This window comes from Streptomyces sp. NBC_00490 (assembly GCF_036013645.1).
GTDB classification, from domain to species: Bacteria; Actinomycetota; Actinomycetes; order Streptomycetales; family Streptomycetaceae; genus Streptomyces; species Streptomyces canus_F.
On sequence record NZ_CP107869.1, the window covers coordinates 3,750,214 to 3,807,539 of the forward strand.

General features: G+C 71.3%; 48 protein-coding genes (2 of these 48 only partly in view). 24 read left to right on the top strand and 24 right to left on the bottom strand.

Translation table 11 applies throughout. The annotated features are described in order from the left end of the window. The 3 genes from OG381_RS17005 to OG381_RS17015 all read left to right on the top strand — a co-directional run. Window positions 1-1,368, top strand: the 3' portion of a protein-coding gene (locus OG381_RS17005) for a xylulokinase (RefSeq protein ID WP_327716943.1). Its footprint begins 72 nt before the window's first position; the window shows 1,368 of its 1,440 coding nt (coding positions 73-1,440); its start codon lies beyond the left edge, outside the window; the stop codon is at window positions 1,366-1,368. A gap of 161 nt (window positions 1,369-1,529) precedes the next feature. Beyond that, window positions 1,530-3,263, top strand: coding sequence for an ABC transporter ATP-binding protein (locus OG381_RS17010; protein WP_327716944.1), 1,734 nt, complete (start codon window positions 1,530-1,532; stop codon window positions 3,261-3,263). After that, on the top strand, window positions 3,263-5,191 hold the full coding sequence (locus OG381_RS17015; protein WP_327716945.1) for an ABC transporter ATP-binding protein: 1,929 nt from the start codon (window positions 3,263-3,265) through the stop codon (window positions 5,189-5,191). The genes OG381_RS17010 and OG381_RS17015 overlap by 1 nt, the downstream gene beginning before the upstream one ends. 149 nt (window positions 5,192-5,340) lie before the next feature. Here OG381_RS17015 and OG381_RS17020 read toward each other — a convergent pair whose 3' ends face one another. The 5 genes from OG381_RS17020 to OG381_RS17040 all read right to left on the bottom strand — a co-directional run bounded on the left by OG381_RS17020 (window position 5,341) and on the right by OG381_RS17040 (window position 12,411). Next, entirely contained in the window at window positions 5,341-6,636 is a 1,296-nt protein-coding gene (locus tag OG381_RS17020) for an RNA polymerase sigma factor (protein WP_327716946.1), read from the bottom strand. Between the two features lie 104 nt (window positions 6,637-6,740). Next, complete coding sequence (dnaG, locus tag OG381_RS17025) at window positions 6,741-8,642, bottom strand: DNA primase (RefSeq protein ID WP_327716947.1); 1,902 nt, start codon at window positions 8,640-8,642, stop codon at window positions 6,741-6,743. Window positions 8,643-8,747: 105 nt separating this feature from the next. Further along, entirely contained in the window at window positions 8,748-10,013 is a 1,266-nt protein-coding gene (locus OG381_RS17030) for an NAD(P)/FAD-dependent oxidoreductase (RefSeq protein WP_327716948.1), read from the bottom strand. A 177-nt stretch (window positions 10,014-10,190) separates the two neighbouring features. Beyond that, window positions 10,191-11,444, bottom strand: coding sequence for a deoxyguanosinetriphosphate triphosphohydrolase (locus tag OG381_RS17035; RefSeq protein ID WP_327716949.1), 1,254 nt, complete (start codon window positions 11,442-11,444; stop codon window positions 10,191-10,193). Window positions 11,445-11,505: 61 nt separating this feature from the next. Next, window positions 11,506-12,411, bottom strand: a complete 906-nt coding sequence (locus tag OG381_RS17040; protein WP_443061901.1) for a sirohydrochlorin chelatase — start codon at window positions 12,409-12,411, stop codon at window positions 11,506-11,508. Window positions 12,412-12,627: 216 nt separating this feature from the next. Here OG381_RS17040 and OG381_RS17045 point away from each other — a divergent pair, with 216 nt between their 5' ends. Next, window positions 12,628-13,308 (top strand): SanA/YdcF family protein, encoded by a 681-nt coding sequence (locus tag OG381_RS17045; protein ID WP_327722480.1) that lies wholly within the window; start codon window positions 12,628-12,630, stop codon window positions 13,306-13,308. Here the strand turns inward: OG381_RS17045 and OG381_RS17050 are convergent. From OG381_RS17050 to OG381_RS17060, 3 genes are read right to left on the bottom strand one after another with little or no spacing between them, the layout of a single operon-like run. Then, window positions 13,295-14,062, bottom strand: coding sequence for an enoyl-CoA hydratase-related protein (locus OG381_RS17050; RefSeq protein WP_327716950.1), 768 nt, complete (start codon window positions 14,060-14,062; stop codon window positions 13,295-13,297). The two genes, OG381_RS17045 and OG381_RS17050, sit on opposite strands and share 14 nt — an antisense overlap. Before the next feature lie 15 nt (window positions 14,063-14,077). Next, window positions 14,078-15,325, bottom strand: coding sequence for a hypothetical protein (locus OG381_RS17055; RefSeq protein WP_327716951.1), 1,248 nt, complete (start codon window positions 15,323-15,325; stop codon window positions 14,078-14,080). Beyond that, window positions 15,322-16,869, bottom strand: coding sequence for an amino acid adenylation domain-containing protein (locus OG381_RS17060; RefSeq protein WP_327716952.1), 1,548 nt, complete (start codon window positions 16,867-16,869; stop codon window positions 15,322-15,324). The genes OG381_RS17055 and OG381_RS17060 overlap by 4 nt, the downstream gene beginning before the upstream one ends. A gap of 314 nt (window positions 16,870-17,183) precedes the next feature. On the opposite strand from OG381_RS17060, the gene OG381_RS17065 reads away from it, so the two are divergent. Further along, window positions 17,184-19,274 carry a molybdopterin oxidoreductase family protein gene (locus OG381_RS17065; RefSeq protein ID WP_327716953.1) on the top strand — a complete coding sequence of 697 codons (2,091 nt, stop codon included), beginning with the start codon at window positions 17,184-17,186 and terminating at the stop codon, window positions 19,272-19,274. 194 nt (window positions 19,275-19,468) lie between these two features. On the opposite strand, the gene OG381_RS17070 is transcribed toward OG381_RS17065, so the two are convergent. After that, the gene (locus OG381_RS17070) at window positions 19,469-19,882 is read right to left on the bottom strand and encodes a gamma-glutamylcyclotransferase family protein (RefSeq protein WP_327716954.1); all 414 of its coding nucleotides are present in this window, start codon (window positions 19,880-19,882) and stop codon (window positions 19,469-19,471) included. 146 nt (window positions 19,883-20,028) lie between these two features. On the opposite strand from OG381_RS17070, the gene OG381_RS17075 reads away from it, so the two are divergent. Then, on the top strand, window positions 20,029-21,690 hold the full coding sequence (locus tag OG381_RS17075; RefSeq protein WP_327716955.1) for a M4 family metallopeptidase: 1,662 nt from the start codon (window positions 20,029-20,031) through the stop codon (window positions 21,688-21,690). 82 nt (window positions 21,691-21,772) lie between these two features. On the opposite strand, the gene OG381_RS17080 is transcribed toward OG381_RS17075, so the two are convergent. Beyond that, window positions 21,773-22,357 carry an NADPH-dependent FMN reductase gene (locus OG381_RS17080; RefSeq protein ID WP_327716956.1) on the bottom strand — a complete coding sequence of 195 codons (585 nt, stop codon included), beginning with the start codon at window positions 22,355-22,357 and terminating at the stop codon, window positions 21,773-21,775. 277 nt (window positions 22,358-22,634) lie between these two features. On the opposite strand from OG381_RS17080, the gene OG381_RS17085 reads away from it, so the two are divergent. Both OG381_RS17085 and OG381_RS17090 read left to right on the top strand, forming a co-directional pair. Beyond that, window positions 22,635-23,156 (top strand): hypothetical protein, encoded by a 522-nt coding sequence (locus OG381_RS17085; protein ID WP_327716957.1) that lies wholly within the window; start codon window positions 22,635-22,637, stop codon window positions 23,154-23,156. A 115-nt stretch (window positions 23,157-23,271) separates the two neighbouring features. Continuing rightward, entirely contained in the window at window positions 23,272-23,898 is a 627-nt protein-coding gene (locus OG381_RS17090; protein ID WP_327716958.1) for a class F sortase, read from the top strand. Here OG381_RS17090 and OG381_RS17095 read toward each other — a convergent pair. After that, window positions 23,836-24,228: a winged helix-turn-helix transcriptional regulator gene (locus OG381_RS17095; protein ID WP_327716959.1), complete on the bottom strand. Its 393-nt coding sequence runs from the start codon at window positions 24,226-24,228 to the stop codon at window positions 23,836-23,838. The two genes, OG381_RS17090 and OG381_RS17095, sit on opposite strands and share 63 nt — an antisense overlap. 99 nt (window positions 24,229-24,327) lie before the next feature. Between OG381_RS17095 and OG381_RS17100 the strand changes: the two genes are divergently transcribed. Then, window positions 24,328-25,224, top strand: a complete 897-nt coding sequence (locus tag OG381_RS17100; protein WP_327716960.1) for an NAD(P)-dependent oxidoreductase — start codon at window positions 24,328-24,330, stop codon at window positions 25,222-25,224. A 92-nt stretch (window positions 25,225-25,316) separates the two neighbouring features. On the opposite strand, the gene cpt is transcribed toward OG381_RS17100, so the two are convergent. Both cpt and OG381_RS17110 read right to left on the bottom strand, forming a co-directional pair. Continuing rightward, a complete protein-coding gene (gene cpt, locus OG381_RS17105; protein ID WP_327716961.1) occupies window positions 25,317-25,838 on the bottom strand; it encodes a chloramphenicol phosphotransferase CPT in 522 nt (173 codons plus the stop codon). Between the two features lie 14 nt (window positions 25,839-25,852). After that, window positions 25,853-26,635 (bottom strand): sulfite exporter TauE/SafE family protein, encoded by a 783-nt coding sequence (locus tag OG381_RS17110; protein ID WP_327716962.1) that lies wholly within the window; start codon window positions 26,633-26,635, stop codon window positions 25,853-25,855. Between the two features lie 231 nt (window positions 26,636-26,866). On the opposite strand from OG381_RS17110, the gene OG381_RS17115 reads away from it, so the two are divergent. From OG381_RS17115 to OG381_RS17135, 5 genes are all read left to right on the top strand, one after another. After that, window positions 26,867-28,078, top strand: coding sequence for an NAD(P)/FAD-dependent oxidoreductase (locus OG381_RS17115; protein ID WP_327716963.1), 1,212 nt, complete (start codon window positions 26,867-26,869; stop codon window positions 28,076-28,078). Continuing rightward, entirely contained in the window at window positions 28,078-30,684 is a 2,607-nt protein-coding gene (gene nirB / locus OG381_RS17120) for a nitrite reductase large subunit NirB (protein WP_327716964.1), read from the top strand. The genes OG381_RS17115 and nirB overlap by 1 nt, the downstream gene beginning before the upstream one ends. Beyond that, on the top strand, window positions 30,681-31,031 hold the full coding sequence (nirD, locus tag OG381_RS17125) for a nitrite reductase small subunit NirD (protein WP_266827337.1): 351 nt from the start codon (window positions 30,681-30,683) through the stop codon (window positions 31,029-31,031). Before nirB ends, nirD begins: the two co-directional genes overlap by 4 nt. A gap of 59 nt (window positions 31,032-31,090) precedes the next feature. Further along, a complete protein-coding gene (locus tag OG381_RS17130) occupies window positions 31,091-31,672 on the top strand; it encodes a TetR/AcrR family transcriptional regulator (protein ID WP_327716966.1) in 582 nt (193 codons plus the stop codon). A 93-nt stretch (window positions 31,673-31,765) separates the two neighbouring features. Continuing rightward, complete coding sequence (locus OG381_RS17135; RefSeq protein WP_327716967.1) at window positions 31,766-32,533, top strand: SDR family NAD(P)-dependent oxidoreductase; 768 nt, start codon at window positions 31,766-31,768, stop codon at window positions 32,531-32,533. Between the two features lie 15 nt (window positions 32,534-32,548). Here OG381_RS17135 and OG381_RS17140 read toward each other — a convergent pair whose 3' ends face one another. Next, window positions 32,549-32,992, bottom strand: coding sequence for a hypothetical protein (locus OG381_RS17140; protein WP_327716968.1), 444 nt, complete (start codon window positions 32,990-32,992; stop codon window positions 32,549-32,551). A gap of 11 nt (window positions 32,993-33,003) precedes the next feature. Then, window positions 33,004-33,933 carry an oxidoreductase gene (locus OG381_RS17145; RefSeq protein WP_327716969.1) on the bottom strand — a complete coding sequence of 310 codons (930 nt, stop codon included), beginning with the start codon at window positions 33,931-33,933 and terminating at the stop codon, window positions 33,004-33,006. 212 nt (window positions 33,934-34,145) lie between these two features. Here OG381_RS17145 and OG381_RS17150 point away from each other — a divergent pair, with 212 nt between their 5' ends. Next, window positions 34,146-35,306 carry an alkaline phosphatase PhoX gene (locus tag OG381_RS17150; RefSeq protein ID WP_327716970.1) on the top strand — a complete coding sequence of 387 codons (1,161 nt, stop codon included), beginning with the start codon at window positions 34,146-34,148 and terminating at the stop codon, window positions 35,304-35,306. Window positions 35,307-35,499: 193 nt separating this feature from the next. Next, window positions 35,500-35,892 (top strand): excalibur calcium-binding domain-containing protein, encoded by a 393-nt coding sequence (locus OG381_RS17155; protein ID WP_327716971.1) that lies wholly within the window; start codon window positions 35,500-35,502, stop codon window positions 35,890-35,892. A 145-nt stretch (window positions 35,893-36,037) separates the two neighbouring features. On the opposite strand, the gene ppdK is transcribed toward OG381_RS17155, so the two are convergent. Beyond that, a complete protein-coding gene (gene ppdK, locus OG381_RS17160) occupies window positions 36,038-38,758 on the bottom strand; it encodes a pyruvate, phosphate dikinase (protein ID WP_327716972.1) in 2,721 nt (906 codons plus the stop codon). Window positions 38,759-39,164: 406 nt separating this feature from the next. Next, window positions 39,165-40,361, bottom strand: a complete 1,197-nt coding sequence (locus OG381_RS17165; RefSeq protein ID WP_327716973.1) for an ROK family protein — start codon at window positions 40,359-40,361, stop codon at window positions 39,165-39,167. Window positions 40,362-40,481: 120 nt separating this feature from the next. Here OG381_RS17165 and OG381_RS17170 point away from each other — a divergent pair, with 120 nt between their 5' ends. The 3 genes from OG381_RS17170 (at window position 40,482) to OG381_RS17180 (ending at window position 45,692) form a co-directional block, all read left to right on the top strand. After that, a complete protein-coding gene (locus tag OG381_RS17170; protein WP_327716974.1) occupies window positions 40,482-41,891 on the top strand; it encodes an MGH1-like glycoside hydrolase domain-containing protein in 1,410 nt (469 codons plus the stop codon). Continuing rightward, window positions 41,888-43,831, top strand: coding sequence for an amylo-alpha-1,6-glucosidase (locus OG381_RS17175; protein WP_327716976.1), 1,944 nt, complete (start codon window positions 41,888-41,890; stop codon window positions 43,829-43,831). The genes OG381_RS17170 and OG381_RS17175 overlap by 4 nt, the downstream gene beginning before the upstream one ends. 205 nt (window positions 43,832-44,036) lie before the next feature. Then, window positions 44,037-45,692, top strand: coding sequence for a CDP-alcohol phosphatidyltransferase (locus OG381_RS17180; RefSeq protein ID WP_327722481.1), 1,656 nt, complete (start codon window positions 44,037-44,039; stop codon window positions 45,690-45,692). Between the two features lie 421 nt (window positions 45,693-46,113). On the opposite strand, the gene OG381_RS17185 is transcribed toward OG381_RS17180, so the two are convergent. Together OG381_RS17185 and dusB are read right to left on the bottom strand one after the other, a co-directional pair. Next, complete coding sequence (locus OG381_RS17185) at window positions 46,114-46,842, bottom strand: GbsR/MarR family transcriptional regulator (protein WP_327716977.1); 729 nt, start codon at window positions 46,840-46,842, stop codon at window positions 46,114-46,116. 122 nt (window positions 46,843-46,964) lie between these two features. Then, window positions 46,965-48,119 carry a tRNA dihydrouridine synthase DusB gene (dusB, locus tag OG381_RS17190; protein WP_327716978.1) on the bottom strand — a complete coding sequence of 385 codons (1,155 nt, stop codon included), beginning with the start codon at window positions 48,117-48,119 and terminating at the stop codon, window positions 46,965-46,967. Window positions 48,120-48,216: 97 nt separating this feature from the next. Between dusB and OG381_RS17195 the strand changes: the two genes are divergently transcribed. Beyond that, window positions 48,217-49,662, top strand: a complete 1,446-nt coding sequence (locus OG381_RS17195) for an MFS transporter (protein WP_327716979.1) — start codon at window positions 48,217-48,219, stop codon at window positions 49,660-49,662. Window positions 49,663-49,841: 179 nt separating this feature from the next. On the opposite strand, the gene OG381_RS17200 is transcribed toward OG381_RS17195, so the two are convergent. Then, entirely contained in the window at window positions 49,842-50,717 is an 876-nt protein-coding gene (locus OG381_RS17200; protein ID WP_443061902.1) for a helix-turn-helix transcriptional regulator, read from the bottom strand. Between the two features lie 101 nt (window positions 50,718-50,818). Here OG381_RS17200 and OG381_RS17205 point away from each other — a divergent pair, with 101 nt between their 5' ends. From OG381_RS17205 to OG381_RS17215, 3 genes are all read left to right on the top strand, one after another. Continuing rightward, entirely contained in the window at window positions 50,819-52,249 is a 1,431-nt protein-coding gene (locus tag OG381_RS17205) for an MFS transporter (protein WP_327716980.1), read from the top strand. An 85-nt stretch (window positions 52,250-52,334) separates the two neighbouring features. Then, window positions 52,335-52,541, top strand: a complete 207-nt coding sequence (locus tag OG381_RS17210; RefSeq protein WP_307030887.1) for a hypothetical protein — start codon at window positions 52,335-52,337, stop codon at window positions 52,539-52,541. A 65-nt stretch (window positions 52,542-52,606) separates the two neighbouring features. Further along, window positions 52,607-53,644, top strand: coding sequence for an AraC family transcriptional regulator (locus OG381_RS17215; protein WP_327716981.1), 1,038 nt, complete (start codon window positions 52,607-52,609; stop codon window positions 53,642-53,644). Here OG381_RS17215 and OG381_RS17220 read toward each other — a convergent pair. The 3 genes from OG381_RS17220 to OG381_RS17230 form a co-directional block, all read right to left on the bottom strand. Beyond that, window positions 53,641-54,231: a TetR family transcriptional regulator gene (locus tag OG381_RS17220; protein ID WP_327716982.1), complete on the bottom strand. Its 591-nt coding sequence runs from the start codon at window positions 54,229-54,231 to the stop codon at window positions 53,641-53,643. The genes OG381_RS17215 and OG381_RS17220 overlap by 4 nt on opposite strands. A gap of 25 nt (window positions 54,232-54,256) precedes the next feature. Further along, on the bottom strand, window positions 54,257-55,270 hold the full coding sequence (locus OG381_RS17225) for an aldo/keto reductase (protein ID WP_327716983.1): 1,014 nt from the start codon (window positions 55,268-55,270) through the stop codon (window positions 54,257-54,259). Window positions 55,271-55,342: 72 nt separating this feature from the next. After that, window positions 55,343-55,954 (bottom strand): LysE family translocator, encoded by a 612-nt coding sequence (locus tag OG381_RS17230; protein ID WP_327716984.1) that lies wholly within the window; start codon window positions 55,952-55,954, stop codon window positions 55,343-55,345. Between the two features lie 138 nt (window positions 55,955-56,092). Between OG381_RS17230 and OG381_RS17235 the strand changes: the two genes are divergently transcribed. Beyond that, window positions 56,093-56,866 (top strand): SDR family NAD(P)-dependent oxidoreductase, encoded by a 774-nt coding sequence (locus OG381_RS17235; RefSeq protein ID WP_327716985.1) that lies wholly within the window; start codon window positions 56,093-56,095, stop codon window positions 56,864-56,866. Window positions 56,867-57,091: 225 nt separating this feature from the next. On the opposite strand, the gene OG381_RS17240 is transcribed toward OG381_RS17235, so the two are convergent. Next, window positions 57,092-57,326 carry the 3' end of a glycine--tRNA ligase gene (locus OG381_RS17240; RefSeq protein WP_327716986.1) on the bottom strand. Its footprint extends 1,148 nt past the window's final position, so 235 of the gene's 1,383 nt are visible here — the last part of the coding sequence; the start codon falls outside the window, past its right edge — the gene reads right to left on this strand; its stop codon occupies window positions 57,092-57,094.

Sequence of the window (57,326 nt, forward strand, 5' to 3'; positions counted from 1 at the left end):
GCCGTGCTCAAACAGGGGTATGCCCCGCATCCGGTGGAAGGCCGCCCCTCCGACGTCGATCCCCAGGCCTGGCTCCTCTCCCTCGGCGAGGCGGCCGGCGGAGGACTCCTCGAGGGCGTGCAGGCCATCGGCGTGTCGTCCCAGCAGAACGCGGTCGTGCCGCTGGACTCCCAGGGCAACACCGTGCGCCCCGCACTCGTCGGCGGCGACAAGCGCGCCCAGGTCGCGGCGGCCGATCTGGTCGACGCGCTCGGCGGGCGCGAGGCGTGGGCCCAGGCGGTGGGATGCGTACCGCAGGCCGCCCAGCCCGTCACCAAGCTCCGCTGGCTGGTCAAGAACGAGCCGGACGCGGCCGCCCGTACCGCCGTCCTCCTCCAGGCCCACGACTGGCTGGTGTGGCAGCTCCTCGGCAGGCCGGTCCGCCGGACCACCGACCGCGGGGGCGCCTCCGGCACCGGCTACTGGTCGGCCGCCACCGGCGGCTACCGCACCGACCTCGTCGAGCTGGCGCTCGGTCACCAGGCCATGCTGCCCGAGGTGATCGGCCCCTCCGACGCGGCCGGTACGACTCCGGAGGGGCTGCTGATCTCCGCCGGCACCGGCGAGACCATGGCCGCCGCCTTCGGGCTGGGGATCGGGCTCGGCGACGCCGTCGTCTCGCTCGGGGCCTCCGGCTCCGTCATGGCCGTGCACCCCGAGGCCCTCGTCGACAACACCGGGATGATCACGTCCCTGGCCGACGCCACCGGCATGCACCTGCCGGTCGTCACCACGCTGAACGCCGTACGCACCCTGCGCGGCACCTCCGAGCTGCTCGGGCTGCCCGACCTGGAGAGCCTGTCCGAGCTGGCGATGAAGTCGACGCCGGGCGCCCACGGCCTGGTCCTGCTGCCGTATCTGGAGGGCGAGCGGACGCCGAGCCTGCCGCACACCGCCGGAACCCTCGCCGGGCTGCGGCGGGAGTCGATGAAGGCGGAGCATCTCGCGCGGGCCGCGTTCGAGGGCATGCTGTGCGGGCTCGCCGACGCGCTCGACGTGCTGCGCGGACGCGGTGTGGAGGTGCGGCGGGTCTTTCTGCTGGGGGCGGCGGCCGAGCTGGCGGCCGTGCAGGCGGCGGCGCCGTCGATCTTCGGGGCGCAGGTCGTCGTACCGCAGCCCGCGGACTACGCGGCGCGCGGTGCCGCCCGGCAGGCCGCCTGGGCGCTCGGCGTGTCGCAGGGCACGCTCGACCCGCGCAACCCGCCGGCCTGGCAGGGGGCGGCCGCGCAGATCCTGGAGCCCGGCGAGGACCTGGCGGTGGGACAGGCGGTGCGCCAGCAGTTCGTGTCGGTGCGGGAGCAGACGCATCCGGGGGCGTTCCGGTCGTAGCGGAAGGTAAGAGACCGGTAGGAAACCAGCGGTTCTGTACCCGGAAGGCCGTACGAAGCACTGCTGTCGGCTTAATCGGTTGAGGTAACGCGGGGGGAGTGTCCGACGATAGGGGCCAGGGGCAACCACCCTGCTCCTACCGCCGACTCCGAGAGACAAGCGTGCTCATACGACTTCTGCGGACCTATCTCAGGCCCTACCGGAAACCCATCGCCCTCCTGGTGGTGCTGCAGTTCCTGCAGACCTGCGCCACCCTCTATCTGCCCACGCTGAACGCGGACATCATCGACAGCGGCGTCGTGAAGGGCGACACCGGGTACATCCTGTCCTTCGGCGCACTGATGATCGGTATCTCGCTGATCCAGGTCGTGTGCAACATCGGTGCCGTCTACTACGGCGCGCGGACGGCCGCGGCGCTGGGCCGGGACGTGCGGGCCGCCGTGTTCGACCGGGTGCAGTCCTTCTCCGCCCGCGAGGTGGGCCAGTTCGGGGCGCCCTCGCTGATCACCCGGACGACGAACGACGTGCAGCAGGTCCAGATGCTGGCCCTGATGACGTTCACGCTGATGGTGTCCGCGCCGATCATGTGTGCGGGCGGGATCGTGCTGGCGCTCGGTCTGGACGTGCCGCTGTCCGCGGTCCTCGTCGCGGTCGTCCCCGTGCTGGGTGTCTGCGTGACCTTGATCGTGCGGCGGCTGCGCCCGCTGTTCCGGGCCATGCAGGTGCGCCTCGACACCGTGAACCAGGTGCTGCGCGAGCAGATCACCGGCAACCGGGTGATCCGCGCCTTCGTGCGCGACGACTACGAGAAGGACCGCTTCCGGCGCGCGAACGCCGAGCTCACCGAGATGTCGCTGGGCACCGGCAAGTACCTCGCGCTGATGTTCCCGATGGTCATGACGGTGGTGAACGTGTCGTCGATCGCGGTGGTGTGGTTCGGCGCCCACCGGATCGACGACGGGCAGATGCAGATCGGCGATCTGACGGCGTTCCTCGCCTATCTGATGCAGATCGTCATGTCCGTGATGATGGCCACCTTCATGTTCATGATGGTGCCGCGCGCCGAGGTGTGCGCCGAGCGGATCCAGGAGGTGCTGGACACCTCCTCGAGCGTGGTTCCGCCCAAGGCTCCGGTGCTGGAGCTGCGCCGCCACGGCCATCTGGAGATCCGCGGGGCGGGCTTCCGCTACCCGGGTGCCGAGGAGCCGGTGCTCAAGGGCGTCGACCTCGTCGCCCGGCCCGGCGAGGTGACCGCCGTCATCGGGTCGACCGGCAGCGGCAAGTCCACGCTGCTGGGGCTGGTGCCCCGGCTGTTCGACGCCACCGACGGCGAGGTGCTGGTCGACGGGGAGAGCGTGGCGGGCATCGAGCCCGAGCTGCTGGCGCGGACCGTCGGCATGGTGCCGCAGCGGCCGTACCTCTTCGCGGGGACCGTGGCGAGCAATCTGCGCTACGGCAATCCGGACGCCACCGACGAGGAGCTGTGGCACGCGCTGGAGGTGGCGCAGGCCAAGGACTTCGTGGAGCGGCTGGAGAACGGGCTCGACTCCCCCGTCGCCCAGGGCGGCACCAATGTCTCGGGAGGTCAGCGGCAGCGGCTCGCCATCGCCCGTACGCTCGTGCAGCGCCCGGAGATCTATCTCTTCGACGACTCCTTCTCCGCCCTCGACTACGCCACCGACGCGGCCCTGCGCGCGGCCCTGTCCCGGGAGACCGCCGAGGCGACCGTCGTGATCGTCGCCCAGCGGGTGGCGACCATCCGGGACGCCGACCGGATCGTCGTACTCGACGAGGGACGGGTCGTCGGCACCGGCCGGCATCACGAACTGATGGCGGACAACGAGACCTACCGGGAGATCGTGCTCTCCCAGCTCACGGAAGCGGAGGCTGCCTGATGGCCGGGCCCATGGGGCGCATGATGGCCGGGACCGGCCCCGATCACCGGTCGATGGACTTCAAGGTGTCGGGACGGCGGCTCCTGTCCCACTTCCGGCCGGAGCGGTTCACGGTCTACGCGCTGGTGTTCTGTGTGTTCGTCAGCGTGGGTCTGTCGGTCGTCGGGCCGAAGATCCTCGGCGAGGCCACCGACCTGGTCTTCGCGGGCATCGTCGGACGGCAGATGGAGCCCGGCGCCTCGAAGGAGCAGGTGCTCCAGGCGATGCGGGAGCGCGGGGACGGCCAGGTCGCCGACATGCTCCGCAGCACCGACTTCACCCCGGGCGAGGGCATCGACTTCGGTGCCGTCGGCCATGTCCTGCTGATCGCGCTCGTCGTGTTCGTCGCCGCCGGGCTGCTGATGCTGGTGGCGACGCGGCTGGTGAACCGGGTCGTCAACCGGACCATGTTCCGGATGCGGGAGGACGTACAGACGAAGCTGTCGCGGCTGCCGCTGTCGTACTTCGACAAGCGGCAGCGCGGTGAGGTGCTGTCCCGGGCGACGAACGACATCGACAACATCGGGCAGACCCTCAACCAGTCGATGGGCCAGCTCATCAACTCGATCCTCACCATCATCGGGGTGCTCGCGATGATGTTCTGGGTGTCGTGGCTGCTGGCGCTGGTCGCGCTCGTCACCGTGCCGCTGTCGTTCGTGATCGCCACGCGCGTCGGCAAGCGGTCTCAGCCGCACTTCGTGCAGCAGTGGCGCTCGACCGGCAAGCTCAACGCGCACGTCGAGGAGATGTACACCGGGCACACCCTGGTGAAGGTGTTCGGGCGGCAGGACGAGTCGGCGCAGCAGTTCGCCGAGCAGAACGAGGCGCTGTACGAGGCCGGGTTCAAGGCGCAGTTCAACAGCGGGATCATGCAGCCGCTGATGATGTTCGTGTCGAACCTGAACTATGTGCTGGTCGCCGTGGTGGGTGGCCTGCGCGTCGCCTCCGGCACGCTGTCCATCGGTGATGTGCAGGCCTTCATCCAGTACTCGCGCCAGTTCTCGATGCCGCTGACGCAGGTCGCGTCGATGGCGAACCTGGTGCAGTCCGGGGTCGCCTCGGCCGAGCGGATCTTCGAGCTGCTCGACGCGGAGGAGCAGGAGGCCGACCCGATGCCGGGCGAGCGGCCCGCCGAGCTGCGGGGGCGGGTGGCGCTGGAAGGCGTGTCCTTCCGGTACGACCCCGAGAAGCCGCTCATCGAGGATCTGTCGCTCAAGGTGGAGCCGGGGCACACGGTCGCGATCGTGGGGCCGACGGGCGCGGGCAAGACCACGCTGGTCAACCTGCTGATGCGGTTCTACGAGGTCTCCGGCGGGCGCATCACTCTCGACGGGGTCGACATCGCGCGGATGTCCCGGGACGAACTGCGGGCCGGGATCGGCATGGTGCTCCAGGACACCTGGCTGTTCGGCGGCACGATCGCGGAGAACATCGCGTACGGGGCCTCGCGGGAGGTCACCCGGGGCGAGATCGAGGAGGCCGCGCGGGCCGCGCACGCGGACCGGTTCGTCCGGACGCTGCCCGACGGGTACGACACCGTGATCGACGACGAGGGCTCGGGGGTCAGCGCCGGTGAGAAGCAGCTGATCACCATCGCGCGGGCGTTCCTGTCCGACCCGGTGATCCTGGTCCTCGACGAGGCGACGTCGTCCGTCGACACCCGGACCGAGGTGCTGATCCAGAAGGCGATGGCGAAACTGGCGCACGGACGGACGTCGTTCGTGATCGCGCACCGGCTGTCGACGATCCGGGACGCGGACACGATTCTGGTGATGGAGAACGGGTCGATCGTGGAACAGGGTTCACACGGGGACCTGTTGGCCGCGGACGGCGCGTACGCGCGGCTGTACAAGGCACAGTTCGCGCAGGCGGTGGCCGAGGTCGACTGAGGAGGGGGCGGGGCAGGTCGGCGGTCGGCTGCGGGCGCGTGGGGGCTGGTCGCGCAGTTCCCCGCGCCCCTGAAGGGGCGCTCAGCTGAACGCGCCTTTTAGGGGCGCGGGGAACTGCGCGACCAGCCACAGCGCACCCGCGCCCGGCGTCAGTCCAGATAACCCCTCAGCTGATCCGCGAAGGCGTGGTCCCGCAGCTTGTTCAACGTCTTGGACTCGATCTGCCTGATCCGCTCCCGCGTCACGCCGAAGATCCGCCCGATCTCCTCCAGCGTGCGCGGGCGGCCGTCAGCGAGCCCGTACCTGAGCTGTACGACCTTCCGCTCCCGCTCCCCCAGCGTCGACAGCACCGCCTCCAGGTGCTCCCTGAGCAGCAGGAACGCCGCCGACTCGACGGGCGACGTCGCGTCACCGTCCTCGATGAGGTCGCCGAGGGCGACGTCGTCCTCCTCGCCCACCGGGGCGTGCAGGGAGACGGGTTCCTGGGCCAGGCGCAGGACCTCGCTGACGCGTTCCGGGGCGAGGTCGAGGTGGGCGGCCACCTCTTCCGGGGTCGGTTCGTAGCCGCGTTCCTGCAGCATGCGACGCTGGACGCGGACGACCCTGTTGATCAACTCCACGACGTGGACCGGGACCCGGATGGTCCGGGCCTGGTCGGCGAGAGCCCGGGACATGGCCTGGCGGATCCACCAGGTCGCGTAGGTCGAGAACTTGTAGCCGCGGGCGTAGTCGAACTTCTCGACGGCCCTGATCAGGCCCAGGTTTCCTTCCTGGACCAGGTCGAGCATGGTCAGGCCGCGGCCGACGTACCTCTTGGCCACCGACACCACGAGCCGCAGGTTCGCCTCGATGAGCCGGCGCTTGGCCATCCGGCCCATGACGACCAGGCGGTCCAGGTCGATCGCCAACTGGCTTTCCAGGTCAGGGGCGTTGAGGAGCTTCTCCTCGGCGAACAGGCCGGCTTCGACGCGGCGGGCCAGATCGACCTCCTCGGCTGCCGTGAGCAGCGGGATACGGCCGATCTCGCGGAGGTACTGACGGAAGAGATCGGAGGAGGGCCCGCTGGTGTCGGCGACGCGGCTGCGGCTCTTCGGCTGGGGAGCCTCGACCGGTTCGGCGGGTTCCACGGTCTCCAGGGCGTCGGCCGACGGCTCGTCCGGCTCCGCCTCGGGGTGGTGCGCGACACGGCTCTGCGGAGGGACCGCGGCGAGAACGTCGGTCTCCGTATCCGGCTCCGCGCCGTCGGTACTGGCGTCGGTCTTGTTGAGGGTCTGGGTCTGCACGGGGGCGACCTCCAGGATGATCGCTGCAGAAGTGAGCGGCAGCGCTGTTTCGGGGGCGGAGTCGACGGCCTCGCCGCTGTCCGTCCCGTACGCGATGAGCGGAACCGCGGGGGTGTGGGACCCGCTGGGGACGGATCGGCCGCGCTCCGAGGACTCAGGCACCGGAACCCAGTGTGGAGTACGACACATCGCCGCCACGAGGGGCGTGCGGTGACTTTTTGAGTCCGGTCCGTGACCGGGTGGTTACCCTGACGGAGGCGAACCCCTCAGAGAGCTGCGGCTCCGTGCCCGCGCAGCGCCTGGTCGTACTGCTGGAGCACCCACAATTCGTTCTGTACGGCGGCCAGTTGCGCCGGGTCTCCGTGGGTTCCCAGCCGGGTGAGCGTGGACTGGATGTCGATGATGCGGCGCTCGACGGCGCGGCGGCGGACCGCCACCAGCTGTACACCCGCGTAGATCTCGTCGACGGTCTTGCGCATGATCGCCTCGACGGCCAGCTCCGTGACCATCGCGCGGACCGTGTCGTCGGGCGCGGCCTCGCGGACTCTCACGAGGTAGTCCTGGGAGTCCTGCACGCCGTACTCGGCGCCGCCGGCCTCCATGATCGCCTGGCGTACGGCGGCGTAGGGCGCGGCGGTGAACTCGTCGATGCCGTACGCGTCGAAGGCCGGGGAGACCAGCTCGGGGCGCTGGAGGGCGAGTTTGAGGAGCTCGCGTTCGGTGGCGTAGACGGGGTTGCGGAGGTTGAGGGCCGGTCCCGATGCCTGGGGCCGGGGTGCGGAGTCGTACTGCTGCGGGCCGCGGGCGGCCGGTGCCGGGCCCTTGCCGCCGCGGTCGCGGGCCCAGCGGGCCAGCTGGGCCACCCGCTTGACCACGAACTGGGTGTCGAGGATGCCGAGCATGCCGGCGAGCTGGACGGCGACCTCGTGCTGGGCGCCGCTGTTCTTGATGCGGGCGACGATCGGGGCGGCCTCGTCCAGGGCGGCCGCCCGGCCCGCCGGGGTGTCCAGGTCGTAGCGGACGACGATCTGGCGGAGCGCGAACTCGAAGAGCGGGGTGCGGGGTTCGGCGAGCTCGGCCACCGCCTCGTCGCCCTTGGCGAGGCGCAGCTCGCAGGGGTCCATGCCGTCGGGGGCGATCGCGATGTACGTCTCGGCGGCGAACTTCTGGTCGTCCTCGAAGGCGCGCAGGGCCGCCTTCTGGCCGGCCGCGTCGCCGTCGAAGGTGAAGATCACACGGGCCGAGCCGTTGTCCATCAGGAGCCGGCGGAGGATCTTGATGTGGTCGCTGCCGAAGGCGGTGCCGCAGGTGGCGATGGCGGTCGTGACGCCCGCGAGGTGGCAGGCCATGACGTCGGTGTAGCCCTCGACGACGACCGCGCGGGACACCTTGGCGATGTCCTTCTTCGCCAGGTCGATGCCGTAGAGGACCTGCGACTTGCGGTAGATCGGTGTGTCGGGCGTGTTGAGGTACTTGGGGCCGGTGTCCGCCTCGTAGAGCTTGCGGGCGCCGAAGCCGACGACCTCGCCGCCGATGTCGCGGATCGGCCACATCAGGCGGCCGCGGAAGCGGTCGATGGGGCCGCGGCGGCCCTCCTGGGAGAGGCCGGAGAGCAGGAGCTCCTTGTCGGTGAAGCCCTTGCCGCGCAGATAGCGGGTGAGGTGGTCCCAGCCCTGGGGGCTGTAGCCGACGGAGAAGTGCTCGGCGGCGGACTGGTCGAAGCCGCGCTCGGCGAGGAACTTGCGGCCGGCGTCCGCCTCGGGGCTGGTGGCGAGCTGTTCCACGTACCAGTCGGCGGCGATCTTGTGGGCCTCGACCAGGCGGATCCGTTCACCGCGCTGGTGGGAGGGGTTGTAGCCGCCCTCCTCGTAGCGCAGCGTGATGCCGGCCTGTCCGGCGAGGCGCTCGACCGCCTCGGAGAAGGAGAGGTGGTCGACCTTCATCACGAACGTGATGGTGTCGCCGCCCTCCTGGCAGCCGAAGCAGTGGAAGAGACCCTTGCTGGGGCTGACCTGGAAGGACGGCGACTTCTCGTCATGGAAGGGGCACAGGCCCTTGAGGTTGCCTCCGCCCGCGTTGCGCAGCTGGAGGTACTCGGACACCACGGCGTCGATCGGGACCGCGTCCCGTACCGCCTTCACGTCCTCGTCGTTGATCCGTCCTGCCACGAGGTGAGTCTACGGGGCAGAACTGACACTCATGGGGCGAGCTGTCCGTCGGCCGGGGGTCCGGGGGTTGCCCCCCGGGAGTTGCGGCCGGGGCAGGGCGGACATCTAAGGGACGAGGTTTTCGAGCGGAACGTGCGGGTCCGCCAGCGCCTCGGTGTCCACCTGTGTCTTCGAGCGAATCAGCTGTTGGACGGGCTCTGTGACGTCCCACACGTTCACGTTCATCCCGGCGAGCACGCGGCGCTCCTTCACCCAGAACGCGATGAACTCACGCTTTCCTGCGTCCCCTCGAATCACCACTTCGTCGTACGACCCCGGGGGCGCCCAGCCGCTGTACTCCATCCCCAAGTCGTACTGGTCGGAGAAGAAATAGGGCACGCGGTCGTAGGCGAGGTCGCGGCCGAGCATCGCGCGGGCCGCCGAGGGGCCGCCGTTGAGGGCGTTGGCCCAGTGCTCGACGCGCAGCCGGGTGCCGAAGAGGGCGTGGTGGAAGGAGGCCACGTCACCGGCGGCGTAGATGTCGGGGTCGGAGGTGCGCAGCCGCTCGTCGACCACGATCCCGCCGCCGTAGGCGCGCTCGGCGATCTCCAGTCCCGCGGCCTCGGCGAGGGCGATGCGCGGGGCGGCGCCGATCGCGGCGAGGACGTCGTGGGCCGGGTGCTCCTCGCCGTCGTCGGTGCGGGCGGCCAGCACCATGCCGTCCTGGCCGATGATCTCGGTCAGTCTCGCGCCGAAGTGGAAGCGGACGCCGCGCTCCCGGTGCAGGTCGGCGAAGAGAGAGCCGAGCTCGGGGCCCAGCACGGAGTGCAGGGGGGTCGGCTCGGGTTCCACGACGGTGACCTCGGCGCCGTACTCGCGGGCCGCCGCCGCGACCTCCAGGCCGATCCAGCCGGCGCCGGCGATCACGATGTGGCCGTTGTCCCGGCCGAGGGCGGCCAGCACGCCTTTGAGCCGTTCCGCGTGGGCGAGGCGGCGCAGGTGGTGGACGCCCGCGAGGTCCGTGCCCGGGATGTCGAGGCGGCGGGGCTCGGCACCGGTGGCGATGAGGAGCTTGTCGTAGTGCACGAGCGTGCCGTCGTCGCCGAAGCGGACGGTCTTCGCGGTGCGGTCGATCGCGTCGACGGTCTGGCCGAGGTGCAGCTCGATGTCGTTGCGCGCGTACCAGGCCGGCTCGTGCACGAAGACGCTGTCGCGCTCCTCCTTGCCGAGCAGATAGCCCTTGGACAGGGGCGGGCGCTCGTAGGGGTGATCGCGTTCGTCGCAGATCAGTATCACGCGGCCCGTGAAGCCCTCCGCGCGGAGCGTCTCGGCCGCCTTGGCGCCGGCGAGACCGCCTCCGACAATGACGAATGTCTGATCCGCGTCGACCACTTGATGCCTCCTCGTAAGGGTGCCGCCACAGGGGAGCGTCCCGCACGGAGCGTGATGGGGGAAGAGGGAGTGGCCCGATCAGGCCACGGAGGGTCACATTCGGGCGCGTTTGGCGTCACCCGTGGCACATATGTCGCACAAGTACCCGGTCGTGGACACACGCACACGGCAGCGCTCTCACATGTGCCCCGTCAGCCGTGCGTGCAGCGAGCGGGCCGAGGCGTCGGTGAGGGAGGCGACCTGGTCGACGATCACGCGTTTGCGGGCGCGGTCGTCGGGGGCCTGGTCGAAGACCGCGCGGAACTGCGGCTCCAGGCCGTCCGGGGCGCGGCGGGTGAGCGCCTCGGCGAGTTCGGCGACCACGATCCGCTGGTCCGCCCGCAGCCGCTCCTGCTCGGCGCGCTGCATGACGTACCGGTCGGCGACCGCCTTGAGGACCGCGCACTCCAGCCGGGTCTCGTGGGGTACGACGAGTTCGGCGGTGTAGCGGGTCAGCCGCCCGGTGCCGTAGCGCGCGCGGGTGGCGGCCTCCGCTGCGAGGCAGAAGTGGCCGATGAGCTGGCTGGTGGCGTCCTTCAGCCGGGACTGGGCCACGGCCGAGCCGTCGTAGCCGTGCGGCCACCAGGGCTGGTCCTGGAGCCGGTCGAGGGCCGCCGCGAGTTCCGCCGGGTCGGTGTCCTGCGGGACGTACCGGCCGAGGGCCACCGCGAAGACCGCCTCGCGCTCGGGTTCGGCGTGCAGGTAGTTGGGGTCGATGTGGCCGGCGTGCAGTCCGTCCTCGACGTCGTGGACCGAGTACGCCACGTCGTCGGACCAGTCCATGACCTGGGCCTCGAAGGTGGTGCGGGTGCCGGGGGCGGCCTTGCGGACCCAGTCGAAGACGGGGCGGTCGTCGTCGTACACACCGAACTTGGGGCTCTTGGGGTCGGTGGGGTGGGCGCCTCGGGGCCAGGGGTACTTGGTGGCCGCGTCGAGGGCGGCCCGGGTGAGGTTGAGGCCGACGGAGCCTTCGGAGGTGAAGCGTTTGGGTTCGATGCGGGTGAGGAGTCTGAGGGACTGGGCGTTGCCCTCGAAGCCGCCGCAGTCCTCGGCGAATTCGTTCAGCGCCTGTTCGCCGTTGTGACCGAAGGGCGGGTGGCCGAGGTCGTGGGCGAGGCAGGCGGCTTCCACCAGGTCCGGGTCACAGCCGAGGGCGGCGCCGAGTTCGCGGCCCACCTGGGCGCATTCCAGGGAGTGCGTGAGACGGGTGCGGGGGCTGGCGTCCCAGGCCTGGCTGCGGGTTCCGGGGGTGACGACCTGGGTCTTGCCGGCCAGGCGGCGGAGGGCCGATGAGTGGAGGATGCGGGCGCGGTCGCGTTGGAAGGCGGTGCGGCCGGGGCGTTTGTCCGGTTCCGGGGCCCAGCGTTCGGTTGACTCCAGGTCGTACGACATGTCTCGACAGTAAGGGCAGGGACTGACAAACGGAGCGTGCCTTCGCGTCTGCCTGGTTCCGCTATCCGGCGAGAGCGGCCGGTGTGTGGTTGCTCGCGCCCCCGAGGTTGGCCATCTGGTCGTACCTGTGCAGGAGGAGCCGCGCCATCGCGGGGTGGGTGCCCAGGGGGGCCGAGGCGATCCACGGGGCCGCCTCCGCGCACTCCGTGGCGAAGCGGCCGGGGGCCGTGAAGTAGGAGGCGATGGCGATGCGCGTGCGGCCGCTCGCCGCGAGGGCCTCGATGGCGTCGGGGACCCTGGGAGCCGCCGTCGTCGCGTAGGCGGGGACGACCGGGACGCCGAGCCGGTCGGAGAGGAGCTGGGCCGTGCGGCCGGTGTCGACCTTGGACTCCGGGTCGCGGGAGCCCGCCGCCGCCAGCACCACCGCGGTGCGGCCGCGCGTCGCGTCGTCCATGCGGGTGCGCCAGCCGGCCTCGACGAGGCGGGAGTACAGGGTCTCCACCAGGATGGGGTGCGGGCCGAGCGGGGCGGCCACGCGGGCGCGTACCCGGGTCGCGGCGGCCATCTCGGGGATGTCGCGCTTGACGTGGTAGCCGCGGCTGAGCAGGAGCGGGACGAGGATCGCCTCGCGGTCGCCGAGGGCGGCGAGGGTGTCGGGCAGCAGGGGCTCGTTCAGCTCGATGTGGCCGAGGTGGACGGACAGGCCGGGGCGCAGGGCGCGGACCTTGTCGAGGAGGGTGCGCACGGTGCTCAGGGCACGCGGGTCGCGGCTGCCGTGGGCGACGACGACGAGCGCGGGCTGTTCGGGGCGCCGCCTGCCGTCGAGCGACACGAGGCTGAGCTGGCTGGCGAGCTGGCTGCTGATCCGGTTCATGAGATGCGCCGTACTGTCGAGGTCGGCCCCCGGGAGCGGCAGGGCGCCGGGGCTGGCGGTGGACTCGTCGCGCGGAGGGTTCGACGGCGTCATGAACAGATGGTCGCGGTGGGAGGTTGCCGACCCGTTGCGCCAAGATAACGGGGATTTTCCGTGGGTTCACGGTGGGGTGGGTGGCCGCTGTGAGCTGTTCTGACCTGCGGTTTCGCCAGGACCGGTGAGGCTGGTCACGTGTCCTTCGGCGAACCGTCGGGGCTTGCAGCACGTCCCTGACTGTCGAAGGACGACCAGGGAGGGGCCCCCGTGAGACTGCGCAGGCCGCACAGGCCACGTATCCCCCGCACCCGTACCGGGCAGCGGCGGCTGGTGCAGGCCGTGATGCTCGGGTGCGTGCTGGCGCTGCTGCCGGCGACGTGGATGTACGTCGTGACGGGCGACCGGCTGCGCACGACCGCGGACGTGCCGCACACCGAGGTCGCCGTCGTCTTCGGCGCGGGGCTGTGGAACGACGAGCCGTCCCCGTACCTGGCCCACCGGCTGGACGCGGCGGCGAAGCTGTACCGCGAGGGCCGGATCGAGGTCGTCCTCGTGACCGGCGACAACAGCCGCGAGGACTACGACGAGCCCGACGCCATGCGCGCCTATCTGACCGAGCACGGCGTTCCCGACCGGCGCATCGTCAGCGACTACGCCGGGTTCGACACCTGGGACTCCTGCGTCCGCGCCAAGAAGATCTTCGGCGTCGACCGGGCGGTCCTGATCAGCCAGGGCTTCCACATCCGGCGGGCCGTCGCGCTGTGCCAGCAGGCCGGTGTGACGTCGTACGGCATCGGGGTCGAGGCCAAGCACGACGCCACCTGGTACTACGGCGGGGCGCGGGAGGTCGTCGCGGCGGGCAAGGCGGCTCTGGACGCGGTCTTCGAGCCGGACCCCCGGTTCCTCGGCCCGCAGGAACCGGGGGTCGGGCAGGCGCTCGCTAGCGGCCGGTGAAGCGCGGGGCGCGTTTCTCCAGGAAGGCGGTCATGCCCTCCTTCTGGTCGTGGGTCGCGAACAGGGCGTGGAACACGCGGCGTTCGTAGCGGATGCCGTCGCGCAGGCCCGTCTCCAGGGACCGGTCGACGCAGTCGCGGGCGGCCCTGACCGCCGTACGGCCGTACGAGGCGATCGTCTCCGCGGCCTCCAGGGCCTGCGTGAGGACCCGTTCGTCGGGGACGACCCGGGAGACCAGGCCGGCGCTCTCCGCCTCCCTCGCGTCCATCCTGCGGCCGGTGAGGACCAGGTCCATGGCCTTGGCCCGGCCGACGAGGCGGGTCAGACGCTGGGTGCCGCCGATGCCGGGGATCACGCCGAGCTTGATCTCGGGCTGGCCGAACACCGCCGACTCCCCCGCGATCACGAGGTCGCACATCATCGCCAGTTCACAACCGCCGCCCAGGGCATGGCCGTTGACGGCGGCGATCTTCGGGGTGCGGAGGTCCGCGAACTCCTCCCACGCGTGGAAGTAGTCCTCCGCGGCCATGTCCACGGCCGTCCTCGCGGCCATCTCCTTGATGTCGGCGCCCGCCGCGAAGACCTTCTCCGAGCCGGTGACGACGAAGCAGCCGGCCTCGGGGTCCGCGTCCAACGGGCGCAGGGCGTCGAGGAGTTCGGTCAGCAGCTCGCCGCTCAGCGCGTTGCGGACGTGCGGGCGGTGCAGGCGTACGGCCACGACACGGCCGTAGCGCTCGATCTTTATCGTGTTCATCTGTCCTCCGTGGAATTACGAGTCCCAGATCGCGCCGTACGCCGGAATCCCCCGCTGTTCCAGGCCGTGGACCACCTGCCAGGTCAGCTTCTTGTTGCTGATGCAGATCACCGCCTCGGCGCCGAAGTCGCGGTAGGCGGCGTACGCGAGGCGCACCATGTCGGGTTTGCCGTCGCGGGAGGTGTCCCAGATCAGGGCGTGGGGCTGGACGGCGAGGATCTCGTCGACTAGGGCGTCGCCGTAGGTGGTGCGGGGGTCGCGGGTCGCCCAGACCAGGCGGGAGGGGACCTCGGCGGCCAGGAGGTGCGGGAGGCAGGGGCCGATGCCGCTGCCGGTCGCCACGTAGACCACCTTCGTGAAGAGGGTCTCGATGTTGGCGACTCCTGCGGTGGTGATGCCTTTCACCCAGATCCGGTCGGGCATGTCGTCGATGAAGCCGCCCGTCCAGTCACCGGCCCGGGAGATCGTCAGCCGGAAGCCGGGCTCGCCGGGGGTGGGGACATTGGCGAAGGAGTGCCATTCCTTCAGCGGGCTGCGGCTGATGGCCGTGGAGGAGCCCGCGAAGGGGGTCTCGCCGTGGTCGAAGCGGGCCAGCACCACGTGCGGGGAGGGGCGTTCGACGCGTACGTCAACCTTGCGCAGCCGCAGCCACGGCAGGGCGACGCTGAAGGTGACGACCGACAGGACCGCCACCTCCACGGGGCCCGGGGCCGCCAGGAGCGTGTGGGTCCAGAAGAGGGCGAGGGCCGTCCAGCCGCCGAAGCGGTGGATCTTCTCGAAGTGGTCGTGGTGTCGGGAGCGGAAGGGCGGCAGGGCCGTGGCGATGATCAGGGCGAGGAGGGCCGTCAGGGTCCAGCCCACCGCCCTGAGCGGGGCGTCGGTCGTGGTGATCGTGAGCGCCAGGAACCAGCTCGCCCCCGCCAGCGCCCCGCCCACGTGCAGTCCGCCGAAGTGGTACACCTTCCCCAGCGTCCAGCGGACCTTCAGCGGCCAGCTGGTCGGCGCCCAAGTGGCGAGCTTGAAGAGGAGGTTGATGACGTACTGCTGGCGGACGAGGATCGCGAGGGCCAGGTCGGCGAGGGCCGCGTGGCCCATGGTGCGTGTCGACGGGGTCCAACTCATGTAGAGGAAGACGAGGTTGGCCGTCAGTACCAGTGCCGCCAGGCGGTTGTAGTGCATCAGCCGCGGGTGCTTCAGCAGCCGGCGCGGGGCCGAGGTCCGCGGGGGCAGTTCCACCGACTGGCGCTCGAGCGACGTGGTCATCGGGACACCGCCGTGCGCTCCTCGGCCAGCCGCAGCAGCGCCGCTTTGTCGATCTTGCCGCGGTCCGTCTCGGGCAGACGCGTCAGGGTCATGACACTCTCGGGCACGCAGTAGTACGGCAGCGCGTCCGCCACCGCGCGCCGGGCCGTGTCGGGGTCGACGTCGGCCGGGGTGACGAAGGAGACCAGGGTGCGGGCGTCCCGCTTCAGGGTCACCGCACGCCGGCAGCCCTCGACCGACTCCAGCACCGAGGAGACGGAGTCGAGTTCGACGCGGAAGCCGCGCACCTTGACCTGGTCGTCGGTGCGGCCGAGGTGCTCCAGTTCGCCGTCGGGCGTCCAGCGGCCCAGGTCCCGGGTGCGGAACATGCGGTGCCCGGCGCCCAGGAAGGGGTCGGGGGCGTAGCGCTCGGCGTTGAGCCGGTCGTTGTCCAGGTAGCCCGCCGAGACGCAGGCGCCGCCCGCCCACATCTCGCCGACCTCGCCGATGGGGAGCGGGCGCAGGTCCGGGTCGAGGACGTAGACCGTGTTGTTGGGGGTGGGGCGGCCGATGGTGAGGGTCCGAGCCGACACCTCGTGGCGGCGCATCGTGTTGACGATGGTCGTCTCCGTCGGACCGCAGCAGTTGTAGAACGTCGCCTGGCGGGCCCAGCGGTCGGCGAGCGGGCGCGGGCAGGGCTCCCCCGCCACCGCGACCGTGCGCACGCGCGGGCAGCTCGCCGGGTCGACGCCGGACAGGACCGTCGGGGTGGCGATGACGACGTCCGCGCCGCGGGCCGCCGCCGCGATGTCCTTGCCGCGGATGACGAGGGTGGCGCCGTGGGCGAGGCAGCCGAGGATCTCCCAGGCGGCCATGTCGAAGGCGATGCTGAGGAGCTGGGCGACCCGGTCGCCGGGGCGGATGCCGAGGTCACCGGGGGCGGTGAGGAGGATGTTGGCGACGTTGCGGTGGGTGACCTCGACCCCGTTGGGGCGGCCGGTGGTACCGGAGGTGAACAGGACGTAGCAGCCGTCGTCGGGGCGCACCCGGACGTCCGGTCGCGGTCCGGGGACGGCGGCGCGGGGGCCCGGGACGTACGGCAACGGCTCGTCGAGGGCGATCAGATGGTGGCCCGGCGGCAGCGGGACGCGGTGGGCGTGCTCGGCGACGGTGATCACGACGCGGGTGCGGGCGGCGCGGATCACATGGGCGAGCTGGGCGGCGGGGGCGAGGCCGATGTCCTGGGGGACGTAGGCGGCGCCCGCCTTCAGGATGCCGAGGATGCCGATGAGCATCGGCACGGAGCGGCGGACGAAGAGCCCGACGTGGTCGCCGGGGCGCACGCCCTGGCGGATCAGCCGGGCGGCGAGGGCGTCGGCGTGGCGGTCGAGCTCGCCGTAGGTGATCCGGGCGCCGAGGTGTTCGGCGGCGACGGCGTGCGGGGCGGCGGCCGCCTGCCGCTCGACGGCGTGGTGGATCAGCGGATCCGGGACGGGGACGGCCGGGCCGAAGCCGTACCGGTGGAAGAGGTGCTGGTCGCGGGGGCTCAAATGGCGCAGGGGCATGCTGGGGAAACCTCCTGGCTGGCTTTTCGCGTGAGAGATTGCCTGGCGCCAAGCTGGATCCGCGCTCGACTGTAGCTCCGGTTTTTCAACGCTCAACAACGCGTCCTCGGCCAACGACGAGACGGAACGAGCCACATGTGACGTCTTTCACAGCAGAGGCAACGTTCGTCACGGTCGGCGGCGACTCTCGGTGGGCACCTGTGCGCCCGGCCCGGCGGCCTCACCGCGCCCGGAGGCCGGCGGGGAGGTCGCCGTCCCGCCCGCGTAACAGGGAGCCCCCGTGCACGTAACACGGCGGAAGCACGCTGAGGAGCATGCAGAACTCCGCGACGCCCACCCACTGCCCCTACTGCGCCCTGCAGTGCGGGATGAATCTCACGCCCGTCCCGGACGGGGGCGTGGAGGTCACCGAGCGCGCGGACTTTCCGGTGAACCGGGGTGCGCTGTGCGGCAAGGGCCGCACAGCACACCAGGTGCTCTCCTCCCGGGTACGCCTGACCTCCCCGTTGGTGCGCTCCGAGGGCAAGCTGGTGCCCGCCACCTGGGAAGAGGCGCTGAACCGGATCGCCGGGGAACTGCGGCGTACGCGTGCGGAGCATGGTCCGGACGCGTGCGGGGTGTTCGGCGGGGGCGGCCTGACGAACGAGAAGGCGTACACGCTGGGCAAGTTCGCCCGGGTCGTCCTCGGCACCTCGCAGATCGACTACAACGGCCGCTTCTGCATGTCCTCCGCGGCGGCCGGCGGCATCAAGGCGTTCGGCCTGGACCGCGGGCTGCCGTTCCCGCTGGAGGACATCCCGAAGACGGGCTGTGTGATCCTCGTCGGCTCCAACCCCGCCGAGACCATGCCGCCGTCCATGCGCTTCTTCAACGAGCTGCGTGAGAACGGCGGCACGCTCGTCGTCATCGACCCGCGCCGCACCAAGACCGCCGAGCAGGCGGACCTGCATCTGATGCCCCGCCCGGGCACCGACCTCGCGCTGGCCCTTGGCCTGCTGCACCTGGTCGTCGCCGAGGGGCGGGTCGACGAGGCGTACGTCGACGAGCGCACGGCCGGCTGGGAGGAGGCCCGCGCCGCGGCGATGGCCCACTGGCCGGAGTACGTGGAGCGGATCACCGGCGTTCCGGTGCCCCAACTCCGCGAGACGGTACGGATGTTCTGCGAGCCCGAGGCCGCGATGGTGCTGACCGCGCGCGGACCCGAGCAGCAGTCCAAGGGCACCGACACCGTGGGCGCCTGGATCAACCTGTGCCTGGCGACGGGCCGGGCGGGCAGGCCGTTCTCCGGGTACGGCTGTCTGACCGGGCAGGGCAACGGACAGGGCGGGCGCGAACACGGCCAGAAGGCCGACCAGTTGCCCGGCTACCGCAAGCTGGACGACCCGGCGGCGCGGCGGCATGTGGCCGAGGTGTGGGGAGTCGAGCCCGACTCGCTGCCCGGACCCGGACGCAGCGCCTACGAGTTGCTGGACGCCCTGGGTGTCGACATCAGGTCGCTGCTGCTGATGGGCTCCAACCCGGTGGTGTCGGCGCCGCGCGCCGCGCACATCGAGGAGCGCATCAAGTCCCTTGACTTCCTTGCCGTCTGTGACGTCGTGCTGTCGGAGACGGCGGCGCTCGCCGACGTCGTCCTGCCGGTCACGCAGTGGGCGGAGGAGACGGGCACGACGACCAACCTGGAAGGCCGGGTGCTGCTGCGCCGCAAGGCGATCACCCCGCCCGAGGGCGTGCGCAGCGACCTGGAGGTCATGCACGAACTCGCCGACCGGCTCGGTGTGGAGAAGGGCTTCCCGACCGACCCCGAGGAGGTCTTCGAGGAGCTGCGGCGGGCGAGCGCCGGCGGGCCCGCGGACTACTCGGGAATCACCTACCGACGACTCGCCGAGGAGAACGGGGTGTTCTGGCCGTGTCCCGCGGCCGACGCCGATGCGGAAGCGGGACATCCCGGGACGCCCCGGCTCTTCCTCGACCGCTTCGCCACGCCGGACGGCCGCGCGCGCTTCGTCCCGGTCTCGCACCGCGCCTCCGCCGAGGAGCCGGACGAGGAGTACCCGGTGCTGCTGACGACCGGCCGGGTCGTCGCCCAGTACCAGTCCGGCGCCCAGACCCGGCGGGTGGACGAGCTGAACGCCGCAGCGCCGGGCCCGTTCGTGGAGCTGCACCCGCGGCTCGCGGCCCGGCTGGGCGCGGCCGAGGGTGACCCGGTGGCGGTCGTGTCGCGGCGGGGCCGGGCCGTGGCACCGGCCCGCATCACCACCGGTATCCGCCCCGACACCGTCTTCATGCCCTTCCACTGGCCGGGCGAGGGCCGCGCGAACACCCTCACCAACCCGGCGCTCGACCCGACCTCGCGGATGCCGGAGTTCAAGGCGTGCGCGGTACGGCTGGAGACGGTGAAGCCGTAGGAGCGGGGCCGTCCCGTCCCGGCCGGTGATGATGCCGGCGCGCTCCGAGGGCTCGACGGCGGCGGCGCCGCGGTGTCGCGGTAGGCGGTTCGGTCGAGGCGAGCGGCTGGACCAGGGCATGTCAGGGGCGGAGGCTCTCGCCGTGCTCGCGTCGCCAGTGGCCGAGTTCGGCCGTCACGGTCCACACGTCACTCTCAGCCGCGGAGCAGCCAGTCGCCGCTGTCGATGAGCTTGCCGCGCGCACGCAGTCCGGCGGCCACGGCGGGGGCGGCGACGTACACCCACGCCCGCACGGACACGCCGTCGGCGTCCCGTACGACGTCGCACTCGATCCGCTCGTAGAGGTTGCGGGGATCGCCGGGGGCGTACTCCTCCAGCAGGTCGAGGGCGGCCAGGAGGTCGTCGTACGCCTCGGGGAGGGCGGTGACGAGCTCCCCGCGGACGGTGCCCCCGGGCTCCTCGACGGCGTACGGATAGCCGGGACCGTCGTACAGCACCACGCCGTCGAGCCGCCCCGGCTGCTGTGAGCCGGTGCGGCCGCGGAGGAAGTGGTCGTGGTTGACCTCTCCGGGCCGAAGGGTGCCGTAGACGAAGAACGGGAGTCTCACAGAAACGATTCTCTCTCCTCACACACGGGTGCCGGACGTGCACAGACGCCCTCTGGACACCACATGTCATGACCCCTTAAATCTCAGGCAGCACGCGCGCCTCCTCCTTCCCCCACGCGCCCCAACGCGCCTTTTCAAGGAGACAGATGAGCCGGATACGTCCCGTTCGCCCTGTCCACACCCTCCTGGGGTCCCGTCTCGCCACGGTCGGCATGGCCGCCACCGCCGCGACCCTCCTGGCCACCGCCCTCTCCCCGACCGCGGGCGCCGCCGACAGGCCGACCCGGGCCACCGCGATCGACAACGCGGCGGACGTGCTCGTGGCGCAGGCCGCGAAGCTGGGCCTCACAGCCGCGCAGGACACGAAGGTCCGGGACGTGGTGGTCGACAAGGACGGCGGGCAGCACGTCCGCTACGACCGTACATACCGCGGAATCCCGGTACTGGGCGGCGACTTCGTGGTCCACCTGAACGCGAACGGGACGTACCGCGGTACCGACAGGGCCACCCGCCGGTCCATCGCCCTGCCCTCGGTCACCCCCGCCCTCGCCGCCCCGAAGGCCGCCGACCTCGCGGCGAACGCACTGCGCGCCGCCAACCTCGGCGAGACGCTCAAGAAGCTGACGGCCAAGCCCCAGCTGGTCGTCGACGCCCTGCACGGCGCCCCGAAGCTGGCCTGGCAGACGAACGTCGTCGCGCAGGACGCGCTCGGCAACCCGGTCGGGCGCACGGTGCTGACCGACGCGGGCACGGGCGCGCAGATCGACGCGTGGGACTCGATCGAGACGGCGACGGGTGACGGGAAGTCGCTGTACGGCGGGACGGTGCCGCTGGAGACGACGCTGTCGGGGTCGGCGTACCAGCTCAAGGACGCGACGCGCGGAAACACGTACACGGGCGACGCGGCGAACAAGACGGACCTCTGCTTCCTGGGCATCTGCATCAGCCGCGCCCCGGCGACGCTCTTCACGGACGCGGACAACCACTGGGGAACGGGGGCGACTTCGGACCGCGCGACGGCGGCCGTGGACGCCCAGTACGGCACCGACGTCACCTGGGACTACTACAAGAACGTCCACGGGCGCAGCGGTATCGCGGGCGACGGCAAGGGCTCGTTCAACCGCGTCCACTACGGCAACAACTACAACAACGCCTTCTGGGACGACAGTTGCTTCTGCATGACGTACGGCGACGGCGACGGGACGCAGCTCGGCCCGCTCGTGTCGCTGGACGTGGCGGGCCACGAGATGTCGCACGGGGTGACGTCGAAGACGGCGGCGCTGACGTACTCGGGTGAGTCGGGCGGCCTGAACGAGGCCACGTCGGACATCTTCGGAACGCTGGTGGAGTTCTACGCGAAGAACGCCACGGACGGCGGGGACTACCTGATCGGCGAGAAGATCGTCCGCTCCGGCTTCGGCCGGGACGCGCTGCGCTACATGGACAAGCCGTCGAAGGACGGGAGCTCGGCGGACTGCTGGAGTTCGACGGTCAAGGACCTGGACGTGCACTACTCGTCCGGCGTCGCGAACCACTTCGCGTTCCTGCTGGCGGAGGGCAGCGGCGCCCGCACGGTGAACGGCGTCAGCTACAACTCGCCGACCTGCAACGGGTCTTCGGTGTCGGGCATCGGCCGGGACAAGGTGGGCGCGATCTGGTACCGGGCGCTGACGGTCTACATGACGTCCTCGACGAACTACGCGGGTGCGCGTACGGCGACGCTGAACGCGGCGAAGGACCTGTACGGGGCCGGGAGCGCGGAGTACAACGCGGTGGCCGCGGCGTGGAGTGCGGTGAACGTGAGCTGAGGCGCGGCAGCCGGTGACACGACGGCGGTGCGGCGGCGGGCGTGACCGGGCCCGCCGCCGCACCGCCGGGCGAGGGGCGGGGCTAGGCCCCGTACGGCCTCAGCTCCCTCGCCTCCCTCAGCCCCCTCCCCCACCACACCAGCTGGTCCAGCATCGTCTTCGCCGCCGCCTCCGGTCCCGCCGGGTCCTTCAGCCGCCTCTCGTCGTCGAACGACGCCCCCGCGTTGTGGAAGGACACCGTGTCCCGGACCGTCACCGCGTGCAGTTCCGCGAAGACCTGCCGGAGGTGTTCGACCGCGCGCAGGCCGCCGGACATGCCGCCGTAGGAGACGAGCGCGACGGGCTTGGTCTGCCACTCGGTGTAGTGCCAGTCGATGAGGTTCTTGAGGCCGGCGGGGTAGGAGTGGTTGTACTCGGGGGTGAGGACGACGAAGGCGTCCGCGGCGGCCAGTTTCGCGGAGATCCCGGAGAGGACGGCCGTCGTCTCCGGGGTGCGGGCGAAGGACATGGGGAGGTCCGTCTCCGCGACGTCCACGACCTCGGGGAGCAGGTCCTCCCGGTCGCGCATCAGGTCGATGAGCCAGTCCGCGACGACGGGGCCGAAGCGGCCGTGGCGGTTGCTGCCGACGACGAGGGTGACCTTCAAAGGGGCGTCTGTGATCTGCATGAGGAACAGCCTGATACCTCAACAAAGGTTGAGGTCAAGCCCCGGCCGCCGACACCGGGTCACCCGGTCGCACCCCCGCTGTGCGCCCTTCGGGTTCTCTTCCGCGACACCTTCGCCCTACGCCGGTGACCTGCCCAAACACCGCCGCAGCAGCCCGATCGCAGACCGATCTGACACCCATTCACCCCATTTCTGACGCACCCTCAGGAAGCGCGCTCGGCCCGCTGCCACTTACCTCGGAAGGGCAGGGAACACCGAAGAGCTCGAGGGAGCACCGATGCGCCGTACCGCCCGCATGCTGACCGGCACCGCGCTCGCCGTCGCGGCCGCGGGGCTGGTCGCCGCACCGGTGCACGCCGCGGACGCCGGGAGCCTGGAGGTGTACCCGTCCTCGGTCGTGCCCGGTGAACAGGTCACCGTGAACACGGCGGCCTGCGAGGACGGCGACACCGCGGCGGGCGACGCGAGTGCGGTGGGCGCCGGACCGTTCACGCTCGCGCCGAGCACCCATGAGCAGGACGCGATCGGACAGTTCCAGGTGCCGGAGAGCGCGCAGCCGGGGACGTACGAGATCGTCGCGACGTGCGCGGAGGGCGGCCGGCGGGTCACGGGCGACCTGGTGGTCACGCTCACCGCCACCCGTCAGCAGGTGTATCCCCGAGGAAGTGTGAAGACGGGGGTCGGTGGCGCTCTAGGCCCCGACCCCGTGCAGACCGCGGCCGGCGTGGCGGCTCTCGCCGTCGCCGCCGCGGGCGGTACCTGGCTCCTGCATCGCCGGGCGAGAGGCGACGGGATCTGACGGACACCCTCCGCTGTCCGTCCGCCGGTACCGCATGTCCCCTCCCCCTCCGGGTCCGACGCCCCTCGCGGCCCGGAGGGGGACAGGGGCAGGCCCAGCGAAAAGGAGGCTCGGCATGCGCGGACACCGCGGCGCCGGCAACTTCGTCATAGCGGCCGTCACCGTCGTCGCCCTGTGCTGCGGCGCCTGGCTGCTGCGCAGTGGCGCCGCGACCCACGCGCCGCCGCAGCCGTCCGCCGCCGAGGCCCGCGCCGACCGCACCGACGCGCGCTCCGCGCCCGCGCTGCCGCCCTCCCCTCCGGACCGCATCCGCATCCCGTCGATCCGCGTGAACGCCCCCCTGACGGGCCTCGGACTCACCCCGGCCGGCAGCCTCGACGTCCCGCCCGCCGAGAAGGAGAACCTCGCCGGCTGGTACGAGGCCGGCACCACCCCCGGTGAGACGGGCACCGCGATCGTCGCCGGACATGTCGACAACGCCGATGGTCCCGCCGTCTTCTACCGCCTCGGCGCCCTGAAGAAGGGCAGCACCGTCGAGGTGGCCCGGCGCGACGGCACCGCGGCCCTCTTCTCAGTCGACGCCGTCGAGGTGTACGACGCGAAGGACTTCCCCGACGAGAAGGTGTACGGCGCGGCGCACCGGCCCGAGCTGCGGGTGATCACCTGCGGCGGGGGCTACTCACGGGCGACCGGCTATCAGGGCAACGTCGTCGTCTTCGCGCATCTGACCGGCAGCCGCTGACACACCACCGAGCATGTTCTCCTTGCCCCAGTCCCCCAGCGGCCCCAGCGCCTCGTTGAGCGTCTCGCCCCGCTCGGTCAGGGAGTACTCGACCCTCGGCGGCACCTCGTCGTACGCCTCCCGGTGCACGATCCCGTCCTCCTCCAGCTCCCGCAGATGAGCCGCGAGCACCTTCTCCGTCACCCCCGGCAGCTCCCGGCGCAGCTCGCCGAAGCGGCACGGCTTCTCGTGCAGCGCCCAGAGGATGAGCACCTTCCACTTGCCGCCGATCACATCCATCGCCGCGTCGATCCCGCAGACGTACGACCCCGGCCGCCGTGCCCTCGCCATGCCGCCCCCTCTTCCTGCCTGGACTCTTTCCCGGCGGTAACCACCCACTCTCAAGTACGTACTTGAGCAGGCGCTTCCCCACGAACAACCCTAAGCGGCATGACTGACAACGCCCTCACCACCAAGACCCCGCTCACCCTCCTCGGCGCCGGTGCCATGGGCACCGCCCTCGCCCGCACCTGGCTCGCCGCCGGCCATCCCGTGACCGTCTGGAACCGCACCCCCGCCCGCGCCGAGGCCCTGGCCGCCGAGGGCGCGACGGTCGCCGCGAGTGCCGCCGCGGCGGTGGCCGCGAACCGGCTGGTGATCGCCTGCCTGCTGGACGACGCGTCGGTCGGCGAGGCGCTCGAGAAGGCCGACCTCCAGGACAGGGACCTGGTGAACCTCACCACCGGGACGCCGGACCAGGGACGGGAGCGGGCCGCCTGGGCACAGGCCCGCGGCGCCCGTTTCCTGGACGGCGGGATCATGGGCACACCGCCGATGATCGAGGTACCGGACTCCGGCGCGTACGTCTTCTACAGCGGTTCCGCCGGCCTCTTCGAGGAGCACCGCGCCACCCTCGCCGTGCCGGCCGCGACCACGTACGTCGGCGCGGACCCGGGGTTCGCCGCGCTGCACGACGTGGCGCTGCTGAGCGCGATGGACGGCATGTTCGCGGGCATCACCCACGCCTTCGCGCTGATCCACTCCGAGGACATCGCGCCGAAGGACTTCGCCCAGCTGCTCGCTCAGTGGCTGACCGCGATGACGTTCATGGTGCACAAGGCCGCCGACCAGCTGGAGAGCGGCGACTACGGCAAGGACGTGGTCTCCAACCTGGCCATGCAGTCCGCCGCCAACGCCACGCTGCTGCGCACGGCCGAGGAGCAGGGCGTGAGCACCGAACTGCTGACGCCGTACGCGGACCTGATGGCGCGCCGGGTCGCGGACGGGCACGGGGACGAGGACATCACGGGGGTGCTCGAACTGCTCATGCGGAAGAAGCAGTCCTGACGGTCTCAGCAGGCCGGGTGAAGCCGACTGCCGGTTCGCCGCAGGCGAACCACAACGGACCACAACCCGTCGCGGCACTTCCGGCGGAGCGCTCAGCCCACGTGCGCGGCGATCCTCCGCGCACACTCCAGGGACTCGGTCCCGGCGGTGTCCACCTCCACGTCGTACACGACCCCTTGGTGGACGATCTCCGCCTGCTTCTCCGCCATCCCGCGCACCCGGTCGCCGCGGGCGATCTCCCGGCCGGCGGCGACCGAGGCCTCGCAGCGGACACCGACCCAGAGCACGTCCAGGCCGTCGAGGACGCGGCGCCAGCGGTCCTGGGTCGCCGCCGCGCCGAGGAAGACGTCGTCGATGATCACGCGGGCGCCCGCGTGGACCATGGCCGCGATGCCCTTGGCCCAGGCCGCTTCCAGGGCCATGTACTCCGGGCCCACGTGGACCGCGCCGTCCGGGGCGAACTCGATGCCCGCCCCCTGACTTGGCATCGCCTCGATCAGCGAGTCGACCCCGAAGGCCAGCCACGGGTCCGGCAGCACCTCCTGCAGACACCGCACGATCCCGGACTTGCCGGAGCTGGAGCCGCCGTTTACCACGATCACCTGGGTCGCCATGACGTCACCGTAGGTCAGGCGAGCCACTGCTCGTACGCCATTTTCGTCACCAGCGCGAACACCACCGTCAGCAGCACGACCCGGACGAAACCGCTCCCCTTCTTCAGTGCCGTGTGCGCGCCGAGCATGCCGCCCGCCAGGTTGAACACCGCCATCAGCCCCGCCAGCTGCCACAGGACCGTGCCCTGCCAGGCGAAGGTGGCCAGCGCGCCGGCGTTGGTGCAGCAGTTGACGATCTTCGCGGTGGCGGAGGCCGTGACGAGGTCGAGGTGGAGGACGGCGGTGAGCGTGAGGACCAGGAAGGTGCCGGTGCCGGGGCCGATCAGACCGTCGTAGAAACCGATGCCGAGGCCCGCGAGGCCGATCGCGGCGAGGACGCGGCGACGCCCGGCCGGGCCGGTGGCGGGGGCGGTGCCGAAGGCGGGGCGCAGGATGACGAAGGCGGCGACGGCCAGGAGCACCACCATGATCACGGGCTTCAGTACGTCCGTGCTCATCCCCGCCGCGAAGAACGCCCCCGCCGAGGAGCCCACGAGGGCCGCGAGGCCGATGCGGACCGCGAGGCGCACGTCGACCGGGGCCTTGCGGGCGTAGGTCACCGCCGCGCCGGACGTGCCGACGATGGCGACGGCCTTGTTGGTACCGAGGGCGTACGCGGCCGAGGTGCTCGACGGCAGGCCCAGCAGCAGGGCCGGGAGCAGGAGCAGACCCCCGCCGCCGACCACGGCGTCGATCCAGCCGGCGGCCAGCGCCGCGAGGCACAGGACGACGAGGGTGGTCAGCGATATGTCGGGCATGATCGGGACCTTAGACAGCAGATAGGTGTCCAGTCCATCGAGATGATCTTCGGCTGGGTCTCGTAGACGATGTCACCTGCACGGATTCCGCTGGTTCCGCGACCTCACAGCCCGTCCCCGGCGCACTCCGGGAACCCTCACACCCGCCCACCGCCCCTGCTGAGGGCAGCGTTCCCCGCGGGAAACAGATGTGATGCGGTCGGGTAACACCGGCAACGCACGCTCCTGGACATGACCTCGAATACGCGTGTGGTGGTGATCGGCGCCGGGCTCGCGGGCGTCCGTCTCGCCCGGCGGCTCGGCGAGCTCGGCACGCCCGTGACGCTGATCGGCGACGAGGAGCACCGCCCGTACAACCGGGTGCTCCTCGCCGATGTGCTGGCCGGACGGTACAGCCCCGACGTGATCGCGCTGCCGGCCCCCGCGGAGCTCACCCGCGCCCGGGTCACCGGCATCGACCGGGAGGCGCGGACCGTCGAGTGCGCCGACGGTTCCAAGATCGCATACGACCGGCTGGTCCTGGCCACCGGCTCGAACCCGGTGCTGCCGCCCCTGCGCGGGCTGTTCACCCCCGACCACGTCCTGCCGGAGGGCGTCCACGCCTTCCGCACCATGGACGACTGCCTGGGCCTGTCCAAGGCGGTCCGGCCGGGTGCGAAGGCGGTCGTCATCGGCGGTGGGCTCCTCGGGGTCTCCGCCGCCCGGGCGCTCGCCCAGCGCGGCGCCCAGGTGATCCTCGCCCAGCAGTCCGAGCGGCTCATGGAGCGTCAGCTCGACCCGAACGCCTCACAGCTCGTCCGGCGCCATCTGAGCGAGCTCGGCGTCGAGGTCCACACCGACCTGCGGGTGCGTGACGTGCGCTGCGTCAACGGCGCGGTCCGCTCGGTCGAGATGGCCGACGGATACGCCCTCGACGCCGACCTGGTGGTCCTGGCCTGCGGGGTCCGCCCGCGCGCGGGTCTGGCCTGGGGCGCCGGCATCGAGGTCCGCAAGGGCATCGTCGTGGACGACGAACTGCGCACCTCCGACCCGTACATCCACGCCATCGGCGACTGCGCCCAGCACGACGGAAACGTCTACGGGCTCGCCACTCCGGCCCTCGAACAGGCCGAGGTGCTCGCCGAACTGCTGGCCGGGCGGGCGACCGCCCGCTACACCGGCACCCGTTCGCTGACCCGGCTCACGCTGCCCGGTCAGACCGCCTTCGACCTCGCCGCGTTCGGCGAGACGGAGGCACTTCCCGGCGACGACGTCGTACAGCTCGCCGATGCCACCCGAGGTACCTACCGCAAGGTCGTCGTCCGCGACGACCGCCTGGTCGGCGGGGTCCTCGTCGGCGAACTCGGCACCGTCGGCGCGCTCGCGCGCGCCTGGGAGGGAGCAGAGCCGCTCCCCGACGACGGTCCTCTGCTCCACCTGCTCACCAACGATGGAGGCTCCTGATGACCGCCAACAGGGAGACCACTCCCACGATCGTGCTCGTCGGCCACGGCATGGTCGGCCAGCGCTTCCTCGAAGCGCTCGCCGAGCGCGGCCTGACCGCCACGCACCGCGTGGTCGTGCTCTGTGAGGAGCCGCGCCCGGCCTACGACCGCGTAGCGCTCACCTCGTACTTCTCGGGCAAGACGCCCGAGGACCTCTCGATGACCGACATGGAGTTCATCGAGAAGGAGGGCATCGAGCTCTACGTCGGCGACCCGGCTCAGACCGTCGACCGTGACGCCCGCAGGGTGACCGCCCGGTCCGGCCAGGTCTTCGACTACGACATCCTCGTCCTCGCGACCGGCTCGTACCCCTTCGTGCCGCCGGTCCCCAACAAGGACGCCAAGGGCTGCTTCGTCTACCGCACCATCGAGGACCTCCTCGCCATCGAGGAGTACGCCAGGACGCGCACCACCGGTGCCGTGGTCGGCGGCGGTCTGCTCGGCCTGGAGGCCGCGGGCGCGCTCAAGGGCCTCGGACTCACCTCCCACATCGTCGAGTTCGCGCCGCGGCTGATGCCGGTGCAGGTCGACGAGGGCGGTGGCGCGGCGCTGCTGCGGACCATCGAGGAGATGGGGCTGAGCGTCCACACGGGCGTCGGCACGCAGGAGATCGTGGTCGACTCCGAGGGTGCCGTCACCGGCATGAAGCTCTCCGACGGCTCCGAACTCGCCACCGACCTGGTGGTGTTCTCCGCCGGTGTCCGCCCCCGCGACCAGCTGGCCCGCGACTGCGGCCTCACGGTCGGCGAGCGCGGCGGCATCACCGTCGACGAGCAGTGCCGCACGGTCGCCGACCCGCACGTCTTCGCGATCGGCGAGTGCGCCCAGGCCGCCGACGGCCGGGTGTACGGCCTGGTCGCCCCCGGTTACGAGCAGGCCGAGACGGTCGCGGCGACCATCGCCTCGGACGAGGCCTCGTTCCTCGGCGCCGACCTCTCCACCAAGCTGAAGCTGCTCGGCGTGGACGTGGCCTCCTTCGGCGACGCGCACGGCGCGACCGAGGACTGCCTCGACGTCGTCTACTCCGACTCCCGCTCGGGCCTGTACAAGAAGCTCGTCATCGGCCGCGACGGCACGCTGCTGGGCGGCATCCTGGTCGGCGACGCCGAGGCGTACGGCACGCTGAAGGCCTTCACGGGTTCGGTCCCGCCGGTCTCGCCCGAGTCGCTCGTCCTGCCCGCCGGTGCCGGCGAGTCCGTCCAGCTCGGCCCGAGCGCCCTGCCGGACGACGCGATCATCTGCTCCTGCAACAACGTCCGCAAGGGCACCATCCGCGGCGCGGTCACCGAGCACAACTGCACCACCGTGCCCGAGGTGAAGAAGTGCACCAAGGCCGGTACGACCTGCGGCAGTTGTGTCAAGGTCCTCGGCCAGCTGGTCACCGCCGAGCTGGAGGCGTCCGGCGTCGTCGTCGACAAGGGCCTGTGCGGCTGCTTCTCGCAGACCCGCGAGGAGCTCTACGAGATCGTCCTCGCCCTGCGCATCAACACCTACCAGGACCTGCTGGACCGCTACGGCCGCGAGGGCGCCCGGGGCGGCGACGGCTGCGAGACCTGCAAGCCGGCCGTGGCCTCGATCATCGCCTCCCTCGCCTCGACCATCGGTGCCGACGTCTACGTCCTGGACGGCGAGCAGGCCGCGCTCCAGGACACCAACGACCACTTCCTGGCCAACCTGCAGAAGAACGGCTCGTACTCGGTCGTCCCGCGTATCCCCGGCGGTGAGATCACCCCCGAGGGCCTGATCGTCATCGGCGAGATCGCCCGCGACTTCGGCCTCTACACGAAGATCACCGGCGGTCAGCGGATCGACATGTTCGGCGCCCGCGTCGAGCAGCTCCCGCTGATCTGGACCCGGCTGGTCGACGCGGGCTTCGAGTCCGGCCACGCGTACGGAAAGTCGCTGCGTACGGTCAAGTCCTGCGTGGGCCAGACCTGGTGCCGCTACGGCGTCCAGGACTCGGTGCGCATGGCGATCGACCTGGAGCTGCGCTACCGGGGCCTGCGCTCCCCGCACAAGCTGAAGTCGGCGGTGTCGGGCTGCGCCCGCGAGTGCGCCGAGGCCCAGTCCAAGGACTTCGGGATCATCGCGACCTCGGGCGGCTGGAACCTGTACGTCGGCGGCAACGGCGGCGCCACCCCGCGCCACGCGGACCTGCTGGCCCAGGACCTCAGCGACACCGAACTGATCAGGCTGATCGACCGGTTCCTGATGTTCTACATCCGCACCGCCGACCGCCTGGAGCGCACCTCCACCTGGCTGGAGCGGATCCCCGGCGGCCTGGACCACGTCCGGGACGTGGTGGTGGAGGACTCCCTCGGCATCTGCGAGGAGCTGGAGTCGCTGATGACCTCGCACGTCGCCCACTACCGCGACGAGTGGTCCGACACCATCAACGACCCCGAGAAGCTCGCCCGGTTCGTGTCCTTCGTGAACGCGCCGGACACCCCCGACCCGGTCGTCGGCTTCGTGCCCGAGCGCGACCAGATCAAGCCCGACCTGCCCCTGCTGTCCATCGGCATGCGCCCCGCTGAAGACGTCCTGGAAGGAAGCGCCCAGCGATGACCCTGGCACCCGAGACGACCGCCCTGAAGATCCAACTGCGCCTCGACGACAGCTGGTTCACGGTCTGCGACCTGAACGTCCTGCTGCCGGGCCGCGGCGTGGCGGCCCTGCTGCCCGACGGTCGGCAGGTGGCCCTCTTCCGCGACCGCGCGGGCGAGCTGTACGCCATCGACAACCGCGACCCGTTCGGTGGCGCGGCGGTCCTGTCCCGAGGGCTGACCGGCACCCACGAGGGCCGGCCGTTCGTCGCCTCGCCCCTGCTGAAGCAGCGCTTCGACCTGCTGTCGGGGCAGTGCCTGGACGACGAGACGGTACGGATCCCGACGTACCAGGTCCGGGTGTCGTGACCCTCTCCCCGACCACCCTTTCTTGACCGACCGTTCTCATTGGATCTAGGCTGCGACACGTGGCCAGGACCAAGGAGTTCGATCCGGAGGCCGCGCTGCAGGCAGCCCTGGAGCTGTTCTGGCGGCGCGGCTACGAGGCGACGTCCATGTCCGACCTCGTCGAGCACCTCGGCATCGGCCGCGCCAGCCTCTACGCGACCTTCGGCAACAAGCACGAGCTGTATCTGAAGGCACTGGAGCGCTACCAGGAACAGCTCCCGGACCTGCTCGGGGAGCTGTCCCGGCCGGGCCCGGTCCTGCCCGCGGTACGGGCGCTCGTCCGGCGTTACGCGGACGAGGCCACCGCCGAGAACCTGCGCCTGAACGGCTGTTTCATCACCAACACGGCGGCCGAGCTCGCCCCGCACGACCCGGCCGCCGCGCGGCAGGTCGAGCGGAACTGGGACCACGTGGAGACGGTGCTGCACTCGGCGCTGGTCCGCGCCGGGGCCCAGGGCGAGCTCGGGGCGGGCCACGATCCGCTCGCCCTCGCCCGCATGCTGCTGGTGCTGCTCCAGGGCCTCAAGGTGGTGGGCAAGGCGTCCCCGGACCCGGCGCGGGTGCGGGACGCGGCGGAACAGGCTCTGACACTGCTGGACTGAGGGCGGCTGCCCACCGAGGGCCACCGTCCACCGAGGGTCGCCGTTTTTATTTGGCGCCATACTGAACCGTTCGGTCAAGAATAAGGGGAGATCATGACCAGCACGCGTTTCCACGACAGGACCGTTCTCGTGACCGGCGCCGGCTCCGGCATCGGCCGTGCCGTCGCGCTGGCGTTCGCCGCCGAGGGGGCGCAGGTCGTCGTGGCCGGGCGGCGGCGGGAACCCCTCGACGCCACGACGGCCCTGATCGAGGAGGCGGGCGGCAAGGCGCTGGCGCTCACCGCCGACGTCTCCCGGGCCGCCGACGTCCGGGCCGTCGTGGCCGCCGCCGTGGACCACTTCGGCTCCCTCGACGTGGCGGTCAACAACGCGGGCGTCTTCCGGGGCGGGCAGCCGCTGGCCGACCTTTCGGAGTCCGACTGGACCGAACAGCTCGCCATCAACGTCACCGGCGTCTTCCACGCCCTCCAGGCCGAGGTCCGTCAGATGCGGTCCCAGCCCTCCGGCGGCGCGATCGTCAACATCGCCTCCGTCTTCGGCGTCCACGCCCGCCACCCGGGCGCCACCGCGTACGCCGCCGGCAAGGCCGCCGTCTCCGTCCTCACCCGGGGCGCCGCACGCGACCACATCGGCGACGGGGTCCGCATCAACGCGGTCAGCCCCGGTCCCGTGGAGACGGAGATGTCCCTGCTCCCCGGCGAGACGGAGGCCGGGCGCGCCGAGCGCCTGGAGAACTCGGTGCCGCTCGGCCGCGCCTCCACCACGGCGGAGATCGCTGCCGCGGTCCTCTATCTGGCCTCGGACGACGCCGCGTCCGTGGTGGGCACGGACCTGGTGGTGGACAGCGGCAAGACCGCGTGAACGTCCCCGCGAGCGCTAGGACATGAGGTCCCGGGTGTGGGACAACGCCTGCTCGATGGCCGTCAGGAGCCTGTGGTCCCCCTCGACGGTGCGCAGGTCGCTCTGCCAGGCATCGACGGTCCACCATCCGTGACCGGTGAGCTCGGGGACCGGCCAGCGGCCCTCCCGGAGGTCGGCCGGTGGCTCGGGCAGGCGCATCAGCAAGGTGCCCGTCCCCTGGGCGGCGACGGCCGCGACGCCCTTGTGCGCCAGGAGCGGTATGCCGTAGGCGGCGTTCAGGGGCACGCCCAGAGCCAACTCCTGCAGCCGATCCAACAGATCGGGGTGCGCGTGCAGCTGCCACTCACCCAACGTGGAGTCGCCCGGTCCGCCCGGTGGAGCACCCTGCGCCCGCAGGTACTCCAGCAGCGGGGCGTTGAGGGGATGCTTCGGCAGCCTCGTCGGTAAGTCCGGTCGCATGGCGAGTGACCCTAGGCCTTCAGCACGTCGTACGACACTCCCGTGAGCCCCTCGGACGCGGCCCAAAGCCGTTCGCCCGCCTGGTCGTTGCGGGTCCAGGGCGCTCGCCAGGACGGTCCCGGCGACCCGCGCCAGCCCGCGAGGGACGGGCCGGTGAAGGAGTCGGGGGGCACGTCGGGGGCGGTGGCGGCGTAGAGGGTGGGGAGGGCACCCGCCTGCGCCGGCTGGGCGAAGAACCTGTTGCCGACGGCCATGAAGCGCTCGGTGAAGCGGCGGCCCGCCATCCGGGGTCCGGCCGCCTGGAGGTTGGTCGCCGCGTATCCCGGGTGGGCGGCCGCCGCGACGACGTCGGAGCCGTGGGCGGCGAGCCTGCGGGCCAGTTCGTGGGTGAAGAGCAGGTTGGCGGTCTTGGAGCGGGCGTAGGCGACCCAACGGCGGTATCTGCGCTCGCTGTTGAGGTCGTCGATGTCGATGTTGGCCAGGGCGTGCGTCGTGCTGGAGACGGTCACCACCCGCGCGCCCGGGGTGTCGAGCAGCGCGGGCAGCAGCAGCCCGGTGAGGGCGAAGTGGCCGAGGTGGTTGACGCCGAACTGGGTCTCGAAGCCGTCCGCCGTGGTGCCGTACGGCAGAGCCATCACGCCCGCGTTGTTGATCAGCAGGTCGAGCCGGTCGTACGGCAGTGTCCGCGCGAACTCCCGTACGGAGGCGAGATCTCCGAGGTCGAGCCGGGCGAACTCCACCTGTGCGCCCGGCACTTCGGTGACCAGCCGGTCCCCCGCCTCGGTACCGCGCGCCTCGCTCCGGCAGGCGAGCACCACCCGGGCGCCCTTGCGTGCCAGCTCGCGCGCGGTGACGTAGCCGATGCCGCTGTTGGCACCGGTGACGACGGCGGTGCGGCCGTGCTGTTCGGGGATGTGCTGCTCGTTCCAGCCGGAGGGCATGCCCGGGCTCCTTCCCGCCGCTTCGGCGCTTGCCGCCAGCCTGCCCCCGATGGGGCCCGCCGTCGACAGGACGCCGGGAAACCCTGGACTCGCCATGGACCACGCGTTCATGGCCTGTCCATGACATGGCTACCAAGTTCCCCTAGGTTCCCACCCGCACGCTCCCGTCGCCGACCGGTGGCGGGACGGTCACGGCACCCCTTGGAGCGACAGTGGAACGTCGTACCTTCCTCCGTGCGACCGCCATCGGCGGCACCTCCGCCGTCTTCGGCGGCACCCTGTGGCGCGGCGCCGCGTACGCCGCACCGGCCCAGCCCGGCGCGGGCCCCTACGGGGCGCTCGGCTCCCCGGACGCCAACGGCATCAGACTCCCGTCGGGCTTCACCAGCCGGGTCATCGCCCGCTCGGGCCAGACGGTCACCGGAACGTCGTACACCTGGCACAACGCCCCGGACGGCGGCGCGTGTTACGCGGACGGTACGGGCTGGATCTACGTCTCCAACTCGGAGATCAACCCCTCCGGCGGCGCGAGCGCGGTGCGGTTCTCGTCGAGCGGCACGATCACCTCGGCGTACCGCATCCTGTCCGGCACCCGGCAGAACTGCGCGGGCGGCAGGACCCCGTGGAACACCTGGCTGTCCTGCGAGGAGGTCGACCGGGGGTACGTCTACGAGACCGATCCGTGGGGCACGAACGCGGCGGTGCAGCGGCCGGCGATGGGCCGCTTCAAGCACGAGGCGGCCGCCGCCGACCCGGTCCGCCGGGTGATCTATCTGACCGAGGACGAGACGAACGGCCGCTTCTACCGCTTCGTGCCGACGACTTGGGGCAGCCTCGCCTCCGGCACCCTCCAGGTCCTGGTCGCCGGCACCGCCACCTCGGGCTCCTACACCTGGACGACCGTCCCCGACCCGGACGGCTCCCCCACGTCGACCCGCACCCAGGTCTCCGGCTCCAAGTCCTTCAACGGCGGCGAGGGCTGCCACTACGCCGACGACAAGGTCTGGTTCACGACCAAGGGCGACAACCGCGTCTGGCAGCTCAACCTCACCGCGAACACTTACGAGTTGGCCTACGACGACTCCCTGGTCACCTCGGGAACGGCCCCGCTCACCGGCGTCGACAACATCACCGGCTCCCCCTCCGGCGACCTCTACGTCGCCGAGGACGGCGGCAGCATGGACATCTGCCTGATCACCCCGGACGACGTGGTGACACCGTTCCTCAGAATCGACGGCCAGTCCTCCTCGGAAATCACCGGCCCGGCGTTCTCCCCGAACGGCACCCGGCTGTACTTCTCCAGCCAGCGGGGCACGACGGGGAGTTCATCGGGCGGAATCACGTACGAGGTGACGGGTCCGTTCCGCTCATAGGGCTCGCCGCCTCAGCCGACTTTGCCGGGCGGATCACAATGTCCTTACGCGCGACCGGACTTGAGCGGTCACTGTGCGCTTCCGTTCGGTCGCGTCACGTTCGCGTCACGGGTTCTTCACAGCACTTCCACCCACACGGTCTCGCACTACCTTCGGGCACCTCTTGTCACCACCAACCCCGTAAGGACCCGCCGTGAACCTGCTCCGCAAGCCCGGCGCCATCGTCGTCGCCGCGCTGGCCCTCGCCGTCCTGCCCTCAGCCGCCCGGGCGCACGACGGCGGCCACCCGTTCGCCAACTGCACCGAGGCGTACGAGAACGGCTACGCGAACATCCCCGAGAGCGACGAGCACTACGGCACCCATCTGGACCGGGACGGCGACGGCATCGGCTGCGACAGCCCGCCCGCGGACTTCACCCCCGCCAAGGACCAGGAGGCGGAGGCCGCGGCCCCGAAGGACACGGACCTCGCCGAGACCGGCGGCGATGACAACACGCCGTACTTCGCGGCCGCCGGCATGTCCGTCATGCTCGCCGGGGCGGGCGTCCTGGTCGTCGTGAACAGGCGGCGCGCGGACCACCACTGAACGCAGCCCGAAGGGGCGCCACCCCCGCACAAGGGTGACGCCCCTTCCTGGTGATCCGGAACCGGCGCCCATCGGTACTGAGGGTCGGGGACAGGCGTCGGTTCCGGGGTCGTGGTGGCCGTGCGGCCCAGCAGGCCGTACGGCCCTAGCGGTGGTCGCTGCCCGCCGACTGCGAGGCCGCGCGGCCGGCCTCCAGGCGGGCCACCGGGATACGGAAGGGCGAGCAGGAGACGTAGTCCAGGCCGACCTCGTGGAAGAAGTGGACCGACTCCGGGTCACCGCCGTGCTCGCCGCAGACGCCGAGCTTGAGGTCGGGGCGGGTCTTGCGGCCCGCCTCCGCCGCCAGCTTGACCAGGGAGCCGACACCGTCCCTGTCGATCGTCTCGAACGGGCTGACGCCGAAGATGCCCTTCTCCAGGTACGCCGTGAAGAAGGACGCCTCCACGTCGTCCCGGCTGAAGCCCCACACCGTCTGGGTGAGGTCGTTCGTGCCGAAGCTGAAGAACTCCGCCGCCTCCGCGATCTGACCGGCGGTCAGCGCGGCGCGCGGGAGCTCGATCATCGTGCCGATCGTCAGCTTGAGCTCGGTGCCCGTCGCCGCCTCGACCTCCGCGATGACCTGGTCGGCCTCCTCGCGGACGATCTCCAGCTCCTGGACCGTGCCGACGAGCGGGATCATGATCTCCGCGCGCGGGTCGCCCTTCGCGGCCTTCCGCTCGGCCGCCGCCTCCGCGATCGCCCGTACCTGCATCGTGAACAGGCCCGGGATGACGAGGCCGAGGCGTACACCGCGCAGACCCAGCATCGGGTTCTGCTCGTGCAGCCGGTGGACCGCCTGGAGCAGCCGCAGCTCGTTCTCGTGCGGCTCCTGACGGGACTCCGCGAGCGCGACGCGGACCGACAGTTCGGTGATGTCCGGCAGGAACTCGTGCAGCGGCGGGTCCAGGAGCCGGACCGTCACCGGCAGGCCGTCCATCGCCGCGAACAGCTCCACGAAGTCCTGCTTCTGGAGCGGAAGCAGCTGCTTCAGCGACTCCTCGCGCTCGGTCTCCGTGTCGGCCAGGATGAGGCGCTCGACCAGTTCACGCCGGTCGCCGAGGAACATGTGCTCGGTGCGGCACAGGCCGATGCCCTGGGCCCCGAAGCGACGGGCGCGCATGGCGTCCTCGGCGTTGTCCGCGTTGGCCCGCACCCGCAGCCGGCGCTTGCGGTCGGCGAACGCCATGATCCGGTGCACGGCCTCGACCAGCTCGTCGGCGTCCTGCGCACCCGCGTGCATCCGGCCCTCGAAGTACTCCACGACCGGGGAGGGGACGACGGGCACCTCGCCGAGGTACACCTTGCCGCTGGACCCGTCGATGGAGATGATGTCGCCCTCCTCGACGACATGGCCGCCGGGCACCGTCATCCGCCGCCGCTTGGTGTCGACCTCCAGCTCCTCGGCACCGCACACACAGGTCTTGCCCATGCCGCGCGCGACCACGGCCGCGTGCGAGGTCTTGCCGCCGCGCGAGGTCAGGATGCCCTCGGCGGCGATCATGCCGTCCAGGTCGTCGGGGTTGGTCTCCCGGCGGACCAGGATGACCTTCTCGCCGGAGCGCGACCACTTCACCGCGGTGTACGAGTCGAAGACCGCCTTGCCGACCGCCGCGCCAGGCGACGCCGCGATGCCCCGGCCGACCGTCTGGACCTTCGTGTCCTCGTCGAAGCGCGGGAACATCAGCTGGGCCAGCTGGGCGCCGCTGACGCGCTGGAGCGCCTCGGCCTCGTCGATCAGGCCCTGGTCCACGAGCTGCGTGGCGATACGGAAGGCCGCGCCCGCCGTGCGCTTGCCGACCCGGGTCTGGAGCATCCAGAGCTGGCCGCGCTCGATGGTGAACTCGATGTCGCAGAGATCCTTGTAGTGGTTCTCCAGGGTCTCCATGATCTGCATCAGCTGGTCGTACGACTTCTTGTCGATCGACTCCAGCTCCGCGAGCGGGACCGTGTTGCGGATACCGGCGACGACGTCCTCGCCCTGGGCGTTCTGGAGGTAGTCGCCGTAGACGCCCTGGTGGCCGCTGGCCGGGTCGCGGGTGAAGGCGACGCCGGTGCCGGAGTCGGGGCCGAGGTTGCCGAAGACCATCGAACAGACGTTGACGGCGGTGCCCAGGTCGCCGGGGATGCGCTCCTGGCGGCGGTAGAGCTTGGCGCGGTCGGTGTTCCAGGAGTCGAAGACCGCGTGGATGGCGAGGTCCATCTGCTCGCGCGGGTCCTGCGGGAAGTCGCGCCCGGCCTCGGTCTTGACGATCTTCTTGAACTTGGTGACGAGCTTCTTGAGGTCGGCCGCCTCCAGGTCCGTGTCGACGTGGACCTTCTTGGCCGCCTTCGCCGCCTCCAGCGCCTCCTCGAAGAGCTCGCCGTCGACGCCGAGGACCGTCTTGCCGAACATCTGGATGAGACGGCGGTAGGAGTCCCAGGCGAACCGCTCGTCGCCCGCCTGCTCGGCGAGGCCCTTCACCGACCTGTCGGAGAGACCGATGTTCAGGACCGTGTCCATCATGCCGGGCATGGAGAACTTGGCGCCGGAGCGGACCGAGACGAGGAGCGGGTTGTCGGCCTGGCCGAGCTTCTTGCTCATCTGCGTCTCGAGCGCTTCGAGGTGTGCACTCACCTCGTCACGCAGTGCCACGGGCTCCGCGCCGCTCTCCAGGTAGACCTTGCAGGCTTCGGTCGTGATGGTGAAGCCGGGAGGAACGGGGAGTCCCAGGTTGGTCATCTCGGCGAGGTTCGCGCCCTTGCCACCCAGGAGGTCCTTGAGGTCCTTGTTTCCCTCGGTGAAGTCGTAAACGAACTTCGCTACGTGGGGTTCTTTGTTTTCCGACACGGTTCTCGACTCCCTCGAGCACGCGGTGGCTGCCCTGACGACGGGGAACATACCCAGATCGAAGGCGTCTGGGGAGGTCCACTTGCGCGTCATGTGCCTGTAACCACTCGTCCGCCAGCGGATTGAAAGTCAAAGCTTGGCAAGCGACGGGGCCCGGATGTTTTCACTTCTTGAACACAGCGACTCTCGAAGTGGCGGCATATCGCTCACCTGAGCGGCATTCGGCACGCCTGATTTCGATCGATGAACGATCAAGGGGTGGCACCGAGTGCCACCCCTTGGAGAAGTGCAGTCGCTCAAGATCCGCTCATCTGAGCGCTACCCCTATCAGGGGTGGCGAGAATCACGCTGCCACAGGCGCCGGGATTTCACCATGCGGACGGGTGTCCGGACCGAAATACGCCGGTCACACACCGAGCGCGGCCAGCCGCTCCTCGACCCGCTCAGGGGCGTAGAGGTGCTCCACGACCAGCGCCCCCGCCCCCACCAGTCCGGCCCGCTCCCCCAGCCGTGATGTCACGACGTCCAGATGAGCGGTCGAGCGCGGCAGCGCCCGCTGGTACAGCAGCTCCCGGACCCCGGTGAGGAAGGCGGTTCCGGCCAGATCTCCGGCGATCATCAGGACCCCGGGGTTCAGCAGCGTCACCACGGTCGCCAGGACGTCCCCGACCTGCCGCCCGGCCTCGCGGGCGAGCGCGGCCGCCTCCGGATGACCGGCGGTCAGCAGGTCCCGCACATCCGCTCCGGAGGCCGCGGGCACCCCGGCCTCGGCCAGCCGCCGCGCCACGGCGCCACCACTGGCGACGGCGGCCAGACAGCCGCGGGAACCGCACCGGCACAGCGCGTCCGCGCCCACCCGGATATGGCCGATGTCCCCGGCGCCCCCGTCGATGCCCCGGAAGATCGAGCCGCCGACGACGACCCCGGCACCGATGCCGGTCGACACCTTGACCAGCACGAACGCCGAGCAGTCGGGGCAGGACGTGCGCTGTTCGCCGTACGCCATGAGGTTGGCGTCGTTGTCGACGAGGACCGGCACCGCGGCCGCCCCCGTGTGTTCGGTGAAGGAGCGGGCGAGGCGGCCTCTTATGTCGTAGCCGTCCCAGCCCGGCATCATCGGTGGCTGGACCACTCGGCCACTCTCGCTGTCGACCGGTCCCGGCACCGCGAGCCCGATCCCGCAGACCTCGTCCGCGCGGTGGCCCGCCTTCTCCAGCAGTTCGGCGAACCAGCGGCCCAGTTCCCCCAGCACCACGTCCGGCCCGTCCTCGATGACGAGCGTGCCGCTGTGCTCGGCGAGAAGCTCGCCGGTCAGCGACACGACGGCCGCGCGGGCGTGCCGGGTGTCCAGGTCGGCGGCGAGGACGACGGCATGGGCGTCGTCGAACTCCAGGGTGATGGAGGGGCGCCCGCCGAGCGGGGAGTCCACGGGACCGCCGGCGCCCTCGCGCAGCCAGCCCGCGCGGAAGAGCCGGTCCAGGCGCTGGCCGACGGTGGCACGGGACAGCCCGGTGGCCTGCTGGAGCGCGCCGCGTGTGATCGCGCGCCCGCTTCGTACCAGTTCGAGCAGATCGCCGGCGCTTCCCTGACCCCGTCCGGTCATGCGCACCCCCTTGTGTTTCTCAACTCTGCATTACATATTGAGTTTTGCGTGTTAAATAGACGTAACCCTACGGTAGCCACGACCGAACCGGTCGGCCGGACGTCTTTCGGGGAGCCCCGAGTGGATCGCACTGCCCAGCTCACAGCCCGTCTCACAGAACGTGAGTTTGTATACGATCCACCTCCGACCCGGAGTTCGCTGCACAGCAGGGCCGCCCGGGTCCTGGAGGACAACTGGACCGGCACCTCCACAGTGCCCTCACGCGGCCTGTATCCACACCAGTGGTCGTGGGACTCGGCGTTCATCGCGATCGGCCTGCGGCATCTGTCGCCGCTCAGGGCGCAGACGGAACTGGAGACGCTCCTCGCCGCCCAGTGGGACGACGGGCGCATCCCGCACATCGTCTTCAACCCCTCCGTGCCGCTCGACGCGTACTTCCCGAGCCCCGACTTCTGGCGCTCCTCGACCGCGGGGCGCGCTGCGGGCGCCCCGCGCACCGTACAGACCTCGGGCATCGTGCAGCCACCGGTGCACGCGCTGGCCGCGTGGCTGGTGCACTGCTCGGACCCTGGTCTGTCCCGGGCGCGCGGCTTCCTCACCCGGATGTACCCCCGGCTGGCGGCCTGGCACCGCTATCTGCTGCACCGGCGGGACCTGGGCGGCGGGTCTCTGGCGTCCGTCGTGCACCCCTGGGAGCAGGGGATGGACAACAGCCCCTGCTGGGACCTGCCGCTCTCCCGCGTCACCCCCGCCCCCGCCCGCTCCTTCCGGCGCGCCGACCTCGACCACGGGTCGGCGGAGGACCGGCCGACGGATCTGGACTACGGGCGGTACGTGCGGCTGGCGACGGACTACCGGGACGGGGAGTACCGGGACGGGCTGGACGGGAGACAAGGGGGCGGCCGTAGCGAGTTCGCCGTCGAGGACCCCTCCTTCAACGCCCTGCTCATCGCCTCCGAGCACGCCCTCGCCCGTATCGCGCAGGAGCTGGGCGCGACCGGCACGGCCCGGCACGCGCGCGCCGAGCGTCTGACGGCGGCGCTGATCGACCGGCTGTGGGACCCGGCGCAGGGCATGTTCTTCTGCCGGGACGTGCGGGGCGGGGGCCTGATCCCCGAGCGCAGCGTGTCCGGGCTCATCCCGCTCCTGCTGCCGACGCTCCCCCGGGACATCGTCGAGGCGCTCGTCCGTACGGCCGCCTCCAAGCACTTCGGCCTGGGCGGCACCACCCGCCTCGTGCCCAGCTACGACCTTCTCGGCGAGGCCTTCGACCCGCACCGCTACTGGCGGGGCCCGGCCTGGTTCAACACCGGTTGGCTGGTGGAGCGGGGCCTGCGCACCCACGGTGAGCGAGGCCGCGCCGACGCCCTGCGCCGGGCCGTTCTCGACATCGCGGACACCTCGGGCTTCGCCGAGTACGTCGACCCGTACACCGGTGAGGCCTGCGGCGCGACCGGCTTCGGCTGGACCGCCGCGCTCACGCTCGATCTGCTGCACACCGGCACAGCCAAGGGAGGGGACCGGCAATGACGGACCGGCATCATCTGCTCGTGCACGGCGGGACGTTCGCAGCCGTGGGCGACGGCGGAGACATCAGCGGGGTCCGGGGCGGCGTCTCCCCGTCCCCGGAAGGCTTGTTCGTACGCGACGCCCGCCACCTCAGCCGCTGGCAGCTGACGGTCGACGGCGCCGTGCCCGAGGCCCTCACCCCCGTCGCCGACGGCGACACCGCGCGCTGTGTCCTCGTCCCGCGCGGCGGCCGCCAGGAACCGCCCGCGTACACGATCTTCCGCGAACAGGCCGTGGGCGACGGCTCGTTCATCGAGTCCCTGCGCGTCACCAGCAACCGCCCGACGCCGACCACGGTCCGGCTCGCGGTCACCGCCGACGCCGACTTCACCGACCAGTTCGAACTCCGCTCCGACTACCGCACCTACCCGAAGACCGGAGCCACCCGCTCCCGGGAAGTCCTCGACGCGGGCGTCGAGTTCACCTACCAGCGCGGCGAATGGCGTTCCCGTACGACGGTGACGGCCGAGCCCGCTCCGGACGGCGTCGAGGAGACGGGCACCGGAGCCCGGCGCCTGGTCTGGACGCTGGAACTGGAGCCGCACGGCACGGCGGAACTGACGCTGCGGGTGATGGCACGGCCCCACGGCGACAAACGGGCCCTGCGAGTGCCCCAGTCACCGGCCGCGCTGAACGCACAACTCCTCGCCATGGAAGGCGAGTTCGTGGAGGGCGCCGCCTTCCCGACCGGCTGGCCCGAACTGGCCGCCGCGTGCGCGCGTGGCCTCGCCGACCTCGCCTCGCTCCAGGTCCCGGCGACCGGACCGGACGGCGAGGAACTGCGCGTCCCGGCCGCCGGCGCGCCCTGGTTCCTGACCCTGCTGGGCCGCGACGCGCTGCTCACCTCGCTGTTCGCCCTCCCCTACCGCCCCCAGCTGGCCGCCGCCACCCTCCCCGCGCTCGCCGCGGCCCAGGCCACGGAGGTCGGCGCGGACTCGGTGGCGCAGCCCGGAAAGATCGTGCACGAGGTGCGGCACGGGGAGCTGGCGCACTTCGGCCAGGTGCCGTACGGGCGTTACTACGGCTCGGTGGACGCGACGCCGTTGTTCCTGGTGCTGCTCGGGGCGTATGTGGAGCACACCGGGGACGTCGCGATGGCCCGGCGTCTGGAGTCCCATGCCCGGGCGGCGATCGGCTGGATGCTGGACCACGGCGGGCTGACCTCGCGCGGATACCTCGTGTACCGCGCCGACCAGGGCGGGCTCGCCAACCAGAACTGGAAGGACTCGCCCGGGGCGATCTGCTGGGCCGACGGGACGCGGGCGAGCGGGGCGGTGATGGCGGCCGGGGCGCAGGGGTACGCGTACGACGCGCTGCGGCGCACGGCCTGGGTGGCGCGGACGGTCTGGGCGGACGAGACGTACGCGGCGCTCCTCGAACAGGCCGCGGGCGATCTGCGGGACCGTTTCCAGCGGGACTTCTGGATGCCGGACCGGACGTTTCCGGCGCTGGCGCTGGACGGCGAGGGACAGCAGGTGGACGCGCTGGCCTCGGACGCCGGGCATCTGCTGTGGTCCGGGCTGCTGGACAAGGAGTACGGGGAGGCGGTGGGGCGGCGGTTGCTGGAGCCGGACTTCTTCTCCGGGTGGGGGGTGCGGACGGTGGCGGCCGGGCAGTCGGCGTATCACCCGCTCTCGTATCACCGGGGGTCGGTGTGGCCGCATGACAACGCGCTGATCACGCTGGGGCTGGCCCGGTACGGGCTGCATGACGAGGCGCGGGTGGTCGCGCATGCGTTGGTCGACGCGGCGACGGCCACGGGGCATCGGTTGCCGGAGGTTCTCGCGGGGTACGGGCGGGACTCACACCCGGAGCCGGTGCCGTATCCGCATGCGTGCGTGCGGGAGTCTCGGTCCGCGGCGGCGCCGTTGGCCTTGCTGACCGCGGTAGGGGGTGCCTAGAAGGGTCTTCCGGCGGGTGCGGGTTGTCTGTGGCTGGTCGCGCAGTTCCCCGCGCCCCTTTAGGTGGGTGCAGTTGCCCTTGGCCAGGTGTTTGCTGCCTGTTTGCCCAGTGCTGTGAACGGCCCTTGTGAGAGAGCCGTACGGGAATGTGCCAAGTTCCGTACGGAAGGACCCTCGGGTGGCCGTCACTCTGCGCACGCCCCAGTTGCCGGATGCACCCGCGCCTTCTGCGCGTCCGCCGATCCTCCGGTGGACGGTCACCGCGCTTGCCGCGCTGCTCGTCCTCGGGGCGTTGCTGTTGCCGAACGCCCTGGGGGCGCTGAAGCCGAATCGGTTCACCCGTATCCCCGCCGAGGCGATCCTCGGGGCGGCGGTGGCGTTGTGGTTGCCGCGCCGTCCTCGGGTGATCGTGGCGGTGGTGGCCGGGGTGGGGCTCGGCGTGCTGACCGTGCTGAACGTGCTCGACATGGGGTTCCGGGAGTATCTGGGGCGGGGCTTCAACCTGGTGCTCGACTGGGAGTTGCTGGACGACGCGCAGTCGTATGTGGCGGATTCGATGGGCGGGACGTTCGCGGTGCTGGCCGCCGTCGGGGCGGTCGTGCTGGTGCTGCTGCTGGTGGGGGTCATGGCACTGGCGACGGTGCGGCTGAGCAACGTCCTGGTGGCGAGCAGACCGATCGCCGCGCGGGGCACGCTCATCGCGGCGCTGGCGTGGATCACCTGTTACGCGCTCGGGCTGCAGATCGCCGGGACGCCCATCGCCTCCGACCGGGCCGCCGACGCGCTGAAGATCCAGGCGCGGCGGGTGGCGGACACGGTCCGGGACGAGGCGGCGTTCGCGAAGGAGGCGAAGGCGGACACGTTCGGGGCGACGCCGGGTGCGCAGTTGGTGCCCGATCTGCGGGGCAAGGACGTGATCTTCACGTTCATCGAGAGTTACGGCCGTAGCGCGATCGAGGATCCGGTCATGGCGCCGGGGGTGGACTCGACGCTGGCGGCGCGGACGAAGGCGTTGGACAAGACGGGGTTCCATGCCAAGAGCGGGTGGCTGACGTCGGCGACGTACGGGGGCAGCAGCTGGCTGGGGCACTCGACGTTCCTGTCGGGCCTGTGGATCGACAACCAGCAGCGGTATCGCACGGTGACCTCCGGGGAGCATCTGACGCTCACCAAGGCGTTCCAGAAGACCGGTGACTGGGACACGGTCGGGGTGATGCCGGGGATCCAGAAGGGCTGGCCGGAGGCGAAGTACTACGGCCTGGACAAGGTCTACAACGCCTTCCAACTCGGTTATCAGGGGCCGAAGTTCAGCTGGTCGACGATGCCCGACCAGTATGCGCTGGAGGCCTTCCAGCGCCTCGTCCACGGCAAGAAGCGGGACAAGCCGCTGATGTCGGAGGTCATCCTGACGTCGAGTCACCAGCCGTGGGCGCCGATCCCGAAGCTGGTGGACTGGGACCGGCTCGGCGACGGTTCGGTCTTCGACGCGATCCAGAAGGCCGGCAAGAACCCCGGTGACATCGTCACCGACTCGACGAAGTCCCGTGAGGAGTACGGCAAGTCGATCCAGTACTCGGTGACGGCCCTCACCCAGTGGCTGGAGCGCTACGGCACCGACGACACCGTTCTCGTCTTCCTCGGCGATCACCAGCCCATCGCCCGTGTCAGCGGCGACCACGCCAGCCGGGACGTGCCGGTCTCGATCGTGGCCAAGGACCCGAAGGTCCTGGACAAGATCGCGAACTGGAACTGGACCGACGGTCTACGCCCCTCCCACAACGCCCCGGTCTGGAAAATGAGCTCCTTCCGCGACCGCTTCCTGACGGCCTACGGCTCGACCCCACACCCGTCAAAGGACTGAGGTTCTTTCGCCCCCGCCGCCCCTACCCGTCCCATCCCTGGGGGCTGCGCCCCCAGACCCCCGCTGTCGGCCCCGAAAGGGCCTCGTCCTCAAACGCCGGACGGGCTGAAAAACGCGGACCACCGCCGAGAAACGAAGCCCCCGGCGGGCGGGTGGGGGCTTGGGACGGGGATTGCCTGGACCTGCGTCGAGAGGTGGAGGGGTCGGCGCCCCCTCGTGACGCGCCCCGGCGGGTGGGTGGAGGTTCGAGACGGCGAGCCCTCGTGTCGCGCCCCGGCGGGCGGGTGGCGTTCGGGACGGCGTCAGCCCCTCCGGCGTTTGAGGAGCGGGGGTCCAGGGGGCCGCGCCCCCTGGGGGCGGGGTCGAAGGGGCGGCAGCCCCTGGGGATGGGAATGGGTAGGGGCGGCGGGGGCGAGAAACCTCAGTCGTCCGTCGGCGTTCCCGGGTTCGTGTAGAGGATGTCGCGGGCCTGTTCCGCCGCTCGGGCGATGCTTTCGGAGACGAAGTCGAGGAAGCGGGCGATGTTTTCGAGGCGGACCGCGGCCGGGGTGTCGGGGCCGAGGACGGTGACGCCCTGGCGGGCGATCTCGACGATCTGGGCGGTGGAGCGGGCGCTGGCCATCATGGACCGGTACCAGATGTCGTCGTCGACGACATAGCGCTCACGGCGGCGCCCGTCGCGCTCCCGGCGCACCATGCCCTGACTCTCCAGGAAGGTGATCGCCTTGGAGACGGAGGCAGGGCTGACGTTCAGACGCTCGACGAGATCCGCGGCGGTCAGACTGCCGGTGTCGGTGAGGGTGATACAGGCCATCACGCGGGACATCATCGTGGGCATACCGGAGCCCATCATGACGGTCGTGAACGTCTCCTCGTACTCGCGCACCGCCTCGGCATCCCGCCCATGGGCCTGCTCCGGCGCCCGCGCGTCCCGCGTCGTGCTCGGCCGGCGCCGATGGGCACGGCGCTCGGTGGCGCGATGGGCCGCCTCGGCGCGGTAGCCGCTCGGACCGCCGTTGCGCATGACTTCCCGCGTGACCGTCGAGGTCGGACGCTCCAGACGGCGGGCGATCTCCGCGTAGGCGAGTCCGTCGGCCAGCCCCAGCGCGATCTGCTGACGCTCCTGCTGGGTGAGCCTGCCTCCCGGCATCGGGGCCTCCTTCGTGCGCCGCGGAAACCTGAAGCATAGGCGGCAGCCAACGCAACGACTCCCCGCCGTCCACCTGCCGTTACGGCAACCGGACGCAACAGGTTCGCCGCTCCGCGCCCCCCTCAGCCGCCCGACGTGTCCAGTTCCGCGTCCTCGCCGATGCCCGCGCAGTCGTACGGGTCCTTGAGCCAACCGTCCGGCAGGACAACCCTGTTGTTCCCCGAGGTCCGTCCACGCGGCCCGTCGGCGCCCGCCGGCCAGGGCTGGTCGAGGTCCAACTCGTCGAGACCGGAACGGAGTTCCTCCAGGGAGGAGGTGATGGCGAGGCGCTTGCGCATCTCCGAGCCGACCGCGAAGCCCTTGAGGTACCAGGCGACGTGCTTGCGGAAGTCGATGACACCGCGGGCCTCGTCGCCGATCCACTCGCCGAGGAGCGTGGCGTGCCGGACCATCACGTCGGCGACCTCACGCAGGGCGGGGCGCGCGATGTCCTCGGTACGGCCTTCGAAGACGGCCACGAGGTCGGAGAAGAGCCACGGCCGCCCCAGGCACCCGCGTCCGACCACCACTCCGTCGCAGCCGGTCTCGCGGACCATCCGCACCGCGTCCTCGGCCGACCAGATGTCACCGTTGCCGAGGACGGGGATCTCCGGCACATGCTCCTTGAGCCGGGCGATCGCGTCCCAGTCCGCGGTGCCGCCGTAGTGCTGGGCGGCGGTGCGGCCGTGCAGCGCGATGGCCGTCACGCCCTCCTGCACGGCGATCCGGCCGGCGTCGAGGTAGGTGATGTGGTCGTCGTCGATGCCCTTGCGCATCTTCATCGTGACGGGGAGGTCACCGGCCCCGCTCACCGCCTCGCGCAGGATCGCGCGCAGCAGATTCCGCTTGTACGGCAGTGCCGAGCCGCCGCCCTTGCGCGTCACCTTGGGGACCGGGCAGCCGAAGTTCAGGTCGATGTGGTCGGCGAGGCCCTCGTCCGCGATCATGCGGACGGCCTTGCCGACGGTCGCCGGGTCGACGCCGTACAGCTGGATCGAGCGCGGCTTCTCGGTCGCGTCGAAGTGGATCAGCTGCATGGTCTTCTCGTTGCGCTCGACCAGCGCCCGGGTGGTGATCATCTCGCTCACGAACAGGCCCTTGCCACCGCTGAACTCCCTGCACAGGGTGCGGAAGGGCGCGTTGGTGATCCCGGCCATGGGGGCCAGGACGACGGGCGGCTGCACGGTGTGCGGCCCGATCTGCAGGGTCGTGTTCGAGGTGGGAGCGATCGTGGGCATTCCCCCATTGTGGCGTACGGCGGCCCGTGCCCGGCCGACTGATCTTGTACCGACCATTAGTTAGACGCACTATCGATGTCGGCGTACGATGGCTCGCATGCCCGAGTCCAGCTTCCGCCGACGTCTGCTGGTCCTCGCGATCTGCTGTATGAGCCTGCTGATCGTGAGCCTCGACAACACCGTGCTGAACGTCGCCCTGCCGTCCATGCAGCACGAACTCGACACCACCACGTCGGGTCTGCAGTGGACCATCGACGCGTACACGCTGGTGCTCGCCTCGCTCCTGATGCTGGCCGGCTCCACGGCCGACCGGATCGGCCGCAAGCGGGTCTTCGTCGCGGGCCTGGTCGTCTTCACGATCGGCTCGGTGCTGTGCTCGATGGCCCCGAACCTGGAGGCGCTGGTCGCCTTCCGCATGGTGCAGGCGGTGGGCGGCTCGATGCTCAACCCGGTCGCCATGTCGATCATCACCAACACCTTCACCGACCCCCGTGAGCGGGCCAGCGCGATCGGGGCGTGGGGCGCGGTCGTCGGTATCTCCATGGCGGCGGGACCGCTGGTGGGCGGACTGCTCGTGGACACCGTCGGCTGGCGCTCGATCTTCTGGATCAACGTCCCGGTCGGTCTCGCCGCCCTCCTGCTCACCCTCCGCTTCGTCCCCGAGTCCCGCGCCCCCAAGGCCCGCCGCACCGACCCGGTCGGCCAGCTCCTGGTGATCGCGCTGTTCGGCTCGATGACGTACGCGATCATCGAGGCGCCGAACACCGGGTTCGGCGCGGTCCTGCCGTACGCCGTGCTGGCGCTCGCCGCGCTGATCGGGCTGCTGGCGTACGAGCCCCGGCGTGCCGAGCCGCTGATCGATCTGCGGTTCTTCCGGTCGGCGCCGTTCAGCGGGGCCACGGTGATCGCGATCAGCGCGTTCGCGGCGCTGGGCGGGTTCCTGTTCCTGTCGACGCTGTACCTGCAGAACGTCCGCGGTCTCGACGCGATGCACGCCGGCCTGTGGATGCTGCCGATCGCGGCCCCCGCGTTCCTGTGCGCCCCGCTGTCCGGACGGCTGGTCGGCCGGCACGGACCGCGGCTGCCGCTGCTGGTCGCCGGCGTCTCGATCACCGCGAGCGGGGTGCTGTTCGCCGCGTTCGACGCGGAGACGTCCAACGGCACCCTGCTGATCGGGTACGTGCTGTTCGGCGTCGGCTTCGGCTTCGTGAACGCGCCGATCACGAACACGGCGGTGTCGGGGATGCCCCGGTCGCAGGCGGGCGTCGCCGCGGCGGTCGCTTCCACGAGCCGGCAGCTGGGGCAGACGCTGGGAGTCGCCGTGGTGGGGGCCGTGCTGGTGGCGGGCGTCGGGTCCTCCTCGTACGCCGACACGTTCGTCTCCGCCTCGGTGCCGGCCTGGTGGATCATCGCCGGGTGCGGGCTCGCGGTGCTGGTGCTGGGTGCGGTGACGAGCGGGGCCTGGGCCCGTGGGACCGCTCAGCGGACCGCCGAGCGGCTGGAGTCGGTCGAGGTGCGCGAGGCGGCGAGGGTGGGCGCGTAGTCCGGCGGGTGCGGGTGCGTCGTGGCTGGTCGCGCTCGCGCGGCGGAGCCGCATACCGCTGCAGCCCCGCGCCCGTGAGCGGGTCCGGCTGTACGCGGCGCCTGGCGTTGGACCTCGCCGTCGCGCCTGAAGCCGGTACCGGCCTGCGTACGACCGGAGCCGACCGCTGACGCGGTGGATCAGGACGACCTGGCGACCGCGATCGCGTGCAGTTCCTCCAGCCGCTTCCGCGACTCCTCGTCCGCCGGCGTGTACGTGACCATGCGCGGGCCCAGGTCCGGCCCGAGCCACAGGTCGGTGTGGATGACGGAGACCCGGCCGACGTAGGGGTTGCGGAACTCCTTCTGCTTGCTGCGGTGCGAGACCACCTCGTGCCGGTCCCACGCCTCGCAGAACTCCGGGGACTCCGCGCGCAGCCGCTTCAGCAGCATCTTCCAGGCGGGTTCGGCGAGATGGTTGGCCATGGCGGCGCGCAGCCGGGCGGCCATGAGGCGGCGGGTCTCCTCCAGGTGCACGATCGACCCGGCCCACTCCTCGTTCGTGTAGCAGAGGACCATGCAGTTGCGGTCCTCCGGCGGCACCGCGTCCAGGTCGCACAGGAGCAGGCCGTAGGTGCGGTTGTGGGCGAGGATGTCGTAGCGGCTGTTCTGCACACAGGCCGGAAGCGGCTCCAGCTGCTCGATCAGCTGGCGCAGTGCGGGGGTGATCGACGGGCAGCTGGTGGCCGGCGTCGGGTCCGCCGCCCCGGCGAGCTGGAAGAGGTGGGCGCGTTCGCTCGGGTCGAGCAGCAGGCTGCGGGCGAGGGCGTCCAGGACCTGCACGGAGACCTGGATGTCCCGGGCCTGCTCCAGCCAGGTGTACCAGGTCACGCCGACCGCGGAGAGGTGGGCGACCTCCTCGCGGCGCAGACCGGGGGTGCGGCGCCGGCGGCCGCGGGGCAGGCCGACCTGCTCGGGCGTGATGTGCTCGCGGCGGTGGCGCAGGAACGCGGCGAGCTCGTGCCGCCGGATGTCCGCGGGAGCCGCCGTCATTGTCTCCTGGACCGTCATCGTCATGCCTCCAGCGTGCCGCCCCGCGGACCCTGTTTCCAGGTACTCCTTCTACCAGGATAAAGACACTCTGGTACCCGTCTGACGGGAAGCGGAGGCTGGTCTCCGTGAGTACCCAAACCACCATCCCAGGCCAGGTCCGCACCGCGAGCGCGCCACCCGTGCTCGGCGGCCTCGGACTCTTCACCGTGCTGCTCGGCGCGGCACTCCCCCTCATCGACTTCTTCATCGTCAACGTCGCCCTGCCCACCATCGGCCACGACCTCGCGGCGAGCGAGTCGGTCCTCGAACTCGTCGTCTCCGGCTACGGGTTGGCGTACGCCGTCCTCCTGGTCCTCGGCGGGCGGCTCGGCGATCTCTTCGGCCGCCGCCGGCTCTTCCTCGGCGGCATGGCGGCCTTCGGACTGACCTCGCTGGCCTGCGGGCTCGCCCCCACCGCGTGGACCCTGGTCGCGGCCCGGGTCGCGCAGGGCGCGGCGTCCGCGGCGATGCTGCCGCAGGTGCTGGCGACGATCCAGGCGGCGACGGCGGGACAGCGGCGCGCGAAGGCGATGGGCCTGTACGGCGCGACGGCCGGTCTGTCGATGGTGGCGGGCCAGATCCTCGGCGGGGTCCTGGTCGCGGCCGACATCGCGGGCACGGGTTGGCGCTCGGTGTTCCTGGTGAACGTCCCGGTCGTCCTCGTGGGCCTGTTCCTGGCCGCCCGTGCCGTCCCGGAGACCCGCTCGCCGAACCCGGAGCCGGTGGACGGCCCGGGTACGGTCCTGCTCGCCGCGTCCCTGCTCGCGCTGCTGGCCCCGCTGACCGAGGGCCGTTCCGCGGGGTGGCCGCTGTGGACGTGGCTGTCGCTGGTGGCGTTCCCGTTCGTGGCAGCGGCGTTCTACGCGGTGGAGCGCGGGGCGGACCGGCGGGGGCGGACACCGCTGGTGCCGCCGAGCCTGTTCCGCCTGGTGTCCCTGCGGCGCGGGCTGGTGATGATCGTGCCGTTCTCCATCGGCTTCAGCGGCTTCATGTTCGTGATCGCGGTGGCGCTCCAGCAGGGCGCGGGGCTCGGCCCGGTGCGGGCGGGGCTCGCGCTGGCTCCGATGGCGGTGGTGTTCTTCTTCGTCTCCCTCGCGGGTCCGCGGCTGGTGACGAGGTACGGGACCCGTGTGGTGACCGCGGGCGCCGGGATCCAGGCGGTGGGCGTGGGCCTGATGGCGCTGGTGGCGTGGCGCTCCTGGCCGGACCTGGGCCTGGTGGAGTTGCTGCCCGGAGCGGCGATCGCGGGGGCGGGGCAGGCCCTTCAACTCCCGGTGATCTTCCGGATCGTGCTCTCCGAGGTGCCGACCGCGAGGGCGGGCGTGGGCAGCGGGGTCATGGTCACCACCCAACAGTCCGCTCTGGCCCTGGGGGTGGCGACGCTCGGCACCCTGTTCCTGTCCCTGACCCCGGGGTTGGGCATGCGGGACGCGCTGGTGACGACACTCCTGGTGCAGCTGGTGGGCGTGGCCCTGACCGGGCTGCTGAGCCTGCGGCTGCCGAAAACGGTCGGGTGAGGCGGTTCAAGGATCGACGAACTTGCCGTGAAGAAACCGCTGTTGATGTTGGTCTTGCTGCACACTCCTAGCCGGAGGCGAGGCCATGTTGCAGATCAACACGAGCAAAGTGAGCCGCTGGGACCAACACGGACGCGAGCATGTCGTCCAGGTGCAGCGCAAAGGCGCGCAACGCACGATCAGATGCGACACCTGCGGCTGGCGCAAGAACGCGCAGTTCCTGCCGTGGCTGAAGGCGGAGGAACACCTCGCGCAGGAACACCAGGCGACGGTGGACCCGGGCGGAGGCTAACCTGCGCCTGTGCCGAAGAAGGAGCTCGCTGAACTGATCGCCGACCAGATCGCGTACAGGGCGCGATGATCGGGATCACGTTCCGGACCGACGACGTGCCCGTGGCGGACCGGTTCGACTACTGGCGGCAGCTGATGGAGCAGGCGATCGCGCCCAGCGACATGAGCAGCGAGCACGCCACGGACTTCTGGGCGGAGCAGCGGTTGCTCGAACTGGGCCCGGTGCGGGTGTGGCCGATCCGGGTGCTGCCGACGCGGTATCTGCGCAACGCGCGGATGGTGCGGCGGTCCGACCCCGAGGAGTACCACCTGTCGTTGGTGCTCGGCGGCGGGCTGGGCGTCGACCACGTGGGGCGGGCCGAGACCTACGGCCCGCACGACCTGTGGCTGTCGGACACCTCGCACCCCTACGACGTCCAGCCCTACGGCATGCGGCCGACCGCCGGCCTGGAGCTTCCGTTCATCACCGGGGTGGGTGTGGACTTCTCCAAGGCGTTGCTGCCCCTGCCACCGGCCCGGGTCCGGGAGCTGCTGGGCAGACGGCTGTCCGGGCGGCAGGGAACGGGCGCGCTGCTGACGGGTTTCCTCACCGGCCTGGACCGGCAGTCCGCCTTCCTGCAGCCGTCCGACGCGCCCCGCCTGGGCATGGTCCTGATCGATCTGCTGGCGGCATGGCTCGCCCAGGAGCTGGAGGCGGAGCGGGCGTTGCCGGCGGAGACCCACCGCCGGGTCACGGTCGCCCGTGTCCGGGCCTTCATCCGGCAGCATCTGCACGACCCCGAGCTACGGCCGCCGATGATCGCCGCCGCGCACCACATCTCCCTCAGCTATCTGCACCGGCTCTTCCAGGAAGAGGGGTCCGGCGAGACGGTGGCCGCCTGGATCCGCGGCCGGCGGCTGGCGGGCGCTCACCTCGATCTCGCGGACCCCGCGCTGCGCTCCACACCGGTGCACACCATCGCGGCCCGCTGGGGCATCCCCCGCGCCTCCGACTTCACCCGCGCCTTCCGCGCCGCGTACGGGATCTCGCCCACCGAACACCGGCTCCAGGCGCTGCGCGAGGGCGAGCAGACGCCGTACGAGACCCCTGACGACAGGACCTAGGCCCGCAGTCCCCGTACGAGCATGTCCACCACCGCCGTGAAGTCGTCCCACACCTCCGGCCGCTCCCATTCCCGGGCGTAACCGGGGTCGTGGAAGCGGCCGGTGGCGTGGAAGAGGGCGCGGGCCGTGGTGGCCGGGTCGGGGGCGGTGAAGGTGCCCGCCGCGACGCCGGCCCGCACGATCTCGGTCAACTGGTCGGTCAGCTCGGTGAGGTGGGCGCCGACCACCTCACCGGTGTCCGCGGCCAGCACCGAGTAGGTGGCGAAGAGTTCGGGGTCGTCGCCCGCCTTGCGGCGCTTCGCCTCCAGGAGCGCCGCGAGCCAGTCGCGCAGCCGGGTCTGCGGGTCACGGTCGGTGGCCGCGACGATGCCGGCCAGTTCCTCCGTCGTCCGGTCCAGCCAGCGCTTGGTCACGGCCTCCCGCAGCGCCGCCTTCGTACGGAAGTGCCGGTAGACACTGCCGTGGCTGACGCCGAGCGCGCGGGCCACGTCGACCACGGTCGCCTTCGCCGGGCCGTGGCGGCGCAGCACGTCCTCGGTGGCCTCGAGGATGCGCTCGGCGGTCAGGGTCTCGCTGGTCGGAGGCATGCGTAGACGGTACCCGGGACCGCGATCAGCGCTCGCTGTCGAGCATGGCCATCTGTGCGGGGGCGTACCGCTCGCCGGCCGCCGCGTCCGCGGGTACGGCGGCCTCGATGGCGGCGAGGTCGGCCGCGTCCAGGGTCACGTCCAGGGCGCCGAGTGCCTCGTCGAGCCGCTCGCGGGTGCGGGCGCCGATCAGCGGCACGATGTCCTCGCCGCGGGAGGCCACCCAGGCGATGGCGATCTGCGCGACGGAGACGTCCTTCTGCTCGGCGATCTTGCGCAGGGCGTCGACGAGCGTGAGGTTGTGCTGGAGGTTGTCGCCCTGGAAGCGGGGCGAGTGGGCGCGGAAGTCGTTCGCGGCGAACCCCTGCCCGGCCGCGACATGGCCGGAGAGCAGTCCGCGCGAGAGCACGCCGTACGCGGTGACGCCGATGCCCAGTTCGCGCAGGGTGGGCAGGATCTCCCGCTCGGGGCCGCGGGAGATGAGCGCGTACTCGATCTGGAGGTCGGCGATCGGGGCGGTGGCGGCGGCCCGGCGGATGGTGTCGGCGCCGACCTCGCTGAGCCCGATGTGGCGGACGTATCCCTTCTCGACCAGTTCCGCTATCGCGCCGACGGTCTCCTCGATCGGCACGTCCGGGTCGAGCCGGGCGGGGCGGTAGACGTCGATGTGGTCGACGCCGAGGCGCTGGAGGGAGTACGCGGCGAAGTTCTTGACGGCGGCCGGGCGGCCGTCGAAGCCGTTCCAGGAGTCGTCCGGGCCGCGCAGGGCACCGAACTTCACGCTGGTCAGCGCGTTCTCGCGGAGGGCGGCCGGGGCGGTGCGCAGGGCCTCGGCGATCAGCAGTTCGTTGTGGCCCATGCCGTAGAAGTCGCCGGTGTCGAGCAGGGTCACGCCGGCTTCCAGGGCGGCGTGGACGGTGGCGATGGACTCGGCGCGGTCCGACTCGCCGTACGCGCCGGACATGCCCATGCAGCCGAGGCCGAGGGCGGAGACCTGGGGGCCGGTGGTGCCGAGGGTGCGGGGGGTCTGTGTCGTCATGCCTCCACCCTGACATGACAGCTGACAGATTTCAATATCTGTCAGCTGTCATGTGTCACAGTCGATCGTCTCTCACGCGTTCGTCGTGGCGAGCTTGGCCCCGAGCAGGACGAACGACCCCGCGAAACTCCGTCGCAGCCACGCCATCACCTTCGGCCGCCCGATCACATGGCGACGGACCGACGCCGCCAGCACCCCGTACGCGGCGAACACCGCGAAGGTGGCGAGCATGAACACCCCGCTCAGCACCAGCATCCGAAGCAGCGCGCCCGACTCCCCCGACGGCACGAACTGCGGCAGGAACGCGAAGAAGAAGATCGTCAGCTTCGGATTGAGGACGTTGATCAGCACGGCCCGGGCCACGACCCGCCCCGCGGAGACGGGAGCCGCGTCCCGCTCCACGGCGATCGCCTCCCGGTCCCGCAGCGTCGCCCACGCCATCCACAGCAGATACGCGACACCGGCGTACTTCAGCACCTGGAACGCCGTCGCGCTCGCGTGCAGCAGCGCCGCCACCCCGGTGATCGCCGCCACCATGTGCGGCACGATCCCCAGGGTGCAGCCGAACGCCGCGACGACACTCGCCCGCCGCCCCCGCGACAGCCCCGCCGCGAGCGTGTAGACGACACCGGTACCAGGAGTGGCGACCACGACGAGGGTGGTCAGCAGAAACGCGAGACTCATGCGGACCACCCTGCCGCGGCCGGCGGTCGCCCCACAGGGCCAATCGCGCGCCTCCATGACGGACCAATCGAAGGCGCCAACCGGCCTGGACACCAAGGGACTTACCCGGAACTCGGCACTCCGGGATTTACTGGCCGGATGACTGACAGGAACGGAACACTCGCCGGCAAAGTCGTGATGATCACCGGCGCGTCCAGCGGGATAGGCGAGGCCGCCGCCCGGCTGTTCGCGGCGGAGGGGGCGGCCGTGGTCCTGATGGCCCGGCGCGAGAAGACCCTGGACCAGCTCGCCGAGGAGATCGCCGCGGCGGGCGGCCGGGCGGCGGTCAGCGCGGGCGACGTCGCGGACGCCGAGGACGTCCGGCGCGCGGTGGCCACCGCGACGGAGCGGTTCGGGGCGCTGGACGGGGCGTTCAACAACGCCGGATACGCCGGCGACAAGATCGCTCCCCTGCACGAACTCGACGAGGCCCACTTCGACCGCGTCATGGACGTCAACGTGCGCGGCACCTGGAACTGTCTGCGCGCCCAGATCCCGGTGATGCTGGCGGCCGGCGGGGGTGCCGTCGTCAACACCGCCAGCACGGCCGCGATGGGGGCGACCGGCGCCCCGGTGCCCTATGTCGCCGCCAAGCACGCGGTGCTCGGTCTGACCCGGGCGGCCGCGGCGGAGTACGCCGAGCGCGGCATCCGGATCAACACCCTCCTGGTGGGCACGACCCGTACCGAGATGATCGCCCAGGCCGTCGAGGGCCGCCCGGAGCTCGCGGAGCACTTCGTCGCCCGGCAGATGCAGAAGCGGATGGCCGAACCCGCCGAGATCGCCGAGGCGGCGCTGTGGCTGCTCAGCGACCGCGCCTCCTTCGCCACCGGCTCCGCCCTCGCGGTGGACGGCGGCCACACCGCCAACTGACCCAGGCCCTGTCGTCACATCCCCGCCTGGCTCGCGACGCCATGCGCGCTCCCCCACTGCCTCAAGGGCGTGGGAGGGGCCGCCACTCGCCGCACGGGTCACGGACCCGCGTACGACCAGTACGAGGGCCCGCGCCCGGATACACCGAAGCCCCCGCGTCCGTCGAGGACGCGGGGGCTTCGGATGCCCGCCGCCGAGCGCGGTCGAGCGAGAGCGCGAAGGGTGTCAGCAGCCGATCAGACGGCTCGCCAGGTAGCCCTCGATCTGGTCCAGCGACACGCGCTCCTGCTTCATCGAGTCACGCTCGCGGACGGTGACCGCGTTGTCCTCGAGCGTGTCGAAGTCGACCGTGACGCAGAACGGCGTACCGATCTCGTCCTGGCGACGGTAGCGGCGGCCGATGGCGCCGGCGTCGTCGAACTCGATGTTCCAGTTCTGGCGCAGCGCCTGGGCCAGGCCC

What these genes read in the sequence shown, in the direction of transcription:
- OG381_RS17015 (WP_327716945.1), top strand. Translation starts at nt 3,263, where the DNA reads ATGGCCGGGCCCATGGGGCGCATGATGGCCGGGACCGGCCCCGATCAC.
- OG381_RS17035 (WP_327716949.1), bottom strand. Translation starts at nt 11,444, where the DNA reads ATGTCGTACGACCTGGAGTCAACCGAACGCTGGGCCCCGGAACCGGAC.
- OG381_RS17040 (WP_443061901.1), bottom strand. Translation starts at nt 12,411, where the DNA reads ATGACGCCGTCGAACCCTCCGCGCGACGAGTCCACCGCCAGCCCCGGC.
- OG381_RS17050 (WP_327716950.1), bottom strand. Translation starts at nt 14,062, where the DNA reads ATGAACACGATAAAGATCGAGCGCTACGGCCGTGTCGTGGCCGTACGC.
- OG381_RS17055 (WP_327716951.1), bottom strand. Translation starts at nt 15,325, where the DNA reads ATGACCACGTCGCTCGAGCGCCAGTCGGTGGAACTGCCCCCGCGGACC.
- OG381_RS17060 (WP_327716952.1), bottom strand. Translation starts at nt 16,869, where the DNA reads ATGCCCCTGCGCCATTTGAGCCCCCGCGACCAGCACCTCTTCCACCGG.
- OG381_RS17065 (WP_327716953.1), top strand. Translation starts at nt 17,184, where the DNA reads ATGCAGAACTCCGCGACGCCCACCCACTGCCCCTACTGCGCCCTGCAG.
- OG381_RS17075 (WP_327716955.1), top strand. Translation starts at nt 20,029, where the DNA reads ATGAGCCGGATACGTCCCGTTCGCCCTGTCCACACCCTCCTGGGGTCC.
- OG381_RS17080 (WP_327716956.1), bottom strand. Translation starts at nt 22,357, where the DNA reads ATGCAGATCACAGACGCCCCTTTGAAGGTCACCCTCGTCGTCGGCAGC.
- OG381_RS17085 (WP_327716957.1), top strand. Translation starts at nt 22,635, where the DNA reads ATGCGCCGTACCGCCCGCATGCTGACCGGCACCGCGCTCGCCGTCGCG.
- OG381_RS17090 (WP_327716958.1), top strand. Translation starts at nt 23,272, where the DNA reads ATGCGCGGACACCGCGGCGCCGGCAACTTCGTCATAGCGGCCGTCACC.
- OG381_RS17095 (WP_327716959.1), bottom strand. Translation starts at nt 24,228, where the DNA reads ATGGCGAGGGCACGGCGGCCGGGGTCGTACGTCTGCGGGATCGACGCG.
- OG381_RS17100 (WP_327716960.1), top strand. Translation starts at nt 24,328, where the DNA reads ATGACTGACAACGCCCTCACCACCAAGACCCCGCTCACCCTCCTCGGC.
- cpt (WP_327716961.1), bottom strand. Translation starts at nt 25,838, where the DNA reads ATGGCGACCCAGGTGATCGTGGTAAACGGCGGCTCCAGCTCCGGCAAG.
- OG381_RS17110 (WP_327716962.1), bottom strand. Translation starts at nt 26,635, where the DNA reads ATGCCCGACATATCGCTGACCACCCTCGTCGTCCTGTGCCTCGCGGCG.
- OG381_RS17115 (WP_327716963.1), top strand. Translation starts at nt 26,867, where the DNA reads ATGACCTCGAATACGCGTGTGGTGGTGATCGGCGCCGGGCTCGCGGGC.
- nirB (WP_327716964.1), top strand. Translation starts at nt 28,078, where the DNA reads ATGACCGCCAACAGGGAGACCACTCCCACGATCGTGCTCGTCGGCCAC.
- nirD (WP_266827337.1), top strand. Translation starts at nt 30,681, where the DNA reads ATGACCCTGGCACCCGAGACGACCGCCCTGAAGATCCAACTGCGCCTC.
- OG381_RS17135 (WP_327716967.1), top strand. Translation starts at nt 31,766, where the DNA reads ATGACCAGCACGCGTTTCCACGACAGGACCGTTCTCGTGACCGGCGCC.
- OG381_RS17140 (WP_327716968.1), bottom strand. Translation starts at nt 32,992, where the DNA reads ATGCGACCGGACTTACCGACGAGGCTGCCGAAGCATCCCCTCAACGCC.
- OG381_RS17145 (WP_327716969.1), bottom strand. Translation starts at nt 33,933, where the DNA reads ATGCCCTCCGGCTGGAACGAGCAGCACATCCCCGAACAGCACGGCCGC.
- OG381_RS17165 (WP_327716973.1), bottom strand. Translation starts at nt 40,361, where the DNA reads ATGACCGGACGGGGTCAGGGAAGCGCCGGCGATCTGCTCGAACTGGTA.
- OG381_RS17175 (WP_327716976.1), top strand. Translation starts at nt 41,888, where the DNA reads ATGACGGACCGGCATCATCTGCTCGTGCACGGCGGGACGTTCGCAGCC.
- OG381_RS17185 (WP_327716977.1), bottom strand. Translation starts at nt 46,842, where the DNA reads ATGCCGGGAGGCAGGCTCACCCAGCAGGAGCGTCAGCAGATCGCGCTG.
- dusB (WP_327716978.1), bottom strand. Translation starts at nt 48,119, where the DNA reads ATGCCCACGATCGCTCCCACCTCGAACACGACCCTGCAGATCGGGCCG.
- OG381_RS17195 (WP_327716979.1), top strand. Translation starts at nt 48,217, where the DNA reads ATGCCCGAGTCCAGCTTCCGCCGACGTCTGCTGGTCCTCGCGATCTGC.
- OG381_RS17200 (WP_443061902.1), bottom strand. Translation starts at nt 50,717, where the DNA reads ATGACGATGACGGTCCAGGAGACAATGACGGCGGCTCCCGCGGACATC.
- OG381_RS17210 (WP_307030887.1), top strand. Translation starts at nt 52,335, where the DNA reads ATGTTGCAGATCAACACGAGCAAAGTGAGCCGCTGGGACCAACACGGA.
- OG381_RS17215 (WP_327716981.1), top strand. Translation starts at nt 52,607, where the DNA reads ATGATCGGGATCACGTTCCGGACCGACGACGTGCCCGTGGCGGACCGG.
- OG381_RS17220 (WP_327716982.1), bottom strand. Translation starts at nt 54,231, where the DNA reads ATGCCTCCGACCAGCGAGACCCTGACCGCCGAGCGCATCCTCGAGGCC.
- OG381_RS17225 (WP_327716983.1), bottom strand. Translation starts at nt 55,270, where the DNA reads ATGACGACACAGACCCCCCGCACCCTCGGCACCACCGGCCCCCAGGTC.
- OG381_RS17230 (WP_327716984.1), bottom strand. Translation starts at nt 55,954, where the DNA reads ATGAGTCTCGCGTTTCTGCTGACCACCCTCGTCGTGGTCGCCACTCCT.
- OG381_RS17235 (WP_327716985.1), top strand. Translation starts at nt 56,093, where the DNA reads ATGACTGACAGGAACGGAACACTCGCCGGCAAAGTCGTGATGATCACC.